The organism is Izhakiella capsodis (assembly GCF_900115045.1).
GTDB classification, from domain to species: Bacteria; Pseudomonadota; Gammaproteobacteria; order Enterobacterales; family Enterobacteriaceae; genus Izhakiella; species Izhakiella capsodis.
The window spans coordinates 57,672-98,329 of record NZ_FOVC01000012.1 but is presented as its reverse complement, the minus strand read 5'-3'; the positions used below and the strand labels follow the sequence as shown (position 1 = coordinate 98,329).

General features: G+C 52.4%; 40 protein-coding genes and 3 pseudogenes (1 of these 43 only partly in view). 22 read left to right on the top strand and 21 right to left on the bottom strand.

All coding sequences use genetic code 11. The annotated features are described in order from the left end of the window. The 4 genes from BM191_RS14590 to BM191_RS14575 all read left to right on the top strand — a co-directional run. Positions 1-505: hypothetical protein (locus BM191_RS14590; protein ID WP_230479605.1), on the top strand; the 505-nt coding region annotated here is incomplete at its 5' end. Positions 506-559: 54 nt separating this feature from the next. Further along, positions 560-862 carry a hypothetical protein gene (locus BM191_RS14585; protein ID WP_092879414.1) on the top strand — a complete coding sequence of 101 codons (303 nt, stop codon included), beginning with the start codon at positions 560-562 and terminating at the stop codon, positions 860-862. Next, positions 859-1,065: an excisionase gene (locus tag BM191_RS14580; protein ID WP_092879412.1), complete on the top strand. Its 207-nt coding sequence runs from the start codon at positions 859-861 to the stop codon at positions 1,063-1,065. The genes BM191_RS14585 and BM191_RS14580 overlap by 4 nt, the downstream gene beginning before the upstream one ends. Continuing rightward, a complete protein-coding gene (locus BM191_RS14575; protein ID WP_092879410.1) occupies positions 1,023-2,201 on the top strand; it encodes a tyrosine-type recombinase/integrase in 1,179 nt (392 codons plus the stop codon). The genes BM191_RS14580 and BM191_RS14575 overlap by 43 nt, the downstream gene beginning before the upstream one ends. Positions 2,202-2,801: 600 nt before the next feature. Here BM191_RS14575 and BM191_RS14570 read toward each other — a convergent pair. The 7 genes and pseudogenes from BM191_RS14570 to putP all read right to left on the bottom strand — a co-directional run bounded on the left by BM191_RS14570 (position 2,802) and on the right by putP (position 10,646). After that, on the bottom strand, positions 2,802-4,274 hold the full coding sequence (locus tag BM191_RS14570; protein WP_092879423.1) for a peptide MFS transporter: 1,473 nt from the start codon (positions 4,272-4,274) through the stop codon (positions 2,802-2,804). Between the two features lie 514 nt (positions 4,275-4,788). Next, positions 4,789-4,932 carry a hypothetical protein gene (locus tag BM191_RS16845; RefSeq protein ID WP_177203351.1) on the bottom strand — a complete coding sequence of 48 codons (144 nt, stop codon included), beginning with the start codon at positions 4,930-4,932 and terminating at the stop codon, positions 4,789-4,791. Between the two features lie 134 nt (positions 4,933-5,066). Continuing rightward, positions 5,067-5,855, bottom strand: coding sequence for a phosphate starvation-inducible protein PhoH (phoH, locus tag BM191_RS14565; protein WP_092879408.1), 789 nt, complete (start codon positions 5,853-5,855; stop codon positions 5,067-5,069). Between the two features lie 556 nt (positions 5,856-6,411). Next, positions 6,412-7,707: pseudogene (efeB, locus tag BM191_RS14560) on the bottom strand (iron uptake transporter deferrochelatase/peroxidase subunit). A 1-nt stretch (position 7,708) separates the two neighbouring features. Then, a pseudogene (gene efeO, locus BM191_RS14555) lies at positions 7,709-8,281 on the bottom strand (iron uptake system protein EfeO); the annotation flags it as partial. A 1-nt stretch (position 8,282) separates the two neighbouring features. Further along, a pseudogene (locus tag BM191_RS14550) lies at positions 8,283-8,809 on the bottom strand (FTR1 family iron permease); the annotation flags it as partial. Positions 8,810-9,161: 352 nt separating this feature from the next. Continuing rightward, positions 9,162-10,646: a sodium/proline symporter PutP gene (gene putP, locus BM191_RS14540; protein WP_092879404.1), complete on the bottom strand. Its 1,485-nt coding sequence runs from the start codon at positions 10,644-10,646 to the stop codon at positions 9,162-9,164. A gap of 389 nt (positions 10,647-11,035) precedes the next feature. Between putP and putA the strand changes: the two genes are divergently transcribed. Further along, the gene (putA, locus tag BM191_RS14535) at positions 11,036-14,986 is read left to right on the top strand and encodes a trifunctional transcriptional regulator/proline dehydrogenase/L-glutamate gamma-semialdehyde dehydrogenase (RefSeq protein ID WP_092879403.1); all 3,951 of its coding nucleotides are present in this window, start codon (positions 11,036-11,038) and stop codon (positions 14,984-14,986) included. Between the two features lie 153 nt (positions 14,987-15,139). On the opposite strand, the gene tcyN is transcribed toward putA, so the two are convergent. From tcyN to BM191_RS14490, 9 genes are all read right to left on the bottom strand, one after another. Further along, entirely contained in the window at positions 15,140-15,892 is a 753-nt protein-coding gene (tcyN, locus tag BM191_RS14530; protein WP_092879402.1) for an L-cystine ABC transporter ATP-binding protein TcyN, read from the bottom strand. Further along, positions 15,889-16,557 (bottom strand): cystine ABC transporter permease, encoded by a 669-nt coding sequence (gene tcyL / locus BM191_RS14525; protein WP_092879384.1) that lies wholly within the window; start codon positions 16,555-16,557, stop codon positions 15,889-15,891. The genes tcyN and tcyL overlap by 4 nt, the downstream gene beginning before the upstream one ends. Next, positions 16,557-17,360, bottom strand: coding sequence for a cystine ABC transporter substrate-binding protein (tcyJ, locus tag BM191_RS14520; protein ID WP_092879381.1), 804 nt, complete (start codon positions 17,358-17,360; stop codon positions 16,557-16,559). The genes tcyL and tcyJ overlap by 1 nt, the downstream gene beginning before the upstream one ends. A gap of 129 nt (positions 17,361-17,489) precedes the next feature. Beyond that, positions 17,490-18,476 (bottom strand): D-cysteine desulfhydrase, encoded by a 987-nt coding sequence (locus tag BM191_RS14515; protein ID WP_092879379.1) that lies wholly within the window; start codon positions 18,474-18,476, stop codon positions 17,490-17,492. Between the two features lie 67 nt (positions 18,477-18,543). Further along, a complete protein-coding gene (gene fliZ, locus BM191_RS14510) occupies positions 18,544-19,053 on the bottom strand; it encodes a flagella biosynthesis regulatory protein FliZ (RefSeq protein ID WP_092879378.1) in 510 nt (169 codons plus the stop codon). Between the two features lie 40 nt (positions 19,054-19,093). Further along, positions 19,094-19,816, bottom strand: coding sequence for an RNA polymerase sigma factor FliA (locus tag BM191_RS14505; RefSeq protein ID WP_092879376.1), 723 nt, complete (start codon positions 19,814-19,816; stop codon positions 19,094-19,096). A 136-nt stretch (positions 19,817-19,952) separates the two neighbouring features. After that, positions 19,953-20,927, bottom strand: coding sequence for an HNH endonuclease signature motif containing protein (locus tag BM191_RS14500; RefSeq protein WP_092879421.1), 975 nt, complete (start codon positions 20,925-20,927; stop codon positions 19,953-19,955). Positions 20,928-21,092: 165 nt separating this feature from the next. Next, positions 21,093-22,292, bottom strand: coding sequence for a flagellin lysine-N-methylase (gene fliB / locus BM191_RS14495; protein WP_092879375.1), 1,200 nt, complete (start codon positions 22,290-22,292; stop codon positions 21,093-21,095). A 195-nt stretch (positions 22,293-22,487) separates the two neighbouring features. Beyond that, positions 22,488-24,152 carry a FliC/FljB family flagellin gene (locus tag BM191_RS14490; protein WP_092879420.1) on the bottom strand — a complete coding sequence of 555 codons (1,665 nt, stop codon included), beginning with the start codon at positions 24,150-24,152 and terminating at the stop codon, positions 22,488-22,490. Positions 24,153-24,413: 261 nt separating this feature from the next. On the opposite strand from BM191_RS14490, the gene fliD reads away from it, so the two are divergent. The 3 genes from fliD to fliT are packed head-to-tail and all read left to right on the top strand — an operon-like array spanning position 24,414 to position 26,633. Continuing rightward, the gene (gene fliD, locus BM191_RS14485) at positions 24,414-25,847 is read left to right on the top strand and encodes a flagellar filament capping protein FliD (protein ID WP_092879374.1); all 1,434 of its coding nucleotides are present in this window, start codon (positions 24,414-24,416) and stop codon (positions 25,845-25,847) included. A 15-nt stretch (positions 25,848-25,862) separates the two neighbouring features. Beyond that, complete coding sequence (fliS, locus tag BM191_RS14480) at positions 25,863-26,273, top strand: flagellar export chaperone FliS (RefSeq protein ID WP_092879373.1); 411 nt, start codon at positions 25,863-25,865, stop codon at positions 26,271-26,273. Beyond that, complete coding sequence (gene fliT, locus BM191_RS14475) at positions 26,274-26,633, top strand: flagellar protein FliT (RefSeq protein ID WP_092879372.1); 360 nt, start codon at positions 26,274-26,276, stop codon at positions 26,631-26,633. Between the two features lie 68 nt (positions 26,634-26,701). Here the strand turns inward: fliT and yedD are convergent, their stop codons facing one another. Further along, the gene (yedD, locus tag BM191_RS14470) at positions 26,702-27,121 is read right to left on the bottom strand and encodes a lipoprotein YedD (RefSeq protein WP_092879371.1); all 420 of its coding nucleotides are present in this window, start codon (positions 27,119-27,121) and stop codon (positions 26,702-26,704) included. Positions 27,122-27,414: 293 nt separating this feature from the next. Here yedD and BM191_RS14465 point away from each other — a divergent pair, with 293 nt between their 5' ends. Next, the gene (locus tag BM191_RS14465; protein WP_092879370.1) at positions 27,415-27,747 is read left to right on the top strand and encodes a DUF6388 family protein; all 333 of its coding nucleotides are present in this window, start codon (positions 27,415-27,417) and stop codon (positions 27,745-27,747) included. 481 nt (positions 27,748-28,228) lie between these two features. Here BM191_RS14465 and fliE read toward each other — a convergent pair whose 3' ends face one another. Further along, positions 28,229-28,543, bottom strand: coding sequence for a flagellar hook-basal body complex protein FliE (gene fliE, locus BM191_RS14460; protein WP_092879364.1), 315 nt, complete (start codon positions 28,541-28,543; stop codon positions 28,229-28,231). A 241-nt stretch (positions 28,544-28,784) separates the two neighbouring features. Here fliE and fliF point away from each other — a divergent pair, with 241 nt between their 5' ends. The 13 genes from fliF (at position 28,785) to fliR (ending at position 39,618) form a co-directional block, all read left to right on the top strand. After that, entirely contained in the window at positions 28,785-30,509 is a 1,725-nt protein-coding gene (gene fliF, locus BM191_RS14455) for a flagellar basal-body MS-ring/collar protein FliF (RefSeq protein ID WP_092879363.1), read from the top strand. Continuing rightward, the gene (gene fliG, locus BM191_RS14450) at positions 30,506-31,498 is read left to right on the top strand and encodes a flagellar motor switch protein FliG (protein ID WP_092879362.1); all 993 of its coding nucleotides are present in this window, start codon (positions 30,506-30,508) and stop codon (positions 31,496-31,498) included. Before fliF ends, fliG begins: the two co-directional genes overlap by 4 nt. Beyond that, positions 31,491-32,192: a flagellar assembly protein FliH gene (gene fliH / locus BM191_RS14445; protein WP_092879360.1), complete on the top strand. Its 702-nt coding sequence runs from the start codon at positions 31,491-31,493 to the stop codon at positions 32,190-32,192. Before fliG ends, fliH begins: the two co-directional genes overlap by 8 nt. Further along, positions 32,192-33,553, top strand: a complete 1,362-nt coding sequence (fliI, locus tag BM191_RS14440; RefSeq protein WP_092879359.1) for a flagellar protein export ATPase FliI — start codon at positions 32,192-32,194, stop codon at positions 33,551-33,553. The genes fliH and fliI overlap by 1 nt, the downstream gene beginning before the upstream one ends. 25 nt (positions 33,554-33,578) lie before the next feature. After that, on the top strand, positions 33,579-34,022 hold the full coding sequence (gene fliJ, locus BM191_RS14435; protein WP_092879358.1) for a flagellar export protein FliJ: 444 nt from the start codon (positions 33,579-33,581) through the stop codon (positions 34,020-34,022). Next, complete coding sequence (locus BM191_RS14430; protein ID WP_092879357.1) at positions 34,019-35,302, top strand: flagellar hook-length control protein FliK; 1,284 nt, start codon at positions 34,019-34,021, stop codon at positions 35,300-35,302. The genes fliJ and BM191_RS14430 overlap by 4 nt, the downstream gene beginning before the upstream one ends. 150 nt (positions 35,303-35,452) lie before the next feature. Next, positions 35,453-35,938 (top strand): flagellar basal body-associated protein FliL, encoded by a 486-nt coding sequence (gene fliL, locus BM191_RS14425; protein ID WP_092879356.1) that lies wholly within the window; start codon positions 35,453-35,455, stop codon positions 35,936-35,938. Positions 35,939-35,945: 7 nt separating this feature from the next. Then, positions 35,946-36,950: a flagellar motor switch protein FliM gene (gene fliM, locus BM191_RS14420; RefSeq protein WP_092879355.1), complete on the top strand. Its 1,005-nt coding sequence runs from the start codon at positions 35,946-35,948 to the stop codon at positions 36,948-36,950. Next, positions 36,947-37,345 carry a flagellar motor switch protein FliN gene (gene fliN / locus BM191_RS14415; protein ID WP_092879354.1) on the top strand — a complete coding sequence of 133 codons (399 nt, stop codon included), beginning with the start codon at positions 36,947-36,949 and terminating at the stop codon, positions 37,343-37,345. Before fliM ends, fliN begins: the two co-directional genes overlap by 4 nt. 11 nt (positions 37,346-37,356) lie before the next feature. After that, a complete protein-coding gene (fliO, locus tag BM191_RS14410; RefSeq protein WP_092879419.1) occupies positions 37,357-37,755 on the top strand; it encodes a flagellar biosynthetic protein FliO in 399 nt (132 codons plus the stop codon). Further along, entirely contained in the window at positions 37,752-38,483 is a 732-nt protein-coding gene (gene fliP, locus BM191_RS14405; protein ID WP_092879353.1) for a flagellar type III secretion system pore protein FliP, read from the top strand. The genes fliO and fliP overlap by 4 nt, the downstream gene beginning before the upstream one ends. Positions 38,484-38,562: 79 nt before the next feature. Further along, positions 38,563-38,832: a flagellar biosynthesis protein FliQ gene (gene fliQ, locus BM191_RS14400; protein ID WP_092879352.1), complete on the top strand. Its 270-nt coding sequence runs from the start codon at positions 38,563-38,565 to the stop codon at positions 38,830-38,832. Further along, positions 38,833-39,618 carry a flagellar biosynthetic protein FliR gene (gene fliR, locus BM191_RS14395; RefSeq protein ID WP_092879351.1) on the top strand — a complete coding sequence of 262 codons (786 nt, stop codon included), beginning with the start codon at positions 38,833-38,835 and terminating at the stop codon, positions 39,616-39,618. Positions 39,619-39,750: 132 nt separating this feature from the next. Here the strand turns inward: fliR and dsrB are convergent, their stop codons facing one another. The 3 genes from dsrB to BM191_RS14385 form a co-directional block, all read right to left on the bottom strand. After that, on the bottom strand, positions 39,751-39,942 hold the full coding sequence (gene dsrB, locus BM191_RS14390; protein ID WP_092879349.1) for a protein DsrB: 192 nt from the start codon (positions 39,940-39,942) through the stop codon (positions 39,751-39,753). 107 nt (positions 39,943-40,049) lie between these two features. Continuing rightward, positions 40,050-40,187: a hypothetical protein gene (locus BM191_RS16840; RefSeq protein WP_177203350.1), complete on the bottom strand. Its 138-nt coding sequence runs from the start codon at positions 40,185-40,187 to the stop codon at positions 40,050-40,052. A 278-nt stretch (positions 40,188-40,465) separates the two neighbouring features. Beyond that, a protein-coding gene (locus BM191_RS14385; RefSeq protein WP_092879348.1) for a DUF808 family protein crosses the window boundary here: on the bottom strand, positions 40,466-40,658 show its final stretch. 716 nt of this gene lie beyond the right edge of the window; only the last 193 of its 909 coding nucleotides appear in the window; its start codon lies beyond the right edge, outside the window; it ends in the stop codon at positions 40,466-40,468.

Sequence of the window (40,658 nt, the reverse complement as noted above, 5' to 3'; positions counted from 1 at the left end):
AGTTCTTGATAGCAACAGTTTAGAAGACACAATCTGGTGCATGAGATGTCTTCCCGAATATGAAGCTCTGTGGCGTAAATACGGGGTCTGGTGCGCTGCGCAAGTCGAACATCTGATGACAGATGACAGAAGCAAAAACGCGTTGAGAGTTGCATGGAGACATAGCGAAGGGCTTGCGACTGATGAAGAGCTATCGACTGCGTGGGCTGCTGCTGAGGCTGCGGCGCTGGATGCTGCTGAGGCTGCGGCGCTGGCTGTGGCGCTGGCTGCTCGGGATGCTGCGGATGCTGCGGCGCTGGCTGCTCGGGATGCTGCGGATGCTGTGGCGCTGGCTGTGGCGCTGGCTGCTCGGGATGCTGCGGATGCTGCGGGGGCTGCTGCGGAGGATGCTGCGCGGGATGCTCAACAGGAAAAACTAGTAGAGATTCTAACTGCTGGTAAATGGGTCGGCGGTGCGCCGTGGGATGGATTTTCATCGACGGCGGACAAAAGGAAAACGATATGAATTTTTGTCCGGGCTGTGGGAAACCGTTAGTTATCGATGAGGCGGAATCTGAACATGAAGATTGAAACCCAACATTTACCCTACCCGATCATCCATTCGCTGCTGACAGACCCGGCATTTAGCCTGGTGCTGGAACACTGCCTGGATGAACCAGAGCTGATCGAGGGATTCACAAAGATATATGGCGTCGCCCTGCCCCGAAAGCCCACCAGCCCGATTATAGCAATGGTGGATGAGGCTACAGGCTGGCGTGACGAGCAGTACAATAAGTTCTTCATCGAGTTTATACCGTTCGTGCATCGGTGCGTTTACCTACCGCTGCAGGGAAAGCTAGAAGTTGAGGAAAAAGCACTATGAATCTGGATGTGGTTCCTATTACGTCCTACTGCAAATCGGTGGGGGAAACGCTCGATGCTGTTAACAAACGGTTACAGCGTGGGGTGTGGAAAGAAGGTGTTCATGTTTTAAAAGTTGATGGCTCCAAAGAACGTTGGATCGACTTAACTGAGGTTACAAAATGGGTAAGGAAAAACAAAGATCCGCTTTACCGCGTGGGGTAACTATAAGGAAGCACAAGAATGGAGATACACTGCAACTTACTTTTACTTACAGGGGGGTGTTGTGTCGTGAGCCATTATCAGGAATTGAAGTCAACACCAGGAATATAAAGTTCGCAGAGCGTCGACTCGGAGAGATTCAGAACCACATCTCTATAGGAGACTTTTGCTATCTGGATTATTTCCCAAATTCCAGAAAGGCAGCGATATTTGGTCATGAAAGGAAGAAGAAAACGGTAAAGGATTACCTGGAGGAATACCTGAAGATCTGTGAGAACCGCAACTTATCCCCGTCAACGATGGATGGTTACCGCAAATGTCTCAGAGCATTGATCGATCTTCATAAGATTTACGTTACTGACCTGAAACCTGCAGCACTTAAGCGGTGGGTAGCAAGCCGCAAGACTAAGCTCAAGACTATACGTAACCGCCTTTCATTTCTTCGCAGTGCAATAGACGAGGCTGTTACCGATGGTCTGATAGGCGATAACCCGGTCGCACATATCAGCGCATCACGTTATTTCTCGGTGGAATCAGCTAACACAGATGAATATGAAGTTGACCCATTCACCCCTGATGAGATTCGCACAATCTATCTGAATTGCCAGTTCATGCAGTGGAAAACCACGTTTCAATTCGCCTTTAATACTGGCGTCCGTCCATCAGAACTGTGCGCTCTTAAATGGAGTGACGTTGACCTGCAGAAACGAACTGCCTTTGTGCAAAACGCTGTCGTGGAAGGGGTGCTTAAAGGAACCAAAACAAAATCAGGCACCAGAAAGATTGAACTTAATGAAGAAGCAATGCAAGCGATTGTAGAACAGAAGCAGTTCACACTAATGAAGAGTGAGTTTGTTTTTGAAGATCCACGCACAGGTGAACCCTGGTCTGGTTCTGACGCAATAAGGCAAAAGGCCTGGCGCTACATTATGAAGGCAGCACAAATACGTTATCGCAATCCATATCAGACTCGTCATACCTTTGCGACCATGCACATAAGCTCCGGAGCAAATCTGTTCTGGTTGTGCAAACAGATGGGACATAAGGGGCCAGACATGTTGTTCAGAAATTACGGATCTTACCTTGCTGATTACGATGGACACCTTTCCAGACCGGGGATTAAAACCAGCGGCGAATAACGGCTTACTTTGACTAAAAATGCACGTGTAGTGCACGTGAAAAAGCATATAACAATTAATAGCCACAATAACAACTAGTTATGAAAATTTGAGCGCGGGTTCGAATCCCCCCCTCACCGCCATCAAGGTTTAACGTCAATCACTCGATATTTATTAGTGATTTTCCTGCAGATAAAAGCCGTTATAAACGGCCTTTTTTGCGTCTTGCTTTCCACTTACCTCCGAATTCTCTGCAGGCTAATACGGCTATGCCCTGCATTCTGGTAATGCGTCCTTCTTTCAGGTTTACGCTCCACCGTAAAATAGTATCTCACTTCTTAACAAATAATATATGGCGATAGGGCGATATCACCTCGTAATGGCAGCGTCGTTGCCTCAGCATGCCGGAAAAAGCGCATTTGTAGGTGGACGTGGGAATCTCGTCCGGATAGCTAAGATAATGCTCAACAAGCAAGGCGCGGGTCTCGCCTGTGTTGACTTCATAAAAAATGCCTGAACCAGAGACAGGCATTTTTACTGATGTATTCGAGCATGCAGGAAGGAAAGTAGCCCACAGAGTTTGATTTGCGGTTAAGCGACATACAACGCCTGTAAGGCGAATTAAATACCGGGATTTTCAACCCCGGAAATCAACTTACGCAACAGAGGAATAAGTAGCAGCATCACCATGCCAACCGCCACCGCTCCCCAGCCCAACAGGCAGAATACATGGCTATAGCCCGGGCCTGTTTCAATGGCACTACTCCCCGCGTTTTCAGGCATCAAGCCGGAGACATAACCAGCCAGTACTGAAGCCACGCCGGTCACCATCATCCAGCATCCCATCATGATCCCTTGGTATCTCACCGGTGCCAGCTTACCAATCATCGCATAACCGATCGGAGAAATAAGCAGCTCACCCAGACTTTGCAACAGATAGCTGATAACAATCCATTTAAACGCAACAATGCCATCGCCCCCAGCCAAAAATATGCCAACCGGTAACACCAGCATGCCAAGACCAATACAAAATAACGAGCAGGAAAATTGTAGCGGAATATCGATGCACCAGCCGCGCTCACGCCAATTACGGAAGACGAGTGCCAGCAATGGGCCGCCCAGCACGATCACCAGCGTATTGATATTCTGGACCCATTGCGGGGCAATGCGGATGCCATATACCGACAGGTTAATATTGTGTTCAGTGAACAGCATAAGGCCCATTGGGGCCAGTTGGTAAAGTACCCAGAATACCAACGAACCCAGCGCCAGTATCAGATAGGCCATCATACGTTGCCGCTCCTGACGCACTTTGTGACGCAACGTGGTCAGACACAACAGCAAAAAAACCACGATGCCAAACGTAATAACAAACGAACCGGTAAAGTCGGCATGGGTCAATAACAACCTGATAACCGGTACCAGCACCAGCAGCACCACCAGCCCAATCAGCATACGTGTGAAAAATTGCCGACGACTGGCGTACATCAGCGGAGTATTCATGTCAGCCAGTAGGTTCCAGCGCGCAAGTGAAATGATGATGGCGACAATATTACCGACGGTGGCAAACAGAAAAAGCGACTGATAATGCTCACCGAGCTGGAAGTATCCCGCGCCGGTAAAACCAATAAAAAATCCCAGGTTCATGCCGGCGTAATTCCATAAAAACGCACTTTCACGGCGATTATCTTCCGGAGCAAAACGCTGTGTCAGCATCATATTGATGCAGGTAACATTCAGACCGCTACCAGTAAGAAACATCGACAGTCCCCAGTAAAGCCCTTCTGCATTCTGACCTGAAAGTATCCAGCAACCAAACACCTGTAAAAGCATGCCGAGGACGAACAGGTTGCGATTGCTCAGAAAGCGGCCGCCAAGATAACCGCCAAAAAGATGCAGCCCATAGTTGAATGCACCAAAGACGCCCATCATGGTATTCGCCTGCCCTTCGCTGAAGCCCAGGCGTTTAGTTGCATAAAGCACCAGCGTTGAATAGAGCACGGCAAAGCCAAGCGTTGCAAAAATTTGAATAAAAAACAGCGAGCCGGACCCGGTGGGTATACTCTGCGCCGGTGCAGATGTTGCCTGTGTCAAACTTCCCCCTTCGTTTTTCAGCGTCAACACCGCATTATGCGGCCTGATTGTCAATTTACGCAGTAAAAACTGACGGAATATGCCTAAATCCAGGCGTTAATGACTATTTTTACTACAAAGCCTGTACTTCTCCAGCTCTGTTCACAAAAGGCTGGGCAACATCAGCTCTCACGGTCATCAACATTCGGTTTTGTCTGCAAGCACCTCACCATTGGATCGGATATTTTAGCGACAATCTTGCTAACGCAGCCTGATTTTACGCACGGTTGCCAGCTCGCTGATTCCATTTGAACATTGTTGAACTGCGTAGCAAAAGTGGTTCTCTACCAGACGGGTGGAGCGGGGGTTTTCATTGCAAAAAGCGTCATGGTTGTTTTACAAGCAACCCGAGCAATACGTCATATTCAAACTTAACGCGTGCCCGGTACATTATCGAACGCTCTCCATTCGGGCATGAACGAAAATAACAGCGCGAGAGATATTCGCACGGTTAGTTCCCCCTGCCCTGTTGCATTTACTTACCGGACTTTTTATAAGGATCTTTTTTATAGTCCTGACTACTGTCACGGCCTCGCGGCACTTCACCGTGTTCTTTCGGACGATCCCTCGCGGGATGCTTCTCATTCTGATACTGCTGGTCACTTTTATTGTTGCTCATTGGTCACTCTCACAACTTTAGTTAAGATAAGTGTAGACCTCGGAGGCCTGGATAATATAAGAATTAACTCTTGCCCGAGGTGTTGAAAAAATAGTAAGGGGACCGATGGTCCCCTTAATAATCACGCTTGAGGTTCAGGCGTAGGCTGAAAGCGTTCGCTGGCAAAGCGTTGAACGTACGCAGTCCGCAGCACTAAAACGCACCACGCTCACCATATCATCCTCCTGAAAACGCATCAGCGCATCGCCCAGTCCGGACTGAACGCCGGCCGGTAAATCGCATTGGGTAATATCACCGTTAACCACCACGGTGACGTTCTCCCCTAAACGCGTCAGAAACATTTTCATCTGCGCCGCCGTCACGTTTTGCGCCTCATCCAGAATCACAAAAGCATTTTCAAAAGTGCGCCCGCGCATATAAGCAAAAGGAGAAATTTCCACCTTGCCGATCTCCGGACGCAAGCAATATTGCATAAATGAAGAGCCAAGCCGTTTAACCAGAACGTCGTAAACCGGTCTGAAGTAAGGCGCGAACTTTTCGGCAATGTCGCCTGGCAGAAATCCAAGATCCTCATCAGCCTGTAAAACCGGACGGGTCACGATAATCTTGTCAATATCCTTGTGGATCAAGGCTTCCGCCGCTTTGGCTGCGCTAATCCAGGTTTTCCCACAGCCGGCCTCGCCGGTGGCAAAAATAAGCTGTTTTGTCTCTATGGCATGTAGATAGTGTGCCTGAGCGTCATTGCGGGCTTCAACGGGCGCGACATCGCGGCTGTCGCGCGCCATTCCGATAGCATCTAATCCACTCATATGCACCAGCGAGGTGACCGATTCTTCTTCACGCTGGCGATGACTGCGTGAATCGTTACGAAGCACGCGCCTGGCCTCACGACGCGCTTTGATCACTGCTTTCTGTCTTCCCATAGTGGTACCTTACAGTTGGTTTCATTTCCCGCATCAGATAGCGTGATGCGATTACGTGAACGCTTTCGAGGTTCGGCTTCCTTAAAGCCTTTAACAGGGAGATATTGAGCGCGTTCGAACGGCTGACGCCCGTTATCACGCGGCATTTATTTTGGGAAATTAATCTGGAAAAAAGAGGTGAAGATGAGGATTTCGAAGAATAAAATTCCTCGCGATGAAGAATGATAAATAAGTGATGATTGACTACTTGTCCCAAAAAGGACTTTCCCATTCGCAATCTCCATAGTGGAACTACGACACAGAAAACAACTTCTTTGATAAAGTGCAACAAAACCTAACATAAATGCAACTATTAAATCAGCTGAAAAGTTTTTTTTTATTTTTTGCATTTATGGAAAATACAGATTCACTAAAATTTTTCAATAAAACATGACTTTGTTCTTGAATCAGCAGAAACAGTTTCGCGCTATTTAATTGTCAGCATAGGTTAAATAATAACCTTTACGTTGCTGGCAAGAACGCGTGGCTTATATTCAGACTAACCTGAGGCCAAAGGTCATGCTTCAAGTAATCTTTGTCCCAGATAATGCTGCTCATTCTTCACACCCGGCAGTACAAAGAAATAGCCGCCGCCAATGGGTTTAATATACTCCTCCAGAGATTCCCCATTGAGTCTTTTCTAAACGGTGATAAACCCCTTTTCCAGATCGTGCTGATAGCAGACGAATAGCAATCCCATATCCAGCTGGCCGGAACTGGACACCCCAAGTGAATAACTGTAGCCTCGCCGCAGCATCAGGTTTGGCTGGGTTTCTACCGTACGTGGATTAGCCAGACGGATATGCGCATCCAGCGGGATCAGGTTGCCTTCAGGATCGCTCTGATAGTCAGGTACGTCCCGTTCTGCATGCATTCCCAACGGCGCACCGCTAATTTTCTCGCGGCCAAAAATATTCTGCTGCTCACGCAGCGGCGTGCGATCCCACCTTTCAACATGGAACTAAATGATACGAACCGCCTGATAACTACCACCGGCAGTCCAGGCCGGTTCCTTCTGCACGGCAGATACCCAGAGGATGTTATCCATCAGACTGCCATCATGGGTATCAGGATTGGCGGTACCATCCTTAAATCCCAACAGGTTTACCGGCGTTTCTTTTCCCCGGCTACGCGCTGCGTGGTCGGAAAAAAACCCTTCACGGCGCCAGCGGACACTCAGCAGATCGGGCGTGTTTTTTATGATATCGCGCAGCGCGTGAATAACCGTGTCGTTAGTGTTCGCACAAATTTGCAATAGCAGGTCACCGTGGCACAGTTTTGCATCCAGCGCATCATGAGGAAACCGCGTCATCAACACAAGGCTTGACGGCTTTTGCTGCTGCAAGCCAAAACGCTCATCAAAAAGCCCCGCGCCAACTGATACCGTTATCGTGAGGTTATCCGGATATATTTCATCACCGAGGATCCCCGAATCCAATGGCGGCATCTGCGGGTTATCTGACGCCGGAACTTTACCGCCGCGGGTAAGAAAAGCGATGCGATGTGTCAGCAACTTAAACAATCGAATCAGCTCGTCTTTATCACCGGCAAGCACATCAAAAGAAACCAGCATCATTGCCGCCTGCTGCGGGATAATAATACCGGCCTGATGCAGCCCGTAAAACGGCTGACGCTCGCGCCGCGTATCAGGATCGAGGGTTCCGGGAGAGAAAGAAGATGGCCGTTGCACTGCGGCAGGCACCGGGCAACCGCCGCTGACGGCAAGGGCACCGCTAACGATGCTTACCCCCTTCAGTAAGCGACGCCGGGCCAACTGAGGCTGAGGCCGCCCCCTATTTTTACCGTTGTCCATCTTAATCCAACCCTAAGGTTCCCCGAAGCTGTGACAGATCTTCCGCCAGCGAAGTGATCGGCCCCTTCAGCGCATTGCGGTCAGTCGTTGTCAGCTTATCGTAAGATTTAAACCCCTCTTAATTGCGATATTTAGCCAAAATATCGTCAACCTTTTTGAAGTTAGCGGCGATTTTGCTAAGCAACTGCGGATTCTGTTTTTTCAGCATAGGGCGCAGCAGGTTTACAATTGTCTGAGCGCCATCAACGTTGGCCTGAAAATCAGACAGGTCTGTGCGGCTGTAGCGATCTTCCTCGCCGGAGATTTTAGTGGCAGCGACCTCTTCAATCAGAGCCGCTGCGCCCCCCACCGCCTTACCGGGCGGGAAAGCCAGCTCATTGATGCGTTTTTGCAGCTCCAGCACATCGCTGTTCAGGCGGTCAGCATACGCCTTCATGCCCACTGTGCTTTTGTCAGCAAACAACGCTTTTTCCAGTCGATGGAAGCCGGTGAATTTCGTGTCCCCGGCTTTCTTCTCATAATCATCTTCACGCACGTCAATAGCCGTGTCGAGATCTGAGAACAGCTCAGCAATGGTTCAGGCGCATACCGCCCCAGTAAAGCAGCCCCCCAGCAGTATCGCGCTGGCCAGACCGAGCAGAGCGCCAACCGGCGGCCCGTACCCCATATTTTGCTGAAACGTTGCCAGTAGAAAGAACACCGACTCCAGCCCCTCACGGGCAACGGCGAGAAATACCATCAACAGCAGCGGCCCGCCACCGCTGCGATTTTTGCTCAGCGCCTGGTCTACCGCTGCTTCCAGTTCGTTTTTAACGTTACGCGCCACCCGGCGCATCCAGAACACCATCCAGGTGAGGATCACCACCGCGATCACCGCGACAATCCCTTCGAAAAGCTCCTGCTCTTTTTGTGGAAACTCACCGCTGGTCTCATTAATGAAATATCCCAGCGCCAGGCAAAGCGCGACGGCAAGAAGCACCCCTGCCGTCATTGCCGGAAACCAGCGGCTACGCCCGGTACGCTTCAGATAGCTGGCAATCAGACTCACGATCAGCGCAGCCTCCAGCCCTTCACGCAACATAATCAAAAACGGAACAAACATACCAACGGCGTCGGTGAAGGGTTAGATGTCAAATACAGCCAAAAAAGTAAATACAAACGATAGCGATTATCATTATTGGCAAGAAAAATACACGCGCGGCACAACGCAAATGGCGATGTTTTTCAGGAAAAAATTTATGTTATTCCAGATAAAAGACAGGATTAAACCTTCTTGCGATATTTTATCCCATAATTATCAACGAGAATGACTTGCCGGACGTTTGATGGGGTGAAACAAAAGCAGGATAAAAAGCGGTGGTTATAACAGGCGGGTACAATAAGAGTCGCTGGCCAGATAAACGACCGCAGGGGGGTGTTAACTCGTCCCTCTGCGGTAACGTTGTCAGCCAGTACTATCCGGCGTGGTATTCCTTACGCGCGGCGTCGAAACGCTGCGTCGCCGCAGGGGTAGGTTTGTTTCCGCTCAGGCTGACCAGCACGATCGCCAGACTGGCGAACAGAAAACCCGGAATAATTTCATACAGGCCCAGCCAGGCGAACTGCTTCCAGATAACGACAGTAACGGCGCCTGTCACCATGCCTGCCAGTGCGCCATTACGAGTCATCCGCCGCCATATGAGGGAGAAGATAACCACCGGGCCGAAGGCTGCACCGAAACCGGCCCAGGCATAGCTGACCAGCCCGAGCACGCGGTTTTCCGGGTTTGCGGCCAGCAGAATCGCAATCACCGCCACCAGCAGCACCATCAGGCGGCCAACCCATACCAGCTCGCGCTGGCTGGCATTGACACGCAGGAAAGGTTTATAAAGATCTTCGGTCAATGCGCTGGAGCAAACCAACAGTTGACAGCTAAGCGTTGACATCACCGCCGCCAGTATTGCCGACAGCAGTATGCCAGCAATCCACGGATTAAACAGCAACCGGGCCAGCTCAATGAAAACTCGCTCGCCGTTCTGATTGACGCCTCCAGCCTGCTGTGGATTGTTCTGAAAGTAGGCAATACCGAAGAAACCAACGGCGACGGCACCCAGCAAACAGAGGATCATCCAGCTCATACCAATGCGGCGCGCACTGCGAATAGCGCGGTGGGAGTCCGCCGCCATAAAGCGCGTCAGGATATGTGGCTGGCCAAAATAACCGAGTCCCCATCCCAGCAGAGAAATAATCGCGATAACGCTGAGATTTTTGAACATATCCAGATTTTCAGCATTTTTTGCCGCGATCACCTGTAATGAGTCTCCAATCCCACCCACAGCGATAATCACCATCACCGGCGTCAGAATGAGCGCGAAGATCATCAGACTGGCCTGCACCGTATCCGTCCAGCTGATGGCCAGAAAGCCACCGATGAAGGTGTAAATAATCGTTGCGGCCGCGCCCACCCAGAGCGCACTCTGGTAGCTCATTCCGAAAGTGGATTCAAACAGGCGAGCACCGGCAACGACACCGGAGGCACAATAGATGGTGAAAAAGACCAGAATAATCAATGCAGAGATAACCCGCAGCAACTTGCTACGATCTTCAAAACGATGGGTGAAAAAGTCCGGTAGCGTCAGCGCATTGTTCTGATGCTCAGTATGCACACGTAATCGTCCGGCCACAATTCTCCAGTTCAGCCAGGCGCCAAGCGTCAGGCCGATTGCGATCCAGCTTTCGGAAATACCAGAGATGAAAATAGCGCCGGGCAATCCCATAAGCAGCCAGCCGCTCATGTCCGATGCACCCGCGGAGAGCGCCGTCACCAGCGCCCCCAGACTACGGCCGCCAAGAATATAATCATCGAAATTTTTCGTTGCGCGCCAGGCGAGAAAACCTATCAGCACCATGCCCAGAATATAAACGCCAAAGGTGATCAGCATCGGTGTACTTACTGTCATGGGTATTCTCCAGTGTAATTTTTTTTTCCATCGCAGCGGAAGCGCTTCCTGAGGTCACCCGGTGAGGTTAGGCTCGACTGAGGCGTGCTATCCTGCCTTAAAGCAACGTGGGGAACAATGGTTAACACAATTTTCACAACATACCGAATAAAAAGGGTTGGCAAATTAAAAAAGGTTGCACCTTATCACAGGTTCCTTTAGCTAAGTAAAAGCACCCTAAATTAGATATTTATATTTATTTTCATATAGTTAAATATATAAAGTCTTTCCGCGTTCTGCGTGAGAGAAAATATTGTCGTTGCCGTCACATCAGATAGGTTGCACTAAGTTGCAACTTGATTGATATTGCATTGTAACAAATGATTATCACCATAACAGGAGTTACCGGCATGGGCAGTACCACGATGGGTGTCAAGCTGGACGACGAAACACGCGAGCGTATTAAGCAGGCGGCGAAAGAGATTGACCGCACCCCCCACTGGCTGATCAAGCAGGCAATATTTAACTATCTCGAACAGTTAGAACCCCGCGAACAGCCTGAACCTGAAGCCGATGGCGGCATCCAACAGGAAAACGAACCGCCTATTCAGGAAGAGAGCGTTCAGCCGTTTCTCGATTTCGCTGAGCAAATTCTGCCACAATCGGTGGCACGTGCGGCCATTACCGCCAACTGGCGTCGTCCGGAAACCGAGATCATTCCTCTGATGCTGGAACAGGGGCGTCTGAGTGATGACATGACGGACAAAACGGATCAGCTTGCCCGCAAACTGGCCGGGACGCTGCGTAATCAGAAAACCGCCAGCGGTCGCGCCGGCATGGTGCAAAGCCTGCTTCAGGAGTTTTCACTCTCTTCGCAGGAGGGTGTTGCGCTGATGTGTCTCGCCGAAGCCCTGCTACGCATTCCGGACAAGCCTACGCGCGATGCTCTCATCCGCGATAAAATCAGCACCGGCAACTGGCAGTCGCATCTGGGGCGCAGTCCGTCACTGTTCGTTAATGCCGCCACATGGGGACTGCTGTTTACCGGTCGTCTGGTTTCAACCCATAACGAGGCCAGCCTCTCCGGCTCGCTGAATCGTATCATTGGTAAAAGCGGCGAACCGCTGGTCCGCAAAGGTGTCGATATGGCGATGCGCCTGATGGGTGAGCAGTTCGTCACCGGTGAAACCATTGCCGAGGCGCTGGCTAACGCCCGTAAGCTGGAGGCAAAAGGCTTCAGCTACTCTTATGACATGCTAGGCGAAGCCGCATTGACTGCCGCTGATGCCAACGCCTATCTGCTCTCCTACCAGCAGGCAATACACGCCATCGGCAAAGCGTCAAACGGGCGCGGGATCTATGAAGGTCCGGGCATCTCTATCAAGCTTTCCGCGCTGCATCCTCGCTATTGCCGGGCGCAGTATGAACGGGTCATCAATGAGCTCTACCCGTCACTAAAGTCGCTGACGATGCTGGCACGCAGCTATGATATTGGCATTAATATCGATGCCGAAGAGGCCGACCGCCTTGAACTGTCGCTGGACTTACTGGAAAAGCTTTGTTTCGATGCAGAATTACAGGACTGGAACGGCATCGGCTTCGTGATTCAGGCCTATCAAAAACGCTGTCCCTATACCATCGATTACCTGATTGACCTGGCGCAGCGCAGTCGCCGCCGGCTGATGATCCGCCTGGTTAAAGGCGCTTACTGGGACAGCGAAATAAAACGCGCCCAGGTTGAGGGGCTGGAGGGCTACCCGGTGTACAGCCGAAAAGTGTATACCGACATCGCCTACCTTGCCTGTGCTAAAAAGCTGCTGGCCGTGCCAAATCTTATCTATCCGCAGTTTGCCACCCATAATGCCCATACCCTGGCCGCTATTTATCAGCTGGCGGGCAATAATTACTATCCTGGTCAGTATGAATTCCAGTGCCTGCACGGTATGGGGGAGCCGTTGTACCAACAGGTAGTCGGCAAAGTGTCGGACGGCAAACTCAATCGCCCCTGCCGCATCTATGCCCCGGTCGGCACGCATGAAACGCTACTTGCTTATCTTGTACGCCGCCTGCTTGAAAACGGCGCTAACACCTCATTCGTCAACCGTATTGCCGACAGCACCTTGCCGCTGGAGGTGCTGGTTGCCGATCCGGCGCAGCAAATTGACGAACTGGCGCGTCATGAAGGGATCGTCGGCATGCCGCATCCCAAAATTCCACTGCCACGCGAACTGTACGGCCATGATCGGGTCAACTCCGCCGGGCTGGATTTAGCCAACGAGCACCGTCTTGCCTCTCTCTCCAGCGCCCTGCTCAGTAGGGCAACGCTTAACTGGCAAGCCGCCCCGGTTGTGGCGGGCATCGCGCAGCCTGAAGCGTTGCAATGGGTCATTAATCCGGCAAACCGACAGGATAAGGTTGGCCAGGTGGCGAACGCCAGCGAACAGGATGTCAACCTGGCGCTGCAGGCCGCGGTCGATCACGGCCCGGTCTGGTTCGCCACGCCCCCAGAAGAACGCGGGGCCATCCTTGAGCGAGCGGCAATGCTGATGGAAGATCAGATGCAGCAGCTCATCGGCCTGCTGATCCGTGAGGCGGGTAAAACCTACGCCAACGCCATTGCAGAAGTACGCGAAGCCGTGGATTTTTTGCGCTATTACGCCGATCAGGTTAAACAAGATTTTGCCAACGAAACGCACCGGCCACTTGGCCCGGTCGTCTGCATCAGCCCCTGGAACTTCCCACTGGCAATCTTCACCGGTCAGATTGCCGCCGCGCTGGCCGCCGGTAACAGTGTGTTAGCCAAACCCGCAGAGCAAACGCCGCTGATTGCCGCACAGGGCGTTCGTATTTTACTGGAAGCCGGCGTACCGATTGGCGCACTGCAACTCCTGCCCGGCGACGGTGAGACGGTCGGCGCGCAGCTTAGCGGCGACGATCGCGTGCGCGGCGTGATGTTTACCGGATCGACCGCGGTTGCCACCCTGTTGCAACGTACGCTGGCCGGGCGTCTCGATCCTCAGGGCCGCCCGACGCCGTTTATTGCCGAAACCGGTGGCCTGAACGCAATGATTGTTGACTCCTCGGCGCTGAGCGAGCAGGTCGTCGTAGATATTGTTGCCTCTGCTTTTGACAGCGCCGGCCAGCGCTGCTCGGCGTTACGTCTATTGTGTATTCAGGAGGATGTCGCTGAGCATACGCTGCAAATGCTGCGTGGCGCGATGGCTGAATGCCGGATGGGCAACCCGGAGCGACTCGCTATCGATATCGGTCCGGTGATTGACGACGACGCGAAAGCTGGCATCGATCGGCACATTCAGCAAATGCGCGCCAAAGGCCGTCGGGTTTATCAGGCCGTGCTGGATAATCGCCAGGACCATCAGGAAACGGCGCAGGGCTATTTTGTGCCGCCAACGCTGATTGAGCTTAACGACGTCGCAGAGCTGGACAGAGAGATCTTCGGACCGGTGCTGCATGTGGTCCGCTTTAACCGCCATCAGCTGCCCGATCTGCTTGAGCAGATTAACGCCGCTGGCTACGGTCTGACCTGCGGCGTTCATACCCGTATCGACGAAACCATCGCCCGGGTGGTCAGCGGTGCGCGCGTCGGTAACCTGTATGTGAACCGCAACATCGTGGGTGCGGTAGTCGGCGTACAGCCTTTTGGCGGCGAGGGGCTGTCAGGCACCGGGCCGAAAGCCGGTGGGCCGCTTTATCTGTACCGACTGCTGGCAAACCGCCCACCACAGGCGCTGCTCACCACCCTCACCCGCCAGGAGGGTGACGACCTGCCCGATATCAGCCAGCGTCATCTGCTTCAGGCTCCACATCGGGCGCTCACCGATTGGGCAGCGGATCGCCCGGCATTACAGACGGTTTGCCTGCAGTTTGCTCAGCAGGCTCAGGGCGGAACCACCCGGTTGCTCGCCGGTCCGACCGGTGAACGTAATACACTGTCGCTGCTGCCGCGTCAGCGCATCCTGTGTATGGCAGAAAATGAGGCGGATGCACTGGTACAGCTGGCCGCGGTAACCAGTGTCGGCAGCCGCGCACTTTGGGTCGATGATGAACGTCATCGCCAGTGGTTAAATGCGCTACCCAACGTGGTACAGGCGCGCATCGACTGTATGCCATCACCGCTAAGCGATGAGACTGAGTTTGACGGTGTGATTTATCACGGAGACGCCGATCAATTGCGTGCCGTCTGCCAGGCGGTTGCGGAGCGCCCGGGGGCGATTGTTTCGGTGCAGGGCTTTTCTCACGGAGAAACCAACCTGCTGCTTGAGCGGCTGCTGCTTGAGCGCTCGCTGAGCGTTAATACCGCTGCAGCCGGCGGCAACGCCAGTTTGATGACTATTTGTTGATCCTATCAGGGCGCTGCGGCGCCCTGTCTCACACGTTTTCAGGCGCGCTTAACCGCCCGCCACAGCCCACGGACAAACAACCTGCTCTCTCAACACGTCAAAAGATATCAGGATGATCACATCGCCACTATTGCTAAAAAAACGGTATCCCGTTCAGGGGTTAAGAAATTTATCGAGAAACTGACGGGTTCTGGCCTGCTGCGGCTGAGTAAATAATTCGCGCGCCGTCCCTTGTTCAACGATTTGTCCCTGGTCCATGAAAATGGCGCGGTCGGCAACATCGCGGGCAAAGCGCATTTCATGGGTGACGATGACCATGGTTCGCTTCTCCTGAGCCAGCGCGCGGATGGTCGCCAGAACCTCGCCAACCAGCTCAGGATCAAGCGCCGAGGTGGGTTCGTCAAAAAGAATAATCTCCGGACGCATAGCCAGCGCTCTGGCAATGGCGACCCGCTGTTGCTGGCCGCCAGAAAGGCGGCGCGGATAGCTGTTTTCCTTGCCTTCCAGCCCCACTTTTTGCAGCAGCCGAAACGCTCGCGCCGTGGCTTCAACTTTCGGCTCCCCTTTTACAATAACCGGCCCTTCAATAATATTCTCCAGCACCGAACGATGCGGAAATAAATTAAAGTTTTGAAACACAAAGCCTATCTGCTGGCGCAGCGCACGGATCTGCTGTTTTTGTTTTGCCAGCGGTCTGGCAGCGTCTACGCTGATATCGCCTACCGTGATAATGCCGCGGTCTGGCGCCTCCAGCAGATTGATACTGCGTAGCAGCGTGGTTTTACCTGAACCGCTCGGCCCAATGATTGCCACTACTTCGCCGGGATCAACCTGCAGATCGATACCACGCAGTACCGTTTGTCCTTGAAACTGTTTAACAAGGTTATTAACGCTGATCGCGCTCATCTGGCCTCCCTGTCCTGACGGTTGACAGAGTTCTCCAGCCGGGTCTGTAACGCAGAAAGCACCGTCGCCATCACCCAATAAATCAGCGAGGCGGCCAGATACATAGTAAACACCTCCAGCGTACGCGAGGTAATGAGCTGTGCCTGACGGAACAGTTCCGGAACCTGGATCGTGGCAGCAAGTGACGTATCCTTTACCAGACTGATGAAGCTGTTACCGAGTGGAGGCAGCGCAGTACGGGCAGCCTGCGGCAAAATCACCCGGTACAGCGTTTGCCAGCGGCTCATCCCGATGCTGGCGGCGGCCTCCCACTGACCACGATCGATGGCGGTGATGGCACCGCGCAGCGATTCTGATGCATAGGCGGCGGTATTGAGCGACAGGCCGATCATTGCCGACGGGACTGGGTCCAGCTCAATGCCAAACTGCGGTAGGCCGTAGTAGATCATAAACAGCTGGGCAATCAATGGCGTGCCCCGAAACACGGAGACGTAAAAACGCGCCAGCAGGCGCAGCGCTAACAGCGGCGACAGACGCATCAAAGCCAGTATTAAGCCAAGCATCAGGCCAAAAAACATCCCCCCGATGCTCAGCTCAAGGGTAAATACCGCCCCTTTCAGTAAGAATGGGGCGGAATCAAGCACCAGTTGAATACTTTCCTGCATTATTTCGTCACGTCCGCACCGAACCATTTCTGTGACAGCCTGCTCAGCTCGCCATCTTTCTGCATAGCGGTAATGGCGTTGTTGATTGCCTCAAGAAGCTGTGGATTGCCTTTGCGCAGTGCTACGCCCGTCTCCAGCCGTGAAAACGCCGGGCCGTCCACCGAGAGGGTATGGCCGGTTTTCTTCACCAGGTCGAGCGCAGCCAGGCGATCAATGAGAATGACATCAATACGGCCAGCACGCAGATCCTGGTACTTCGTCGGGTCGTCGTCGTAGGTGCGAATATCAACGCCTTTAACGTTTTTTCTTAGCCACTGCTCATAATTGGTGCCGAGACCTACGCCAACTTTTTTTCCCGCAAGATCTTCGGGCTTCGTCACCGAGCCGGCTTTGTCTTTGCGCACCAGTGCCTGGATGCCAGAAACAGTATAAGGGGTTGAGAAGTCATATTTCTTTTTACGCTCGTCGGAGAGGGAGACCTGATTAATCACTACGTCTAAACGCCCGGAGTCGAGGGCCGCCAGCATGCCATCCCAGCGGGTAGGTTTAAGACTGGCTTTTACGCCAAGCTGGTTAGCCAGCGCCTGTGCAAACTCGACTTCAAAGCCGGTTAGCTTGCCGTTTTCATCCTGGAAGCTAAACGGCGGATAAGTGCCTTCTAACCCCACCCGCAAACTGTCACGTGATTTTACCTGCTGAAGTAAGTTCTCATCGGCGGCCTGAGCACTGACAGCGATCCCGACCATCAGGGCGACAGCGGCCGCCCCCAGCACCAGCGGGCGGCGAACAAAAGAAAAAACCATAAACGCTCCGTTATAGTGATTATTTTACCTGTAAATCCTGTTATGCCCGCCGCGAGACGGCGGAGGACTTTAGGGCCATATAACCACCGTAGCCCGTGCGTTGATTATAAACATCAACGCAATAATTGCTTATACCGTTGGATGATAAGCAAATAACGCCGGAGCACCGCCCGTGTGAACAAAAACAATCGGCCCGTCACGTCTGAAGCGCTGCCGCGAGATCCCGTCAATTAAACCAGCCATTGCTTTACCGGTATACACCGGATCAAGCAGAATACCTTCAAGCCGGGCCAGCACGGCAATCGCGTTGTTCCCCTCCTCATTGGGCATTCCGTACTGCGGAGCAAAATAGTCATCCCACAGCGTAACCGGAATATCACCGTTGAGATCCAGCATCTGTGCCAGCTCACGCTGCAACGTATCAACTTTGGTCTGTTGCTGTGCGGCGCGTTGCGAAACGGTAACGCCCACAAGCTGGGTTTGCGGCATCAGCTGCGCCATGCCAACACCCAGACCGGCTTGCGTTCCGGCGCTACCTGACGCCACCACTAATGCGGCAAAATCGACGTTATCTTCACTTTGCAACGCGATCTCCCGCACGCAGGCGGCATACCCCATCGCTCCCAGTGCATTTGAACCGCCAACCGGCACAACATAAGGGCGAAAGCCTTGTGCTTCTAACCGGGTAGCTTGTTCTGCCAACTGAGTGGTCTGATCGTCTAAGGCCTCAACGGGCACTATTTCACAGTCAAAAAGTTGAGATAATAGCCTGTTGCCGTTTGACAGGTAGTTTTCAGCGTGGGTATTAATAGGGTTTTCCAGCAGTGCCAGGCACTTTAGACCCAGTTTTGCCGCAACGGCAGCGGTTTGCCGTACGTGATTTGACTGAATCGCTCCGGCGGTAACCAGGACGTCTGCCCCCTGTCGCAGAGCGTCAGCAGCCAGGTACTCCAGTTTGCGCAGTTTATTACCCCCCATTGCAACCGGCGTGACATCGTCACGTTTTATATAGATATCCCGGCCAAGATAGTCAGAAAAACGCGGCAGATACTCAAGCGGTGTTGGCGCACCGAGCAGCGCCAGCCGCGGGTAATCATCCAGCCTGTGTAAGGGCATCACAACCTCCGGTCATCGTTAATGATTAACCTATCCTTACAGATTTAACCGGATAAATCCTTACCTATTACATATGATCGGTTTGCCACCCTAAAAACTGGTCATATTTGCGTAGCGCGATACGATAATTATTGTTACCGGCACCCGGTAGCTGGTTTTCCAGGCATTCATGCCAGCTCCCCTCACGCAAATTTTCTGCCGGATAATTTTTCGCCTGAAGCAATTCGTCAAGGCGACGCAGGCGAACCACATACTCGCGGATAGTACTGTGGCTCATTGAGGTTTGTTCGAACAAATATTGCTTGAAAGCCATGATATCAAAGTAAGCCGGGTGGCTATTACAGTAGATATCGCTGCAAAACCGGCATAAGGCCGTCAGTTCGGTTTGTAACACCAGCCAGACTTTGTCGTCGATCATCTGATCCATGCCGGCGATAGCTTCTTTGGTAATTATCTGACCACGAAAGACCAGCGCCATACGATCCAGCACCTTGCGACAATGCGAACAATTAGTGTGCTCATGCTTATAATCTTTGAGATAACGGCTGAGCGGTCTCATTTTTGTTTGGTGTCTCATCCGGGAGCCTCCAAAAGCGTTGATGTGCATAAACAATTTTTTAGCGCGCCCCCGTCAATCTGGCACGCAAGCGTTTAATCGCCTGACTGTGAAGCTGGCTAACCCGGGATTCCCCTACCTCCAGCACGGCACCGATCTCTTTGAGATTCAATTCTTCCTGGTAATACAGTGTCAGCACCAACTTTTCGCGCTCAGGCAGCGCCTCAATCGCCAGGATGACGCGTTCACGTAAATCCCCTTTCATCAACTGGTGAAGAGGATTGGCCTCTTCATGACCGTCGGTTAACAGCTCAACACCATCGCCATGCTCTTCGTAATATTCGTCGTACGAAAACAGCTGGCTGTTATTGGTATCCAGTAAAATCTGTCGGTACTCGTCAAGTGATACGTCAAGCTGTGCCGCCACTTCCTGCTCGGTAGCGGCCCGTCCCAGCGACTGTTCAACCCTGTGCATGGCACTCGCTACCTCACGAGCGTTGCGCCGTACGCTACGTGGCGCCCAGTCCCGGCTTCGAAGCTCGTCAAGCATCGCACCCCGAATGCGCTGCACGGCATAAGTTGTAAAAGCGGTACCCTGTAACGCATCGAAACGTTCGACGGCATTCAGCAATCCAATACCTCCGGCCTGTAACAAATCGTCCAGTTCGACGCTGGCCGGCAGGCGAACCTGCAAGCGCAGCGCTTCGTGTCGCACCAGCGGTACATACCGCTGCCATAGCGAATGTTTGTCCATGACGCCTTCGGCGGTATAGAGATCGTTCACTCTGACTACCCTGCGTTAGTTAAGTTATCAGCTTCATTATCTGATTCAGCAGGCAGTTTTGATTGGCAGAATAAAGAGGCAAAGGCAGGTTATTTCTGATTTGTTACATCGGGGTAACACCGTCATAGCCCGGCGGTCACTGGCGTGACTTACGACTCAATCGCACTCTGGTTGCGGCAGGAACCTGCGACCAGAGCACGCAAACCTGGCCATCGAGCGCCTGGTAAAACGGCAGTAAGGTTCGATCCTCCTGCAGCAACTGACGCAAATGTACCTCGCCCGTGTCGCCGTCAATGCTCAAACGCTGGCTGCTGTATAATCGCTGTAAATCACTGCGTAAAAACAGGCCGTTGTCGACGCTATTATCAGCGATGACGCCCTGTTCGTTTTCGCTGACGTCGATGTGACACGCTTCGACCCACGGCCAGCTGTACTCCCCGGTCAGTAAGGTGCCGGTGATAACGCAGGCACCATAGCGCGCTTTGACCGCCCGCTGGAAATCGGCATTGTCAGCGCGAGCCAACAGGTATTTTTTCACCCGTGTGCCCACTTGTGTCCCCGGATAGACACCGCCGTTTTGCATTAGCCGCTCGCCGCTCAACACCACGATAAATTGCAGCGCCAGCGTATTTGCAAAACAGGCTTGTGACTGGGAATCGAACAGTTGCCATAACTCTTTATCGCAATCGCGGCGCATCAGGGAAAGCGTATAGCCCCGGCGAGTCATCAGATTTTGTGCCATTGGCGAAGCGGGATCGAGCATTGCACAGACTTTCACCTCGCCAATCACCTGCCATCGGCTCTTATTTTCCAGCGCCAAATCGCGGCGAAAATAGTAGAAAGCCTGCTGATTCGCCATGGCGTGCTCAAACCGTTGAAGATACTTTTTGCGTTCATCATCGCCACAGATAAACAGCAGATCGACGAGCGGTCCGTTAACCTGCTGACGCGCAAAGACCGCACGGATAATCCAGCTTTTATTGGTCGTTGAAGGGCTCAGCAACCCCCGCGCTGTCAGCGCTTTGTCGGCAGGAAATTTTAAGGCATAACGCTGAGCAATGTCGTCGAAGCTCAGCCACTCCCCCGATATTAAGTCAAAATTAAAGCGCATGGTCACCATCCAACAAACCGTTCTGAACGAATTATCGGCAGAAGGCGCTAAAACTGTAAGCAAGTGGTATTGATGAATTGCGCAAGGAGTTGGCTGATAGTGGCCGGGATGTTTATTATCCGGCACGCGTCCGATAACTATGGGTGTAATAAATAAGCGGAGAGATTATTTCAACAGATAGAGCAGCGATAAATCATCGTTGACTTTAACTTTATCGATTTCACCCTCAAAGGCCGCAACGAAATGCGCGTTGTGTTTGGTGACGGAATGAAAGCTGTAGATAATAGCGATAACGTCTTCTTCGCTCATTTCGCCGTACAGCTCAGCAGTCGCCGCCATCAGCGATTTGATCAGATACCATTCAGCCGTCAGCAGATAAAGCGGCTTCAGCGATATTTCGGCCTGATAACCAGGGAAGTTATCGGTGAAAATTCGATACTGCAGATAGTTACTCATCAGATGCGGGCGCTCAGCCAGCCAGGGTTTAACACGGTTATTCCAGGCTGCATTCAGCCGCTCAATACTACCATCCACCTGATTGCTGCTAATAGCATTGGTCTGAATATGCAGCAGCCGCTTCACATAAAATCTCAGGCGCCCCAATGCGCGCGTAGCGGCACAATTATCCAGATAAACTTGCAGGCGTAATAACAGTGACCACTGTAGCTGATAATCTGGGGCTATTTTTTCTAGTTGCTGCCTGACCTGGCCGCTTTCCAGTCCATTTAGCAAGTTAAAAAATGCGCTCTCCAGCGATCCGGATGCGTGTACATCCGTCTGTTTCTGCGCGACCAGCATGAGCATTGTCAACGCATAGAGTCCCTGCTCAACTTCGTTACCGCTGACTTTAACCAGATTCATCGCCATAACGTTAATCAGTTTTTTCAACGGATTTACTGGCTGCCGGTCATTCAGTAGCAAATTACGGCGCACTTCAGTGTGCAACAGCATGGCATCCGGTGCGGTCAGTAATAGTCGTGTCGCTTCCGGGCAGGAGAGCACCAGACTGTTATTTTCTTCATCTTTAAACAATGACTTAGAACGCGGATAGGTGGCACAGGTGTTACCCAGCGCCTCGACGCCGAGTTTTTTTTGCACCATGCACAGCGCGGAGTCATCCATAAAGGCGCATGAACTGTTGGCATTAAGGGTCATTGTTGCCCAGTTATGTGGATTGGTTTTGGTAATTTCCATTGCGCTGGCGGCAATGGTTTTGATTTCAATCTGAGGGCTTTTCAGATAACGGTTAACCGTGGTTCTGTCAAAAGTAATCTTCCACTCTTTGCAGCAGTGGTCCAGACATGCGCTGCCAATACATTGAAAACGCAGCGCAAACTGCGGCTGATTGATGGTCACTTTATTCATGCTCTTCCCTGTCAGTACAGTGCGTGGTAGGCATAACCGCTATCCGGTCCAGTTACCAACAGCTTAGCGCGTATTTATGCGACCAATGGCAAAAGTATGCCAACTTGTCAGCACTATTTTCACCGTTAGACTGGCATAAAAAACCCCGCCGGAGCGGGGTTTGAGTTTGATCGTGCCTCTTTACGCGCTGCGCTATTAGCCCTGCAACAGAGACAGAACCTGCTGAGGAACCTGATTGGCTTTTGCCAGTACAGAGTTACCCGCCTGCTGCAGAATTTGCGCTTTGGACATGTTAGACACCTCTGTTGCGTAGTCAGCATCCTGAATACGCGACTGAGCAGCCGACAGGTTGGTGGTGGTATTGTTCAGGTTAGTGATGGCGGAATCCAGTCGGTTTTGAATCGCACCCAGACTTGAACGGAACTTGTCAATACTGCTGATAGCAGAGTCCAGCGAGGCCAGTGGATCCGCCGTGGCTGCTGACGTCGTAGCTGCAGCCGTCGTCAGGTCACCAGAAGCATCTTTATAGACTGCCTTGCCTGAGTTGTTAGTCACTGAACCATCATCCTGCAGATAGTAGGTGGTGGTGTTATCCGTTGTCAGGGTTTTATCCGCCTTGGTGTAAACCTGGGCGCCACCTGAGGTTACGCTTACTGCGCCAGCATTGGAGACGGTGTAGGTAGCCGTAGAGAAGCCCGCCGCCTTGGCCGCGGACTGCAGAGAGGAGGAACTGATGACAGCACCAGTAATAGCAATGTTGCCCGCCGTCGTACCGCCGTCGCTACTACCCACAAGAGCAAAGCTGGTGCCATTCGCATTAGTAATCGTTGATGCAACAGCCGTGGACGCGTCGCTATGGTTGTTAGCCAGGCCAGTCAGCGTTGCCTGCGACAGTGAGCCAGAGCCATTTTTAGTCAGATTACCGGTTGTATCAAGGTACAGCACCGCACCGTCATCAGCCGCCGTCAGTTTACCATCGCTTGACAACACCACGTCTTGTTTAGAACCGTTGATGGTCACAGACAGAGCGGAGGTATCACCGGCTTTCGGTGCCAGATAAGACTGAACTTCAGCAGCCGTAGAAGTGGCAACGTCGTAAGTGAAGTTGCTGTTAGCCGAGTTGTACTTGTAAGTACCACCGGTTGCACCGGAGGCAAAGCCATTAGAAATGGTGGCGGTAACCGTATCATTGTTCGCCAGATTACCCAGTACATCAGCAGCGGTTGATTTACTCAGCCCGGCAGACACGGTGTAGGCATTGCCACTGGTACTGATTGCCGCGGCCGTCAAATCAGCTTTAGTTGCCGCAGTGTTAGCCACAGAACCCGCACCGTTAACATTAAAGCCGGTCAGGCCCAACGTCTTGGAGGTGATGGCTTTCAGGTCGATAGAGATCGTTTCACCATCGTTGGCACCAACCTGAATTTTCATGGTGTTATCAGCTGACAGCACTTTCACCCCGTTGAACTGAGTCTGCCCCGATACGCGATCGATTTCTGACAGGCGAGAGGTAATTTCATCCTGAATTGAGTCCAGGTCAGACTGATTGTTAGTGCCGTTCTGAGCCTGCACGGTCAGCTCACGGATGCGCTGCAAATTGTTATTGATTTCTGACAGCGAGCCTTCTGTCGTCTGTGCAAGCGAAATACCATCGTTAGCATTACGTGCTGCCTGAGTCAGACCTTGAATGTTAGAGGTGAAACGGTTAGCAATCGCCTGGCCGGCGGCATCATCTTTTGCACTGTTGATGCGCAGACCAGAGGAGAGACGCTCTATCGCGGTGCTGAGGGCAGACTGCGATTTATTCATGTTGTTCTGTGTGATCAGCGAGAGGCTGTTGGTATTAATAACCTGTGACATAATTAAGCTTCCTATATAACAGTCGGGGTTAGTTTTGGGCTTCAGCCCGCCGGCTTCATCGCCGTCAAACCTGTTATCGTCTGCTGTCAAACAACCTTTAGCACTATTTTCGCCGGCTACAAAAAATGTTTAGCGCGCGAAATACCCTTTCCTGTAGGCGCTTTTCCTCTCATTGTCCGATAAATAAAAAAGATAAACTTACTGCCATTGGTGCCGATAACCTCGGAACTGACTCCTCTTGACGGATTAAAAAGGATAACCATGGCTAGTTTTTCTTCTTTAGGTATCGGCTCTGGTCTCGACCTGAGTACGCTGCTGGATAAAATCACTACCGCGGAAAAAGGGGCGCTGAAGCCAATTACCAATCAGCAGACCACTTACACGGCCAAGTTAACAGCGTACGGCACGCTCAAAAGCGCGCTGACGTCATTCCAGACGGCGAATACCGCGCTCAGTTCAGCTGCGCTGTTCAGTGCAACCACCGCCAACAGCAGCAGCACGGCATTTAGCGCAACCACCAGCGCCGATGCCACCCCCGGTAAATACACCATCAACGTTAACCATCTGGCGCAGGCGCAATCACTGACCTCGGCAACAAAAAACAGCCTGACCGATAATATTGGCACCACCACCTCCAGCGGTACACGCACGATTACCATTCAGCAGGCCAACGGTAACGATCCTATTGATATCAGCCTGAGCGACAGCAACACCACGCTGACCGGCGTACGTGACGCAATTAACAATGCCAAAGCCGGTATCAACGCCAGTATTATTAAAGTGGGTGACGCCAGCTATCGTCTCTCGATTACCGCCAACGATACCGGCAGTGCGAATGCCATGACGATCAGCGTCAGCGGCGATGATACCCTGAAAAGCTTTATCGGTTATGATGGCCGTAATACCGATGAGACCAAAGGATTGACACAATCCGTTGGTGCACAGAATGCCAGCCTGACGGTGAATAACATCTCTATCGACAGCGCCAGCAATACCCTGTCTGACGCGCTACAGGGCGTTAGCCTGACGCTGAACGACATCACCAGCGGTAATCAGACGCTGACCATCACCAAAGACACGACTAAAGCGTCCACCGCGATCACCAACTGGGTAAACGCCTACAACTCGCTACAGGACACGTTTTCCAGCCTGACGCAATACACCGCAGTGGATCCCGGCGCCAGTTCGCAAAGCGCGAATAACGGTGCACTGTTAGGCGACAGTACCTTGCGAACCATTCAGACTCAGCTGAAAAGCATGCTGACAAACGCCTCCAGCACCTCCAGCTACAAAACGCTGTCGCAGATTGGCATTACCTCAGATCCGACCAGCGGCAAGCTGAATATTGATAATGATAAGCTTTCCAGCGCGCTGAATAATAATGCCAGCGACGTACAGGCGATGATGATTGGCGACGGCAAAAACACCGGCATCACAACCACCATCGGTACCAAGCTCACCAGCTATATGTCAACCAGCGGCATTCTTACCGCCGCCACCAATGGCGTCAACAGCACGTTGAAGAAGCTTACGCAGGAATATAACGATACCAACAATCGGATTAATGACACTATCGCCCGCTATAAAACTCAATTTACACAGTTGGATAAATTAATGAGTTCGTTGAATAGCACCAGCGATTACCTGACGCAACAATTCGATATCATGAATGGCACCTCCTCCAAAAAGTCCTGACAATAAGGGGATCTGATGTACAGTGCAAAAGGTACGCACGCCTATGAAAAAATCGGCGTCGAAAGTGCCGTGATGAGTGCCAGTCAGCCTCAGCTTATCACGCTGTTATTTGATGGCACACTGAGCGCACTGGTGCGTGCGCGCCTGTTTATGCAGGACGGCAATCTTGAGGGTAAAGGGCTGTCGATTTCAAAAGCCATCAACATTATTGATAACGGTCTCAAGCTCGGTCTGGCACAGAATAGCGGTGATGATCTGGCGGACAATCTAACAGGGCTATACACCTACATGGTGCGCCGTTTACTGCAGGCAAACCTGCACAATGACGTGGCCGCACTGGAAGAAGTTGAAGGCTTATTACGCGGTATCGCAGACGCATGGAAAGAGGTTAACGTCGTTAGCGCCTCAATTCAGGACGGCGTATAAATGACAATCACACCGCACCTGCTGGAAAACTATCAACAGCTGCTCTCTTCTAGTCAGCAAATGCTGCGCCTGGTAAAGGAAGGCCAGTGGAGCGAGCTGATTAATATTGAAATCAGCTACGTTAACACCGTTGAAGCGCTGATGCGCTGCACCCGGGACTCTCCGCTATCAGCGAAAAGTATTGAAAATCTCAGGCCAGTTTTACGTCAACTGCTGGATAACGAAAGAGAGATAACACTGCTGTTGGAAAAACGGAAAGACGAATTAAACCAGCTGATTAATCAGTCCAACCGCCAGCAGTCATTAATGTCTACCTACGCCAGCAATTCCGGACTGGTAATGGTGCCGCGCGATATTTAGGCTGCATTAATTTTTTCGTCAGAAATAAATGCGTTTGTGTCGGCAGCCGCGATATCAACCAGTGAAGATTATTTACGTTTTGCTGCTTGCGCTCTGTCATTCAACCAGGCTTGCTGACATGCAGGCGTTGGATTGCTTACCTTACGCATTACCAGGCTGTCGTAATTCAACTCGCCGCCTTTTAGCTGTAACGGCATTACCCGTAGCTGCTGGTTAACGTTAACCAGCTCACCCTCTATGCGGCTAATCTTTCCGGGCTTAGCGATCACACGCTCCCACTGGCGGCAATCAAGGGTATTGCCCTGTGAATCGATGATCAAACTCCCCATCGCCCGGTCACTGACTAAACCGCTTTGCGGACCGAAGGTCTGCCAGTTACCGACCAACGCGGCAGGTGGTGGCGTTTTCACCGCACTGGCGTAGTTTGTTAGCTGTGCGCATCCGCTCAGCACCATTATCATCGAGCCAGCAATCATCCAGTTTTTCATTATTCTGTCCCCGCATTATTAACCTGGCGCTACGTTAAATACTTACTGGCCATTGCGCAAGTCTCATGGGCAATGAACGACACCGACGTCCGTCTCTGCAAACGCTCAATGCTCTGATAGAAGGTAAAACTGGCCACATCGACAGCATGACGTCATCCGGTTATTGAGCGTTCTGAAATGGTGAGGCTGACCTTTGTCGCTCCTTTTGTGGCCCAGACACTCCAGACCGACGGATAGAAATTCCATTATGATGCACGCTCCACTAAACTGACGGCCCGTACCCAGGAGCCGTTATGAAAACCACCGCAGAGTATTATGTCATTGCCCGTCAGTTATTCTTGCAGGCTTACCCGCAACTCGCCGCTGAAATAAATGCTCTCAACGACAGCGACGCTGAAAATGTGGGAATGTCGCTTTGCCAGTTAAAAACGCTGCAAGCCGATCGCGCCTGGGCGGCGTATGTGCGTGAAAAAAAACTGGACGGAATGTTATTTGCGATTCAACTGGCTGAGCCGGATAAGGCGCTGGCGGCTCAGGCTATTGAATGCTATCTGCGCGAACATGCGGCTGCGCTGGGGATCAGCTGGGAACAGTTCTGCCGTCAAAATCAGCTAAGCATTAAATGATTTCTTTATTGACCCGGCAGAAAAGCACATTGTTACAATCATAAAATAATCTATTTTACTGTATGAACTCCGGTGCAGATTAGCTCTTCAATAGCAATGGTTCTGAATCCAGCAAAGGGTCTTCGCGGAGATTCAGTGGAAATGATTACCTCTCAGACTTCATCCGGTGCGTTTGTTAATCAACTTTTTTGAATTCGCCAACCGGGAGTGAGCCGCGCTATCGGCTCCGTGTGTTTTTTCTGATAACACTTATGCCAGCAAAGGCCGATATATCGGCCTGACATCAGTCAATCAGAAGACAATATTAAACTGACACCAAACCCCATTTACGCGTTATTTAATGGACATCACACAGGCTCGGTAAATGAACAATGAATGTCGTGAGTTCACTCGCCGGTATAAAACTGTCTGGGCGAATTTTCCTTCATAACGTCTATGATCTCACTGTTTATCGACTTCATTTCATGGGAGAGATACACACCTAAACCTGCATATTCATCATGTCGCTATAAGCGCTGACCAGTTTGTTGCGCACCTGGATTCCCATCTGCATCGCAATAGATGATTTCTGCATGTTAACCATGACATCATTAAGCGCCACACCAGGCTTACCCATTTCAAAATTCTGCGCCTGCATTTTCGCCGTGCTCTGAATATTGCTGATTTTATCCAGTGCCAGTTTAAGCTGACCAGAAAAATCGGAACCCGGCACCGTGCTTTCGTCTTTGGAACCGGCAGCCTGCAAGGCACTGGTTTGCATCTGCTGCAGTACGCTTTGAATGCCCTGAATTGCCATATTTTACCCCGCTGATTGACCACACTTTTAAGTTCCCGTTAACGCTACCACAAAGCCAATAAGGCAAAGACGCTAAATAAAAGCAAAAAACGCAGCTTATCAAGCCATCGAATTTGGCTTTTCTGAAAATAATGGCAGCTATCAAAGTTGGGTTACACCACTTTAGCCAACGGTTCAGGGAGTCAGTTTTGTTACGACACTACATCCATCAATTCGGTCCGCTGTCAGACAGGGCGCAATAATGAATGCAACTGCTACACAGGATAAGCCGGAGAAAAAAGGTCTGAATGATCTTCTGGCAAAGCTGCGCGCTAACCCACGTTTCCCAATCGTGGTTGCCAGCGCCGCTGCCGTTGCTGTGGTTATCGCGCTGGTGCTCTGGGCTAACCAACCAGACTTTCGGGTGCTTTATAATAATTTATCGAATGAAGATGGCGGCGCGATTGTTACCCAACTGACGCAGATGAACGTACCTTATCATCTCGATGAAAACACCGGGGCAATTATGGTGCCAGCCGATAAGGTCCCGGAGCTGCGCATGCGTCTGGCGCAACAAGGGCTACCTAAAGGCGGTGGCGTCGGCTTTGAACTGCTGGATAAAGAAAAATTTGGTATCAGTCAGTTTAGTGAGCAGGTCAACTATCAGCGCGCACTGGAAGGCGAGTTGGCCCGTACTATCGAAACCTTTGGCCCGGTAAAAAGCGCGCGGGTCCATCTCGCGATGCCAAAACCCACGCTGTTTGTGCGTGAACAAAAGAGTCCCTCAGCATCAGTGACTCTGACTCTGCAGCCGGGGCGAGCGCTGGATGATGGTCAGATTTCAGCCGTCGTTCATATGGTTTCCAGCAGTGTTGCCGGCCTGCCGCCGGGTAACGTGACGGTGGTGGATCAGACAGGCCGTCTGCTGACTAAATCCGATCCTACCGGGCGCGACCTGAATGACGCACAGCTGAAATATACCGCTGATGTCGAAGCCCGCTATCAGCAACGCATCGAAAATATTCTCTCTCCGCTGGTGGGGAACGGCAACGTTCACGCCCAGGTTACCGCGCAGATTAACTTCGACACCAGCGAGCAAACCAATGAGCAGTACAAGCCGAATAATACGCCGGATAGCCAGGCTATTCGTTCCCGCCAGACCTCAGAGAGTGAGCAAATTGGTGGAGAGTATCCAGGCGGCGTGCCGGGCGCACTGACAAACCAGCCGCCACCGGCAAATACTGCGCCTATTACTACGCCGAACAATAAGGCGACAAACGGCCAGGCCCAGGCGAATCCTAATGGTAACAACGGCGTAGCGAATAACGCGACGACCACCACCAACAACGCTAACAGCCGTACTCCGTCAAATACGCGTCGAGATAACACCGTTAACTATGAACTTGACCGGACGATCCGTCATACAAAGATAAACGTGGGTGACGTCCAGCGCCTGTCGGTGGCCGTCGTAGTGAATTATCACAGTGATGCTGCCGGTAAACCGGTTGCACTGAGCCGTGCTCAACTCAAGCAAATCGAGGATTTAAGCCGTGAGGCTATGGGTTATACCGCTGCACGCGGTGATAGTCTGAACGTGGTGAACTCGCCGTTCAATCAGGTTGATACTACGGGCGGAGACCTGCCGTTCTGGCAGCAGCAATCATTCATTGACCAGCTTATGGGCATTGGGCGCTGGTTACTGGTGGTGATTGCGGCATGGATACTGTATCGCAAACTGATTCGCCCGCAATTGCGCCGCAAAGCAGAGCAGGAGCGCTTAGCCGCTGAAGTTATCGCCATGCGCCAGCACGCGGCCGAAGATGATGCGGTCACCGTGTCACTGTCAAAAGATGAACAGGATCAGGAACGTAAGTCTCAAAACCGTATGAGTGCTGAAATGATGAGCCAACGTATCCGAGAAATGTCTGAGAACGATCCGCGCGTCGTCGCGTTGGTTATCCGCAACTGGATGAAGGACGAACAATGAGTCTCACCGGAACCCAAAAAAGTGCGGTCCTGATCATGACTATCGGTGAAGATCGCGCCGCCGAGGTATTTAAACACCTCAATCAACGTGAAGTGCAGCAGTTGAGTTCAGCCATCTCTAATATGCCACAGGTTTCGCATAAACAGTTGACCGACGTGCTACGCGAATTTGAGGCGAATGCCGAACAGTTTGCCGCGCTGAGCGTTAACTCCGGTGACTATCTGCGCTCGGTGCTGGTTAAAGCGCTGGGTGAAGAACGCGCCTCCAGCCTGCTGGAAGATATTCTTGAGACGCGGGAAACCACCTCCGGAATGGAAACGCTCAACTTCATGGAGCCGCAGTCTGCCGCTGACCTCATTCGCGACGAACATCCACAGATCATTGCCACCATCATGGTACATCTGAAGCGCGCCCAGGCAGCGGATATTCTGGCACTGTTCGATGAGCGTCTGCGCCACGACGTTATGTTACGTATCGCCACCTTTGGTGGTGTGCAGCCGGCAGCGCTGGCAGAACTGACTGAAGTGCTCAACAACCTGCTGGACGGTCAAAACCTTAAGCGGGCAAAGATGGGGGGTATTCGTACTGCCGCCGAAATTATCAATCTGATGAAGAGTCAGCAGGAAGAAGCGGTCATGGACGCGGTCCGCGCTTTCGACGGCGAGCTGGCACAGAAAATTATCGATGAAATGTTCCTGTTCGAAAATTTACTGGAAGTCGACGATCGCAGCATTCAGCGCCTGTTACAGGAAGTGGAGTCAGAATCGCTGCTGATCGCCCTGAAAGGCGCCGATCAGCCGCTACGCGAGAAATTCCTGCGCAATATGTCACAGCGCGCGGCAGACATTCTGCGAGACGATCTGGCCAACCGTGGCCCGGTTCGCATGTCAGCCGTAGAGAGTGAGCAGAAAGCTATTTTGCTTATTGTTCGCCGTCTGGCCGAAAGTGGTGAGATGGCCATTGGTGGCGGCGAGGAGACCTATGTCTGATAACAGCTTACTGCCATGGAAACGCTGGCAGCCGCAGGATTTGTCGTTGCTTGACCGCCCGGTGATTGAGCCGTTGTCACTGCCCGAATCGGCGGAAGAGAGCCAGCTGGCTGAAATTAATCAACGCCAGCGCGACCTGGAGCAGATACAGATGCAGGTGCGCAGCGAAGCGCAGGGTATTGGCTACGCTGAAGGCCAGCAAAAAGGCTATGCCGAAGGCCAACAGGCAGGCTATGACGCCGGTTACCAACAGGGACTGGCCGAAGCACAGCAACAGCAGGCTCCGCTTCAGGCGCGTATGCAGCAGCTGGTTTCAGGATTTCATCACACGCTGGAGGCGCTGGACAGCGTCATCGTTTCACGTCTGATGCAGCTGGCGCTGGAGGCCGCTCGCCAGGTGCTCGGTCAGTCGCCTCATGTAGACGGTAGCGCCCTGCTGCGCCAGATCCAAAACATGATCCAGCAGGAGCCTGTGCTCAGCGGTAAGCCGACACTGCGGGTTCATCCCGATGATTTCCAGCAGGTGGAAAATAGCCTGGGCGCGACCCTGGGCCTGTACGGCTGGCGCCTGCTGGCCGACGCCGCCATTCACCCCGGCGGTTGCAAAGTCAGTGCGGAAGATGGCGACCTTGATGCCAGCATCGCCACCCGCTGGCATGAACTCTGCCGCCTTGCGGCACCGGGAGAGCTGTGATGACGCATCGCCTCTCGAACTGGTTAGAGAGCCTGGACGCATTCGAACAGCGCATTTCGCAGCTGCCGACAGCACGCCGCTACGGGCGCCTGACGCGCGCAACCGGATTAGTGCTGGAAGCCACCGGGTTACAGTTGCCGCTGGGTGCTACCTGCGTCATTGAACGTGATAACGGTAACAACATCCGCGACGTTGAAAGCGAAGTGGTCGGTTTTAACGGCCAGAAACTCTTTTTAATGCCACTGGAAGAGGTTGAAGGCATTCTTCCCGGTGCCAGAGTATACGCTCGTATTAGCAGCGATCATGCATACAGCGGCAAGCAGCTGCCTCTCGGCCCTGAGCTGCTTGGCCGCGTGCTCGATGGAAGCGGCCGCCCCCTTGATGATCTGCCCTCACCCGACACTGGCTACCGCGCAACGCTGATCACGCCACCATTCAACCCACTTCAACGCACCCCTATCACCGACATTCTGGATACCGGCGTACGGGCAATTAATGCACTGTTAACCGTGGGTCGCGGTCAGCGCATGGGCCTGTTTGCGGGTTCAGGCGTGGGTAAAAGCGTTTTACTCGGCATGATGGCACGCTATACCAAAGCCGACGTTATTGTCGTCGGGCTGATCGGCGAGCGTGGCCGTGAAGTTAAAGACTTTATCGAAAACATTCTTGGCAGCGAAGGGCGCGCCCGCTCGGTGGTTATCGCCGCGCCTGCTGACGTTTCCCCCCTACTGCGTATGCAGGGGGCAGCTTATGCCACGCGTGTGGCAGAGGATTTTCGCGATCGTGGACAGCACGTGTTGCTGATAATGGATTCCCTCACCCGATACGCGATGGCGCAACGTGAAATTGCCCTGGCAGTTGGCGAACCTCCGGCAACGAAGGGTTACCCCCCCTCGGTATTTGCCAAGCTGCCAGCACTGGTTGAACGTGCAGGTAACGGCACAAATGGCGGGGGGTCGATTACCGCGTTTTATACCGTTCTGACCGAGGGTGACGACCAGCAGGATCCGATAGCCGACTCTGCACGGGCGATCCTCGACGGTCACGTCGTCTTGTCACGACGGCTGGCGGAGTCGGGTCATTATCCGGCCATTGATATAGAGGCCTCGATCAGCCGCGTCATGACTCATCTGATCGATGAAAAGCACTACGCCCAGGTCCGGCAGTTTAAACAGCTGCTGTCCAGCTATCAGCGCAATCATGATCTGGTCAGCGTCGGTGCCTATGCTGCCGGCAGCGATCCGCAGCTCGACCTGGCTATTAAACTCTATCCGGAGATGGCGCGCTTCCTGCAACAAGATATTTTTGAACGCTGCAGTTTCGATGATGCCGCTCAGCATCTTGCAGCACTGTTTGACTGAGGGTGACACTGACGAGGGATGAAGGATGCTAAGCAACAATACCATAGCCACCCTCTGCGACCTGGCACAGCAGGAGCTGGATAAGGCTGTCACGCAGTTGGGTGACGTCCGTCGTGGGCATCAGCAGGCAGAAGATCAGCTAACTATGCTGCTTAGCTATCAGGATGAGTACCGCCTGCAGCTGAATGACAGCATGGTTAACGGTATGCCCAGCGATCGCTGGTACAACTACCATCAGTTTATCAAGACGCTGGAGAGAGCCATTGAGCAACATCGTGGCCAGTTAATTCAGTGGAATACACGCCTGGAGAGGGCGCTGGCAGGGTGGCGCGATAAGCAACAGCGCGTACATGCCTATCAGACGTTACAAGCGCGCGCTGTAGCCAATGAACGGTTACAGGAGAACCGTCTAGACCAGAAACGGATGGATGAATTTGCCCAACGGGCATCATTGAGGAAAAGCGAATGATTACACTGCCAGTGATAACCACTCACAGTGGTCGCACTACCAATAGCACGGCGGTCGGCAGCGATCCCGCGACCGCAGATCAAGCGCTGCTGACACCCGATGGTGCGCCGCAAGGTCATCATTCCGCCCCGGCATTTTTGCAGATACTCGGTGACCGTCTGGTTTCCCTGGTTAAGCATCATAACGCGGTCAGTAAAACCACGGCGGTCAACATGGATGTCGCACAGACCGCTGCCGATGCTAAAGAGGCAATAAGCGCCGATCTTAACAAGCTCCTGATGACGCCAGATACCTCCGAAGCGCTAACCACATTGCTGCAAAAAAGAGGCAACATCGACGAAGATAAAACCACCGGGCAGAAGGCAGATACATCACCATCCACGCTGAATAATCACGAGATGCAGGCACTGCAAACGCTGCTTGCTATGCTGCCGCAGCACGCACCGCTGCCTGCTGCGCCTGATAAAATCGAAGTCAACGAGTTAACCGACGGCACCGGCTCAGGCGTAAAAAGCAGCAAAACGGCAACGCTCATCCCACTGCTTTCCCCTGCTAATCGTCATGAAAGCGAGACGGGCGCAGTAAAAACCGCGAATAACGCAAATGCCGGCTTGTCAGCCGCTGCCGATAAACCCACGCCAGCCACCGTGCCGAGTGGCGAGGTGAAAAGCGCAACGTTTGAACAGGTTTTCAGCAACATGAAAACGTCCGATAAAGAAAGCTCAAATTCTCTACAGAATGCGACGATAAGTCATCCAGTGATGAGTACTGCCAGTGCGGTGCAAACGCCCACTCAGAGCGCCCAGGTTACCGCGCCACCTGCCGCCCAGCTCAGTGCTCAGCTCGGCAGCCAGGAATGGCAACATCATTTGGGGCAGCAAGTGTTGATGTTCAGTCGCAACGGCCAGCACAGTGCGGAACTCCATTTACACCCGGAGGATCTAGGTAGCATCCAGATCAGTCTGCAACTGCATAACGACCAGGCTAATCTGAACATGGTATCAAGTCACAGTCAGGTTCGTGCCGCGCTTGAGGTCGCCATTCCTCATCTGCGACATGCCCTGGCAGAAAGCGGAATTAGCCTGGGGCAAAGTAACGTTAGCAGCGATGCATTTCAGCAGGGCCAGGCGTTTACCGGTCAGCAGGAGCAGCGCAACAATAGTCGCGGAAATACATTCAGTCTGGCTAAGGATAGCGACAGCGATACGGCAGTGATCGCGGTACCGGACTCGATACAACGCCGCGTGGGCGGTGTCGGTGCTGTTGATATTTTCGCCTGATAATGACAAACGCATAAGGTAACCGTAAAACCCGCGTCTTTTCTGCCTATTGTCTGGCGCAGGACGCGGCATAATTTGCACTGATGCGAAGCCATAAGGCTGCGGAGTGATTCACCGCCCTTGAAATAATCACAGGAAGTTATAGTAAATATGACTGATAAAGCGAAAGCCAAAGGCGGCAAACGAAAAAAACTGATGCCGGTGCTAGTGATATTAATACTGGCCGTCTTGGTCAGTGGAGGTTATACCGTCTGGCAATTAATGCACGGCAGCACGAATAAAGCGGCAAATGTTAACAAGGGTGAGCCAGCGCCGGCACCGGTATTTTTTGCCCTGGATACGTTCACCGTTAATCTGGTCAATCCTGATAACGACCCCGATCGCGTGCTTTACGTGGGTTTTACTCTGCGCCTGCCCAACGAAGAAACGCGTCAGCGTTTAAACGACTATTTACCGGAAGTGCGTAGTCGGCTACTGCTGTTGTTATCACGCCAGAATGCCGCATCGCTGGCCAATGAACAGGGTAAGCAGGCGCTGGTTAAACAAATCAAAGAGGTACTGGCACCGCCGCTGGTGCCTGGACAACCTTCTCAGGTCGTGACCGACGTGCTGTTCACAGCCTTCATTTTGCGGTGATGATGATATGGGCGATAGCACTCTTACACAGGCTGAAATTGACGCACTGCTCAACGGCGACACGGACAGGGTGGCGGAAGAACAGCCTCCTGGCTCACGTGACAATAGCATCCGCCCCTACGATCCCAATACCCAGCGGCGTGTGGTACGTGAACGCCTGCAAACGCTGGAGCTGATCAATGAACGCTTTGCGCGATCTTATCGTATGGCCCTGTTTAATCTGTTGCGCCGCAGCCCGGATATTACCGTGGGTGCCATTAAGATCCAGCCGTACCATGAGTTCGCTCGCAATTTACCGGTACCAACCAACCTTAACCTGATCCATCTCAAACCGTTGCGCGGCACTGCGCTGATGGTGTTCTCTCCTGGCCTGGTTTTTGTCGCGGTTGATAATCTCTTTGGCGGTGACGGGCGCTTCCCGACGAAGGTGGAAGGACGTGAATTTACCCATACCGAGCAGCGGGTGATTAGTCGCATGCTGAAACTGGCGTTAGAAGGCTATCGCGACGCGTGGGAGCCTATCTATCCGCTGGATATCGAATACGTCCGTTCAGAGATGCAGGTGAAGTTTACCAACATCACCACCTCGCCGAACGATATCGTGGTTAATACGACCTTTCAGGTTGAGATCGGCAATCTGATGGGAGAGTTCAATATCTGTATTCCCTTTTCGATGATTGAGCCGCTGCGCGAAACGCTGGTTAATCCGCCGCTGGTAAACTCACGTCAGGAGGATGATTACTGGCGTGACACATTGGTAAATCAGGTCCAGCATTCTGAGCTGGAATTGATCGCCAATTTTGCCGAGATTTCAATGCGCTTATCGCGCGTTCTTGAACTCAAACCCGGGGATATTATTCCTATCGACAAACCCGATCGCATTATCGCGCATGTGGATGGCGTCCCGGTATTGACCAGCCATTATGGCACCTTAACCGGTCAGTACGCCCTGCGTGTCGAGCATCTGATTAACCCGATTTTACATTCGCTAAACGAGGAACAGCCCAAATGAGTGACAGCAAAAAGCCGTCCGATGACATTGCTTCGGACGACCTGTGGGCTGACGCACTGAACGAACAGTCGGCAGGCGCATCGTCTGATGGCATCTTCAACACGCTGGAAAGCAGTGAGCGCGCCGGAACGTTACAGGATATCGATCTGATTATGGATATCCCGGTAAAAATGACCGTCGAGTTAGGGCGAACCAAAATGACCATCAAAGAGCTATTAAGATTGACTCAGGGGTCAGTGGTCGCTCTGGATGGCCTCGCCGGTGAACCGCTGGATATCCTGATTAACGGTTATTTGATCGCTCAGGGGGAGGTGGTGGTGGTCAATGACAAATACGGCGTACGTATTACCGATATCATTACGCCATCCGATCGCATGCGCCGCCTGAGCCGCTGATGTCATCAATGATGTCGACTACGAACGGCCAGAGCGGTCAGCCGCTGATGCAAAATCACTCAATCTCCACCGGCTCAGTGCTGACGCAGGTCGGCGGGTCGCTGGCGGCCATTTTACTGTTGATCCTCGCCTGTGGCTGGCTGGCAAAACGTTCAGGGCTGGTCAGACGAAAAACCGGCGACCAGACGCTGAATATCAGCGCCAGCTGCCAGCTGGGACAGCGTGAGCGCGTAATGATTGTAGACGTTGAAGACGCCAGGTTGGTGCTGGGCGTAACGCCCACGCAAATCGTCCATCTTCATACGCTGCCGCCAAAAGTGCCAGATGAGAACGCCGAACCGACAGCGCCACAGACCGATTTCCGTCAGGCTCTGCAAACGCTGTTAAAACGGCCGGGTAAACCACAATGAAGCGTTATCTTCCGCTGATAAGCCTGCTGCTGATCCCTCCCCAGGTACATGCTCAGCTACCTGCCCTGTTAAGCCATCCTACGGCTAACGGTGGACAAAGCTGGTCGCTGCCCGTACAAACGCTGGTGTTTATCACCTCATTGACCTTTTTACCCGCCATTTTACTGATGATGACCAGCTTTACACGCATCATTATCGTATTTGGTTTACTCCGTAACGCGCTGGGCACGCCATCTGCTCCCCCCAATCAGGTGCTGCTGGGTCTGGCGCTATTTCTGACCTTTTTTATTATGTCGCCAACCCTGGATAAAATTTATCAGGATGCCTACCTGCCATTCAGCCAGGACAAAATATCAATGGACGTCGCACTGCAAAAAGGGGCTGAGCCGCTGCGTACCTTCATGCTGCGACAGACTCGTGAAGCCGACTTAGCACTGTTTGCCCGCCTGGCAAATACGCCCCCAATCCCCGGACCAGAGGCTGTGCCAATGCGAATTTTGCTGCCAGCTTACGTTACCAGTGAATTGAAAACGGCTTTTCAGATTGGTTTCACCGTATTTATTCCTTTTTTAATTATCGACCTGGTGGTTGCCAGCGTGCTGATGGCGCTTGGGATGATGATGGTGCCACCTGCAACAGTATCGCTGCCATTTAAGCTGATGCTCTTTGTACTGGTGGATGGCTGGCAGTTGCTGGTGGGATCGCTGGCGCAATCGTTTTATTCATGAGGACCCTTTATTGCCATAACCGATCCCGCCCAGGATGTGACGCGATCGCTCAAATCACCCCATTTTGCAGGAGATTGCCATGACGCCTGAAGCAGTGATGGTCATTGGTCACGACGCCATGATGCTGGCGCTCTCTGTCGCCGCGCCGCTGCTGCTGGCGGCACTGTTTAGCGGGCTGGTTATCAGTATCCTGCAAGCAGCGACACAGATTAACGAGCAGACGCTCTCTTTCATTCCCAAGATCCTCGCGGTGATCTGCACAATCGTCATCGCCGGCCCCTGGATGCTGAACCTGTTGCTGGATTATATGCGTACGCTATTCAGCAACCTGCCTTATATGATTGGTTAAATGATTAGTTTCGACAGCAGTCAGCTGATGGTCTGGCTCAGCCAGTTTTTCTGGCCGCTGGCTCGGGTGCTGGCGCTGTTTGTGACTGCGCCAGTGCTGAGCGAGAAATCGATTAGTAAGCGGGTAAAAATTGGCCTCGGCGTGATGGTCACCTGGATTCTGGTGCCTAATTTGCCGCCAACCAACGTCACCATCTTTTCAGTGACGGGTTTCTGGCTACTCATCCAGCAAATTCTGATTGGCGTTGCTATCGGCTTCACCATGCAGTTTGCCTTTGCCGCAATACGAATGGCCGGTGAGATTATCGGGCTGCAAATGGGCCTCTCCTTCGCAACCTTTTTCGATCCGGGCAGCCGCCTGAACATGCCGGTTCTGTCCCGTCTGCTCGATATACTGGCCATATTGCTCTTTTTGTCTTTCAATGGCCATCTGTGGTTGATTTCAATGCTGTCAGATACGTTTTATACCCTGCCGATTGGCGGCGACGCTTTTAACGGTAACGCCTGGCTGGCACTGACCCGCTCAGCATCACTGATTTTCCTGAATGGCATGAAACTGGCGCTGCCGCTGATTACCTTGTTGCTGGTACTAAACCTGGCACTGGGGTTGTTGAATCGGGTTTCCCCTCAGCTGTCCGTTTTCGCCATCGGCTTCCCCGTTACCTTAACCCTGGGCCTGGTGTTTATCAGCATGATGATGCCGCTCCTGGCTCCGTTCTGTGAACATTTGTTCAGTGAGATCTTTGACCTGCTTTCTTCAATACTCAGTGAGTTTTCGCACGGATAGCGCGAAAGGTTAAAAATCGCCATCAAGCTTTTGTTTGCCTGGCAACAGGCGGATGAGTAATAAAATTGCCGCATTCTTCAGCCTGATCGCCGCAATCTTTTTTTCCAACGCGGCGGCGTAGCGTGCAGAACATTATTCACTGCATCGTTCAACAAAGATGCCGTCCGGGTGAGCCGTTTCGTTAAAAAACCAAATTCCCATCGGGTAATCTTCCAGCGCGACCAAAAGCATCGTGCCCTCACTGAAAGGCTCCACTGCCAGAATGGTACCGTGGCGACGCGGGCCGCCGTCGGTTTTCACCGTTACCCGATCATTTACTTTCATCCGGTTTTCTCCGTTATGCGCTTATTAATACCGAGTAAAATACGCCAATGACAAAAAAAACGGACAATTCAATTGTCCGTATTAACGATGAACGTTGAGGCCAGAAGTCAGATTTTACAGCCTTCGCAATCCGCTTCGTCACTCAAATCATCCGGGACTTCACTGGCTTTCTGTTCGGCGCGCGACTGCGCTCTTTCCAGCTCAGCCTCATCCAGGTCAAATTCAAAAATATCGTCGTCTTTCATGATGGCTCCCATGGCTTCACTTACTTTCGCCTTTATACTGATTTCCGCCCTGACCTGCCAGGCAGATTTCGCGTAGCAGCACGATCAATACCCTCTCATACCCGGCGCCGCGTCATCTGGTTTTAAAAATCAAAAAACAAAAAAAAAGCTGCCACAACGTTTCAGGTCATTGAGATAATCAGATATCACCGTCAGATACCCCAGTGACAAAGGTTATTGTTCGACATTACAGCCTCTCTGGTAGTTATCCGTCTCATCATCCTATTTATCGCCTGCGATCACCCGTTGCCGCGCAGACGGCCGATCAGATTCACCACCAGCACCACGGCCATTCCCAACAGCAGACCAAGCACCAGGCTACTGCCGTTGGTAATGAGTGCAGCGGCCAGTTTACCCATCCCCTGGCTCCACCTTCCGATAAGATGATGAATAACCGGTATGCCGTGAATAATAATGCCACCGCCCACCAGA

What these genes read in the sequence shown, in the direction of transcription:
- fliH (WP_092879360.1), top strand. Translation starts at nt 31,491, where the DNA reads ATGTCTGATAACAGCTTACTGCCATGGAAACGCTGGCAGCCGCAGGAT.
- fliR (WP_092879351.1), top strand. Translation starts at nt 38,833, where the DNA reads ATGATTAGTTTCGACAGCAGTCAGCTGATGGTCTGGCTCAGCCAGTTT.
- putP (WP_092879404.1), bottom strand. Translation starts at nt 10,646, where the DNA reads ATGACAGTAAGTACACCGATGCTGATCACCTTTGGCGTTTATATTCTG.
- fliZ (WP_092879378.1), bottom strand. Translation starts at nt 19,053, where the DNA reads ATGAGACACCAAACAAAAATGAGACCGCTCAGCCGTTATCTCAAAGAT.
- fliJ (WP_092879358.1), top strand. Translation starts at nt 33,579, where the DNA reads ATGCTAAGCAACAATACCATAGCCACCCTCTGCGACCTGGCACAGCAG.
- fliE (WP_092879364.1), bottom strand. Translation starts at nt 28,543, where the DNA reads ATGGCAATTCAGGGCATTCAAAGCGTACTGCAGCAGATGCAAACCAGT.
- tcyJ (WP_092879381.1), bottom strand. Translation starts at nt 17,360, where the DNA reads ATGGTTTTTTCTTTTGTTCGCCGCCCGCTGGTGCTGGGGGCGGCCGCT.
- fliT (WP_092879372.1), top strand. Translation starts at nt 26,274, where the DNA reads ATGACAATCACACCGCACCTGCTGGAAAACTATCAACAGCTGCTCTCT.
- fliL (WP_092879356.1), top strand. Translation starts at nt 35,453, where the DNA reads ATGACTGATAAAGCGAAAGCCAAAGGCGGCAAACGAAAAAAACTGATG.
- BM191_RS14580 (WP_092879412.1), top strand. Translation starts at nt 859, where the DNA reads ATGAATCTGGATGTGGTTCCTATTACGTCCTACTGCAAATCGGTGGGG.
- fliS (WP_092879373.1), top strand. Translation starts at nt 25,863, where the DNA reads ATGTACAGTGCAAAAGGTACGCACGCCTATGAAAAAATCGGCGTCGAA.
- BM191_RS16845 (WP_177203351.1), bottom strand. Translation starts at nt 4,932, where the DNA reads ATGAGCAACAATAAAAGTGACCAGCAGTATCAGAATGAGAAGCATCCC.
- tcyL (WP_092879384.1), bottom strand. Translation starts at nt 16,557, where the DNA reads ATGCAGGAAAGTATTCAACTGGTGCTTGATTCCGCCCCATTCTTACTG.
- tcyN (WP_092879402.1), bottom strand. Translation starts at nt 15,892, where the DNA reads ATGAGCGCGATCAGCGTTAATAACCTTGTTAAACAGTTTCAAGGACAA.
- BM191_RS16840 (WP_177203350.1), bottom strand. Translation starts at nt 40,187, where the DNA reads ATGAAAGACGACGATATTTTTGAATTTGACCTGGATGAGGCTGAGCTG.
- fliF (WP_092879363.1), top strand. Translation starts at nt 28,785, where the DNA reads ATGAATGCAACTGCTACACAGGATAAGCCGGAGAAAAAAGGTCTGAAT.
- putA (WP_092879403.1), top strand. Translation starts at nt 11,036, where the DNA reads ATGGGCAGTACCACGATGGGTGTCAAGCTGGACGACGAAACACGCGAG.
- yedD (WP_092879371.1), bottom strand. Translation starts at nt 27,121, where the DNA reads ATGAAAAACTGGATGATTGCTGGCTCGATGATAATGGTGCTGAGCGGA.
- BM191_RS14430 (WP_092879357.1), top strand. Translation starts at nt 34,019, where the DNA reads ATGATTACACTGCCAGTGATAACCACTCACAGTGGTCGCACTACCAAT.
- BM191_RS14500 (WP_092879421.1), bottom strand. Translation starts at nt 20,927, where the DNA reads ATGCGCTTTAATTTTGACTTAATATCGGGGGAGTGGCTGAGCTTCGAC.
- fliM (WP_092879355.1), top strand. Translation starts at nt 35,946, where the DNA reads ATGGGCGATAGCACTCTTACACAGGCTGAAATTGACGCACTGCTCAAC.
- dsrB (WP_092879349.1), bottom strand. Translation starts at nt 39,942, where the DNA reads ATGAAAGTAAATGATCGGGTAACGGTGAAAACCGACGGCGGCCCGCGT.
- fliB (WP_092879375.1), bottom strand. Translation starts at nt 22,292, where the DNA reads ATGAATAAAGTGACCATCAATCAGCCGCAGTTTGCGCTGCGTTTTCAA.
- fliG (WP_092879362.1), top strand. Translation starts at nt 30,506, where the DNA reads ATGAGTCTCACCGGAACCCAAAAAAGTGCGGTCCTGATCATGACTATC.
- fliI (WP_092879359.1), top strand. Translation starts at nt 32,192, where the DNA reads ATGACGCATCGCCTCTCGAACTGGTTAGAGAGCCTGGACGCATTCGAA.
- phoH (WP_092879408.1), bottom strand. Translation starts at nt 5,855, where the DNA reads ATGGGAAGACAGAAAGCAGTGATCAAAGCGCGTCGTGAGGCCAGGCGC.
- fliP (WP_092879353.1), top strand. Translation starts at nt 37,752, where the DNA reads ATGAAGCGTTATCTTCCGCTGATAAGCCTGCTGCTGATCCCTCCCCAG.
- BM191_RS14575 (WP_092879410.1), top strand. Translation starts at nt 1,023, where the DNA reads ATGGGTAAGGAAAAACAAAGATCCGCTTTACCGCGTGGGGTAACTATA.
- fliD (WP_092879374.1), top strand. Translation starts at nt 24,414, where the DNA reads ATGGCTAGTTTTTCTTCTTTAGGTATCGGCTCTGGTCTCGACCTGAGT.
- fliQ (WP_092879352.1), top strand. Translation starts at nt 38,563, where the DNA reads ATGACGCCTGAAGCAGTGATGGTCATTGGTCACGACGCCATGATGCTG.
- fliN (WP_092879354.1), top strand. Translation starts at nt 36,947, where the DNA reads ATGAGTGACAGCAAAAAGCCGTCCGATGACATTGCTTCGGACGACCTG.
- fliO (WP_092879419.1), top strand. Translation starts at nt 37,357, where the DNA reads ATGTCGACTACGAACGGCCAGAGCGGTCAGCCGCTGATGCAAAATCAC.
- BM191_RS14490 (WP_092879420.1), bottom strand. Translation starts at nt 24,152, where the DNA reads ATGTCACAGGTTATTAATACCAACAGCCTCTCGCTGATCACACAGAAC.
- BM191_RS14585 (WP_092879414.1), top strand. Translation starts at nt 560, where the DNA reads ATGAAGATTGAAACCCAACATTTACCCTACCCGATCATCCATTCGCTG.
- BM191_RS14515 (WP_092879379.1), bottom strand. Translation starts at nt 18,476, where the DNA reads ATGCCCTTACACAGGCTGGATGATTACCCGCGGCTGGCGCTGCTCGGT.
- BM191_RS14465 (WP_092879370.1), top strand. Translation starts at nt 27,415, where the DNA reads ATGAAAACCACCGCAGAGTATTATGTCATTGCCCGTCAGTTATTCTTG.